Raw genomic sequence first — 55,786 nt, forward strand, 5'->3', positions numbered from 1 at the left:
GCGGCCGACGGCACCGCGGCCGACGGCGGTTCGCCCGGATCCGGGCCGGCCGCGGCCCACGGCGCCTGCGTCGTGTCGCGGCCCGGCAGGTGCTCGCGCTGCCCCAGCGTGCGCCGCGGCCATAACCACGCGACGGTCGCGATCGCGCAGCCCGCGGTTGCCGCGCAGACGAGCGTCGGCGAGCGCGCGAGCATCGCCGCGAACACGGCGGTGGCGACGAGCGCGAGCACGAACGGCACGCAGCTGTCTTCGGGCATCTTCAGGATCGCGCTCGGCTTCGCGGCGAGCGGCGTGACCGCGAGCGCTTCGCGGCCGTCGGCGAGCCGGTAGCCGACCCGCAGGCTGGTGCGCTGCGGATCGTCGCGCGTTTCCCACATCGGGTGCCGCGAGGCGACGAGCGGCAGCACCGCGAAGTTGTACACGGGCGCGGGGGACGCGACCGACCATTCGAGGCCCGCCGCGCCCCATGGATTCTCGCCGGCGCGCGCGCCGCGCCGCGCGCTGACGAGCGCGTTGGCGACGAACATCACGATGCCGATCCCGAAGATGAACGAACCGACCGTGGTCAGCAGGTTCGACGTGTCCCAGCCCATCCCGGACGGGTACGTATAGATCCGGCGCGGCATCCCGAGCAGCCCGGAGATGTGCATCGGGAAGAAGCCGACGTTGAAGCCGGCGAGCACGACCCAGAACGTCAGCTTCCCGAACCGTTCGTTCATCATTCGCCCGGTGAACTTCGGGAACCAGTACGTGATGCCGCCGAGCACCGGAAACACGTTGATGCCGAGCAGCACGTAATGCAGGTGCGCGACGACGAAGTACGTGTCGGTCAGCTGCCAGTCGAGCGGCACCGCGGCGGTCATCACGCCGGACACGCCGCCGATCACGAACATCAGCACGAAGCCCGCGAAATACAGGAACGGCGTGCGGAACACCGGACGGCCGGTCCAGATCGTCGCGAGCCACGCGAACACCGCGACCGCGCTCGGAATCGAGATCAGCATGCTGGCCGCACCGAAGAACGCGAGCGCGAGCGGCGCGATGCCGGTCGCGAACATGTGGTGGACCCACACCTCGAAACCGATCAGCATCGTCGCGACCGTCGACACCGCGACGGCCTCGTACGCGACGAGCGGCCGCCGGCAGAAGGCCGGCAGCGCGTCCGACACGATCCCCATTGCGGGCAGCACGACCACGTACACCCACGGATGCGCGAACATCCAGAACAGGTGCTGCCACAGCAGCGGCCGGCCATCGTTCGCGACGTCGAAGAAATGCGTGCCGGCATTGCGGTCGAGCCACAGCAGCAGAAACGCGAGGCTGACGGATGGAACTGCGAGCAGGTTCGCAACCGACGCGGTCAGCGTGCCCCATACGATGATCGGCAGCCGGTCGATCGACATCCCGTGCGCGCGCATTCGCAACAGCGTGACGACGAAATTCGCGGCGCCGCCGGTCGTCGAGATGCCGAGCAGGATCATTCCGAGCGCGTAGATGTCGATGTTCGCGCCGGCGCTGTAGTCGAGCGACGTCAGCGGCACGTAGTTGAACCAGCCGCCGTCCGGCACCGCGCCGAGCGGAAAGCTCGCGTACAGGAACAGCCCGGCGAACAGGAACGCCCAGTACGAGAATGCGTTCAGCCGCGGAAATGCCATGTCGCGCGAGCCGAGCATCAGCGGCCACAGATAGTTGGCGAAGCCGGACAGCACCGGCAGCGCGTACAGGAAGATCATCGTGACGCCGTGCATCGTGAACAGCGAGTCGTATTGCGCGGGCGTAAGCACCGTCGCATTCGGCCGCGCGAGCTGGATGCGCATCACGAGCGCCTCGACGCCGCCGAGCAGCAGGAACGCGAACGCGGTGACGATGTAGCGCAGCCCGATGCGTTTGTGATCGACCGTGCCGAGCCAGCCGCGCCAGCCGGGCGCCGATTCCCACAGCTCGGCTAGTTCGCGCTCGTGCGCGGAGCCGGGCGGCGCTTCGCCGAGATCGGGCACGCGGCTGAGCGGCGTGGGCGTGTCGTGCGCAACGGCCATCGTGATCCTCCGTTCAGTGCAGCGTGGCGAGATACGCGGCGAGATCGTCGGCGTCGCGCGGCGCGAGCGCGAACGACGGCATCAGCGTCAGCGGCTTGATCTGCTGCGCATGCGCGATCCAGCGCCGCAGGTTGTCAGGCGTGTTGTCGAGCGTGCCGGCCGCGAGCAGCCGCCGCGCGCCGAGATGCGACAGGTCGGGGCCCGCGTCGCCGGCCGCATCGGTGCCGCGCACCGTGTGGCAGCCCGCGCAGCGCGCGGCGAATACGCGCCGGCCGCGCTGTTGCGGGCCGGCGGCCGGTGCCGGTGCCGGCTGCCGCTGCGCGGCGAGCCACGTGCGGAACGCGTCGGGCGGTTCGGCCACGACTTCGAACGCCATATGCGCATGCTGCGCACCGCAGTATTGCGAGCACTGTCCGCGATAGACGCCGGGGCGGTCGGCCTGCAGCCACTGATGATTGGTCTGGCCGGGGATCGTCTGCGTCTTGCCGGCCAGCTGCGGCACCCAGAACGCATGAATCACGTCGGCGCTCTTCAGGTCGATTGCAACCGGTTCGCCGACCGGGATGTGAATCTCGTTCGCGGTGACGAATGCGCGACCACCCGCGTCGTCCGGATAGCGGACCGACCACCACCAGTCGTGCGCGGTCACGACGATCGTCAGCGCGGGCGGGCGCGGCGGCGACGCGACCGCGCCGAGCACGCGCAGCATGTACACGAGCGCGCCGAACAGCAGCACGATCGAGATCGCGGTGCCGGTCATCACGAACGTCAGCCCGCTGCCGTGACCGCCGCCCGCCTGCGCGCGGCGGCGAAACAGCGCGATCAGCAGCAGCACGGCGATCGCGACGCACACGAACGTGCACAGCGCGAGCAGCGCCCAGCCGAGCACGATCACCGGCCGCGCGGCGGGGCCCGCGGCATGCGCGACGTACGCGAGCGGCAGCGGGCCGGCCGGCGCGGTTGATACGTCGGACGCCGCGGCAGCGCGGGCAACCGCCGGCGCGACGGTGCACGCGGCGGCGGCAGCAGCAGCAGCGCCGCGAACCATACGATGCGCTTTCACGAACGGCGGAACGAGCAACACGACTCCTTGCCGCATTCGACGGCATGACGACAAATCGTTCGTCGCGCAGCAAGTTTCGTGCGCGCGCGATGCGAGCACACACGGCCCCGGCGCCGCATCGGCGGGGTCCGGCGCGTTACAGCGCGCTTGTAAATTCGGCGGCCGTTCACGCCGCACGCGCGGATCGCGCCGTCCTCGCGCTGCACGGTACGTCGCTTGCTAGATCGAGCACGAGCGCGTTCCGGCACGAAGTTCCGCGGCCGCCTCGGCGGCGTGTCGGCGTTTATCGAGAAACGGGAGGAATCGACCGTGAAAACCGTCGCGATTACCGGCGCGAGTGCCGGTGTCGGTCGTGCGACCGCGCATGCGTTCGCGCGACGCGGGGCCAACGTCGCGCTGCTCGCCCGCGATCAGGGCGCGCTGGACGACACCGCGAGCGAAGTGCGCGCATATGGCGTCGAAGCGCTGCCGATCGCGGTCGACGTCAGCGACGCGGCCGCGCTGGATGCGGCCGCCGAACGTATCGAGAACGAACTCGGTCCGCTCGACGTGTGGGTCAACAATGCGATGGTGACGGTGTTCGCGCCGTTCGACGAGATTTCGCCGGAAGACTTTGCGCGCGTGACCGAGGTCACTTATCTGGGCTGCGTGTACGGCACGCGCGCCGCGCTCGCGCGGATGTCCGCGCGCAATCGCGGCACGATCGTGCAGGTCGGCTCCGCGCTCGCATACCGGTCGATTCCGCTACAGGCGCCGTACTGCGGCGCGAAGCATGCGATCCGCGGCTTCACCGACGCGCTGCGCTGCGAGCTGCTGCATGCGCACAGCCGCGTGCGCGTGACGATGGTGCAGTTGCCCGCGATCGACACGCCGCAGTTCGACTGGGCCGAATCCACGCTGCCGCACGAGCCGCGGCCGGTCGCACCCGTCTATGCGCCGGAAGTCGCGGCCGATGCGATCGTCGAGGCCGCACGCCATCCGGGCCGCGAGCGCTGGGTCGGCTGGTCGTCGCTGGCCGCGATCGTCGCGAACGCGCTCGCGCCAGCGTGCTTCGACCGCTATCTCGCTTATACGGCCGTGCGCGGCCAGCAACGCAAGACGCTCGCCGGTCCGCGCGAATCGAACCTGTGGCACACGGTCCCGGGTCGTCATGCGACACGCGGCGCGTTCGGTGCCGAAGCGCGCCGCACCGGCGTGGAGGCCGGGCTCGGCACGACGCGCGCGGTTGCATACGGCGCGATTGCCGCGATGCTCGCCGCCGCATGGATCGCTGCGCGCAGGCACGACCGGTGAGCGCGATGCGGATCGAGGACCACGCGCTGATCGGCGACGGCCGCAGTGCCGCGCTCGTCGCGCTCGACGGCAGCATCGACTGGCTGTGCTGGCCCGATTTCGATTCGCCGCCATGCTTCGCCGCGCTCGTCGGCACGCCGGACAACGGCTGCTTTCGCATCGCGCCGCACGAGCCGGGCGCACGCGCGACGCGCCGCTATCTGCCGGGCACCGCGATACTGGAAACGCGCTTCGAAACCGCGTCGGGCTGCATCGCGATCACCGACTGGATGAGCTGGAACGCGCCCGATCCGTGCCTGATCCGCAGCGTGAGCGGCGAGCGCGGCACGGTCGATATCGACGTCGATCTCGGCGTGCGCTTCGACTACGGCAGCGCGTTGCCCTGGTGCCGCCGCTTAGGCCGGCGCTGGCGGATGATGACGGGCGGCGACGCGATGTGGCTCGACACCGACGCGACACTCGACGCGCAATGCGACCGGCTCGTCGGCACGCACCGGGTCGCGGCCGGCGCGCGCGTCGATTTCTGCATCAGCTATGCGCGCTCGTTCGACCGCCCGCCGGCCGTGCCGGATGCGTATGCGTCGTTGCGCGACACGCAGGCGTTCTGGCGTGTCTGGTCGGATCGCAATGCCGCCGGCGGCCCGTATCGCGACGCGATCGAGCGCGCGCTGATCACGGTGAAGCTGTTGTCGAGCGTGCGCACCGGCGGGATCGTCGCCGCGCCGACGAGTTCGCTGCCCGAGCGCTTCGGCGGCAAGCGAAACTGGGATTACCGGTTCTGCTGGCTGCGCGACGCGAGCTTCACGCTGCGCGCGCTGGTGCGCTGCGGCTACCGCGACGAGGCCGCGCAGTGGCGCGACTGGCTGGTGCGCGCGATCGCCGATCATCCGTCGCAGTTGCAGGTGCTGTACGCGGCCGACGGCGGCCGGCGCGCGGCCGAGTGGCACGCGGAACACCTCGCCGGTTACGGGCGCGCGCAGCCCGTGCGCTTCGGCAATGCGGCGGCCAACCAATTGCAGCTCGACGTATACGGCGAGGTGCTCGGCGCGTTGTACCAGGCGCGCCGGCACGGGCTGCCGCCTGACGACGACGCGTGGATGCTCGAGCGGCGCCTGCTCGAACATCTCGCGACGATCTGGCGCGAGCCGGACGAAGGCATCTGGGAAGTGCGCAGCGGCCGGCACCCGTTCACGTCGTCGAAGGTGATGGTGTGGGCGGCCGTCGAAAGCGCGTACCGTTCCGCGCGGACGTTCGGCCATCATGCGCCGCTCGACGTGTGGCGGCGCTGGGCCGATGCGGTGCGCGCCGACGTGCTGGCGCGCGGCTATCACGCGAAACTGGGGCGCTTCGTCGACCGCTACGACGGCGACGGGCTCGACGTGAGCCTGCTGCTGATTCCGCTGACGGGGATGCTCGATGCGTCCGATCCGCGCGTCGCCGCGACGGTCGCCGCGATCGAGCGGGAACTGGTGGAAGACGGGCTGCCGTTCCGCTATCGGCCGCAGCGTTTCGTGGACGGCTGCGAGGGCGACGAGGGCGCGTTCGTCGCGGCCGGCTTTTGGCTCGTGCAGGTCTATCGGATGCAGGGCCGCGACGACGATGCGCACGCGCAGTTCGAGCGGCTGCTGCGGCTGCGTAACGACGTCGGGTTGCTGGCGGAGGAATACGACGTGAACGCGCAGCGCATGTGCGGGAATTTTCCGTTCACGCTCGCGCAGGTCGGGCTCGTGAACGCGGCGCTCGCGCTGCAGGGCGACGGGCGTGACGACGTCGATATCGGCTGACGCGGGAGCCCGCGCCGGCGACGAACGGCACGATCGTCGCACCGTCCCGCCGCCGCGCTCATTCGCTACGACTCCCCTTTGCCGCCCTTGCCGCCGTGTCCGCCATTGCCCGGCAGCACGGCCGACAGCACCTGCCGCGCGGTCTCGACGATCACGTTCGCTTCGCGCGCATCGCCCTTGAGCAGCGTTTCCGCGAAATGCTTTGCCTGCTGCAGCGTCACGTGCGGCGGCAGCGGCGGCACCTCCGGATCGCTCTTCACCTCGAGCACGACCGGCCGGTCCGACGCGAGCGCCTCGTCCCATGCGGCGCCGAGCTGTTCCGGATCGTCGACGTAGATGCCCTTCAACCCGAGCAGCGTCGCAAAGCGGGAGTACGGCACGTTCGGAATCCGCTGCGACGCGTCGAACTTCGGATCGCCTTCCATCACGCGCTGTTCCCACGTGACCTGGTTCAGATCCTCGTTGTTCAGCACCATGCAGATCCAGCGCGGATCGGGCCATTGCCGCCAGTACTTCGCGACGGTGATCAGTTCGGCCATGTTGTTCATCTGCATCGCGCCGTCGCCGACCATCGCGATCACCGGGCGCACCGGATACGCGAACTTCGCGGCGATCGCATAAGGCACCGCCGCGCCCATCGACGCGAGCCCGCCGGACAGCGAGCCCATCATCCCGCGCCGCATCATCAGGTCGCGCGCATACCAGTTCGCGCAGGATCCCGAATCGCTCGTCAGGATCACGTCGTCGGGCAGCCGTGGCGACAGCTCGGTGAACGCGCGCTGCGGATTCACGCCGCGCCCAGGGCTCGGCTTCGCGGCCGCACGCGCGGCCAGCGTCTCGTGCCAGTCGGCGTTCCATTTCGCGATCTGGTCGCGCCATGCGGTGTCGTTGCGTTCCTTCAACAGCGGCAGCAGCGCGCGCAGCGTCTCCGCGCTGTCGCCGACGAGATTCACCTCCATCGGATAGCGCAGGCTCAGCATGTCGGCCTTCAGGTCGATCTGGACGCCGCGCGCCTGGCCTTCCTTCGGCAGAAATTCCGAATACGGGAAGCCGGAGCCGACAACGAGCAGCGTGTCGCATTCGGTCATCAGCGCGTAGCTCGGCTTGGTGCCGAGCAGCCCGATCGAACCCGTCACCCATGGCAGATCGTCCGGCAGCGCGGCCTTGCCGAGCAGCGCCTTCGCGGCGCCCGCGCCGAGCCGGTCGGCGACCGCGATCACGTCGTCGGTCGCGTGCAGCGCGCCGGCGCCGATCAGCATCGCGACCTTCTTGCCGGCGTTGAGCACGTCGGCCGCGCGCTGCAGGTCTTCCGCGTACGGCACCACCTTCGGCGCCGTGTAGCCGACGCCGGAGTGCACGGTGCCGTGCGCGCGCTTCGGCGGCGCGTAGTCGAGCTCCTGCAGATCGTTCGGCAGCACCAGCGCAGTGACCGTGCGCGCGCCGAGCGCGGTGCGCACCGCCCGATCGACCAGATGGCGCACCTGGCCGGGCACCACCGCAAGCTGGACGAATGCGCCCGCAACGTCCTTGAACAGTGCCGGCAGATCGACTTCCTGCTGATAGTGGCCGCCGAGCGCTGCGCGCGCCTGCTGGCCGACGATCGCGAGCACCGGCATGTGGTCGAGCCGCGCGTCGTACATCCCGGTCACGAGGTGCGCGGCGCCGGGGCCCGACGTCGCGACGCACACGCCGAGCTCGCCTGTAAATTTTGCATGCGCGGACGCCATGAAGGCCGCCATCTCCTCGTGCCGCGCCTGGATGAATTCGATCTTGCCCTCGGCCCGGTTGAGTGCGCCGAAGAAGCCGTTGATACCGTCGCCCGGGTAGCCGTACACGCGGCGCACGCCCCAGTCGTACAGCCGTTCGACGATGAAATCCGCCACTGTCGCCATGCCGTTTCTCCTTGGTTCCGGATGAGCCGATGGGCCGCGCGCGAAGCGTCGCCGCACGCGGCGCTGCCCGGCGGCGCGCAAGCCGCGTGCCGTGCGGCGCGGCGCCAACGCGCCGGGCACGCGCGTTGCACGCCGACGTTGCAAGCAGATAGCAAGGAATCCGGAGCGACGATGGCACTTTCCGACGCACCGACGATCGACGACGTGCGCGCTCACGCGTACCGCGTGCCGACCGACCGGCCCGAAGCCGACGGCACGTATGCATGGCACGCGACGACGATCGTCGTCGTCGACATCGACGCGGGACCCGTCACGGGGATCGGGTACACGTACACCGACGCGAGCGCCGCGTTGCTCGTCGGGTCGATGCTGGCCGACGTGCTGCGCAACCGGCCGCTCGCCGACATTCCGGCCGCCATCGACGCGTTGTGGCGCGCCATGCGCAACGTCGGGCGCGCCGGCATCGCGGCGACGGCGATCTCCGCGCTCGACGCCGCGCTGTGGGACGCGAAGGCGAAGCTCGCCGGCGTGCCGCTCGCGATGCTGCTCGGCCGCATGCGCGAACGCGTGCCGGTATACGGCAGCGGCGGCTTCACGACCTACGACGATGCGACGCTCGCCGCGCAGCTCGACCGCTGGCGCGACGAACGCATTCGTGCATGCAAGATCAAGATCGACGCGCACGATGCGCGCGATCCGTCACGCGTGCGCGTGGCACGCGACGCGCTCGGCCCCGACGTCGAGCTGTTCGTCGACGCGAACGGCGCGTATGCGCCGCGCACCGCGCTCGCGTTCGCGGAGTCGGTCGCCGATTGCGCGATCCGCTGGTTCGAGGAGCCCGTCAGCAGCGACGACGTCGCAGGGTTGCGGTTCGTGCGCGAGCACGTCGGCGCGCGCATCGACGTCGCGGCCGGCGAATACGCGTATACACCCGACGATTTCCGGCGTCTGCTCGAAGGCGGCGCGGTCGACGTGCTGCAGGCCGACGCGACGCGCTGCGGCGGCGTCAGCGGGTTTCTCGCGGCGGCCGCGCTCGCGGATGCGCATCACGTCGACGTGTCCGCGCATTGCGCGCCCGCGCTGCACCGGCACGTCGGTTGCGTCGCGCCGCAGATGCGCCACGTCGAGTGGTTCCACGATCACGTGCGGATCGAGCAAATGATGTTCGACGGCGCACCCGCGCTCGTCGACGGCGCGCTCGAGATCGACGCGACGCGGCCGGGCCTTGGCCTCGAACTGCGCGCGGCCGACGTCGCCGAATTCGCAATTTGAACGCTTCCTGGCAGATTTCCGCGCCACGGAAAGTGATCACCGGCAAGGAGGACCGATGCGACATCTTCGACACCGCGCGGACGAGCACGATCCGTTGATGATCGATGCCGCGCGGCTGCTGAACCGCAGCGCGCTGCTGCTCGCCGGATCGGTGCTCGCCGATAGCGGTATCGAGCACTATCGCGGCACGTTCCACAACCGCGCGATGATCGCGCCGCTGGTGGCGTCGACGCTGTCGGTGCTCGCGAGCGTGCACGGCCATGCGGACGACACGCCGCAGCGCCACCGGCTGCGCGACGCGGTGCACGTCGCCGCGGCGGCGGTCGGTCTCGCCGGTTCCGCATTCCATCTGTACAACGTAACGAAGCGGCCGGGCCGCTTCAGCTGGCACAACCTGTTCTACGGGGCGCCGCTCGGCGCGCCGGTCGCGTTGCTGCTGTCGGGGTTGCTCGGCGCTACGGGCGAGCGGCTGCGCGCGCGACCGGCCGACGCGCCGCGCATTGCCGGCCTGCCCGCGGGCCGCGCGCTCGCCGGGCTGGTCGCAGCCGGCCTCGTCGGCACGCTCGGCGAAGTCGGGTTGCTGCATTTTCGCGGCGCATTCCAGCATCGCGCGATGTTCGCGCCGCTCATCGTGCCGCCGATCGCCGCACTGAGCGCCGCGCGGATCGCGATGTCCCGCCCGTGCGGCGACCGGCGCTTCAGCCGCTGGTGGATGCGCGCGACCGCCGTGCTCGGCTGCGTCGGTGTCGCGTTCCATGCGCGCGGGGTCGCGCGGCAGATGGGCGGCTGGCGCAACTGGTCGCAAAACGTGCTGTCGGGGCCGCCACTGCCGGCGCCGCCGAGCTTCACCGCGCTCGCGATCGCCGGCCTTGCCGCAACCGCGCTCGCCGAACGGGAGGGGCGATGAAGCAAGCGGACGACAAGCCGGTCGCGCTGCCGAGCTATGCCGGCTACGACGTGCTCGCGAAGCGCGACACGCCGTCGTGGAACGATGCGACCCGCCGTGCGATCGACGCCCGGCTGCGCGTCGCCGCGACCGCGCCGCGCCATTTCAGTGCCGAGCAGTACGCGACGCTGGGCGCGCTGTGCGAGCGTATCGTTCCGCAGCGGAACGGCGGCACCCGCACGGTCCCCACCGCCGCGCTGATCGACGCGCGGCTCGCGACCGACGAAGGCGACGGCTTTCGCGACGCGCGGCTGCCGCCGTTGCGCGTCGCGTGGGACACGGGCCTCGCCGCGCTCGACGCGATGGCGCGCCACACGCACGGCCGTCCGTTCGCGTCGCTCGACGCGAAGGACGCCGATGCGCTGCTGCGCGCGGTCCAGCACGGTGAAATCGGCCGCGGCGCCGAAGCCGCGTGGGCCGGCATGGACCCGCGCGCGTTCTTCTCGAAGCGTGTGCTGATGGACATCTGCGGCGCGTACTACAGCCACCCGTTCGCATGGAACGAGATCGGCTTCGGGGGCCCGGCGAGCCCGCGCGGCTACGTGAGGATGGATTTCAACCGGCGCGATCCATGGGAAGCCGAGGTGGACGCGGAGGGCGGTCGCGATGGGCGCTGACTCGCTGCACGCCGACCAGCCGCGCGGTCGCGACGGCCGCGCGCCCGATCCGTTGCGCGTCGGCGGCTGGTCGCCGATGCGGATGTTCCGCGACGACGAGCCGGTCGACTTCGTGATCGTCGGCACCGGCGCGGGCGGCGGCACGCTCGCGTGCCGGCTGGCCGAGCACGGATTCTCGGTCGTCGCGCTCGATGCGGGCGCATGGTGGCGGCCGCTCGAGGAGTTCGCGTCGGACGAATCGCACCAGCGCAAGCTGTTCTGGACGGACGAGCGGATCTGCGACGGCGCGAACCCGCTGACGCTGGGCACCAACAACAGCGGCCGCGCGATCGGCGGCAGCACCGTGCACTTCGCGATGGTGTCGCTGCGCTTTCGGCCCGAATGGTTCCGCTCGCGCACGCTGCTCGGCTACGGCGTCGACTGGCCGCTCGACTGGCGCGAGATGTGGCGCTACTACCGCGAGGTCGAGCAGGCGCTGAAGATCAGCGGGCCCGTCAGCTATCCGTGGGGGCCGCCGCGCCCGCGCTATCCGTATCGCGCGCATGAGCTGAACGCGGCCGCGCTCGTGCTCGCGCGCGGCGCCGACGCGCTCGGCATCGACTGGACGTCGACGCCGCTCGCGACGCTGTCCGCGCCGCGCGGCCGCGCGCATCCGTGCGTGTATCGCGGCTTCTGCGTCGCGGGCTGCGCGACGAACGCGAAGCAGAGCGCGCTCGTCACGTGGATCCCGCGCGCGGTCGCAGCCGGCGCCGAAGTGCGCGATCTGGCGATGGTGTTGCGGATCGAAGCCGAGGGCGATCGCGTGACGGGCGTCCACTACCGGCGCGACGGCCGCACGCGTTTTCAGCGCGCGCGCAACGTCGTCGTCGCCGGCTACGCGATCGAGACGCCGCGGTTGCTGCTGCTGTCCGCGAACGGGCGCCATCCGCAGGGGCTCGCGAACAGCTCGGGCCTCGTCGGCCGTTACATGATGGCGCAGCTGAACCAGGCATCGTGGGGGACGATGGACGACGAGGTGCGCTGGTACAAGGGGCCGCCGTCGCTGGCGATCACCGAGCACTGGAACTACGCGGACGAAGGCAAGGATTTCTTCGGCGGCTACTGCTGGATGAGCCAGGGGCCGCTGCCGATCGAATGGGCGCGCAAGGTTGCCGGGCGCGGGCTGTGGGGCGACGCGCTGAAGCGCGAGATGGCGCGCTACAACTTCCAGGCCGGTCTGAAGATCGTGGGCGAGACGCTGCCGCGCGAGAGCAACCGTGTGACGCTCGCGGACGAGCGCGACGCGTTTGGCCTGCCGGTCGCGCGCGTCACCTATTCGTACGACGACAACGACCGCCGGATGATGCGCCACGCGTTCGCGCAGATGGACCGTTCGCTTGAAGCCGCCGGCGCGCGCGACATCTGGCACGAGGAAGACGACACGTGCCATCTCGCGGGCACCGCCCGGATGGGCGACGACCCGGCGACGAGCGTCGTCGATGCCGACTGCCGCAGCTGGGACATCCCGAACCTGTGGGTGTGCGACGGCTCGGTGTTTCCGACCGTCGGCGGCGTGAACCCGTCGCTGACGATCCAGGCGATCGCGTGCCGCACGGCCGACCGCATCCGCGCGCTCGTCGCGCGAGGCGAAGCGCAGGCGCGCGCACGGTGGCGACGTTGGCCACGGTAGCGGTAGGCGCGGCGATTGCGCCGTGTGCCCAGTGTGCCGTGACGTGCACGCGCCGATCAACCACAAGGAGTTACGACATGCATGTTTTCACTCGTCTTCCCGCGCGCACGCCCCGGTATTGCGCCGCATGCGCACTGCTGGCCGCAGCCGTCATCGGAACGCCGGCCTGGGCGCAACTGCGGCCGCCCGATCCCGCGGCCGTTCCCGATTCGTCGACGCAGGCGTACAAGCGCGCCGATCGCAAGATGATGGACACGATGGAAGGGGCGCGCTATACCGGCGACGCCGATCGCGATTTCGTCGCGCACATGGCGCCGCATCATCAGGGAGCGATCGACATGGCGCAGGTCGAGCTGAAGTACGGCAAGGACCCGACGCTGCGCAAGCTCGCGACCCGCATCATCGCCGCGCAGCGCGACGAGATCGCGCTGATGGAGCGCTGGCAGAAGGAACACGGTGCGACGCCCTGAGCCGAACCATGCTTTTCGCGCCGCGGCGATTGCCGAGCGCCGATCGTCCGTCACCGCTGCGTGCCGATGCGGTATCGCACGTGCTCGATCGCGCGCATCTGCGGCGGAGGCAATGCCGTATGGAAATCGATGCAGGGCTGTTGTCGCGGTTCCCGTTCGTGTGCGGGGCGGGCTCGCGGCTTCGGGCCAAGGTGCGCGGCGCTATCGGCTACGAACGGATGTGACGGCGGTGAACCGGAGAGGCGGCAACGATGGGACGTGAACGCGGCGCAACGAACGAATCGATCGGCAGCATCGCCGACTACATGAGCGCGATCGGCGCGGCGAAGGGCGCGACGGCGGCGCGGCTGTTCCGCGGGCAATGCAACGCGGCTTGGCCGCTCGTGCCGAGCATCGCGCGGCAATGCGCATCGCCCGACATCGAAGCGCGGATGCTCGACGAATTCATGCGGCGCGCGCTGCCGCATCTCGACCCGGCGCCGAACCTCGACGCGTGCGATTGGCTCGCGCTCGCGCAGCAGCACGGGATGCGCACGCGGCTGCTCGACTGGTCGGGCAATGCGCTGGCCGCATTGTGGTTCGCGGTCAGGAGCGCGAACGGCACCGGCGGCGACGGCGCCGTTTGGTGCCTGTCGCACGATGCCGACGACATCGCGACGGCTGCCGAGCGGCGCGCGCCGCTGCAGGTCACGCGGACCAAGGTGTTCCGGCCGCGCCATGTGATGCCGAGGATCACCGCGCAGGACGGCTGGTTCACGATCCATCGCTACGATGCCGGCGCGCGGTGTTTCGCGCCGCTCGACGACGATCCGGATCTCGCCGGCCGGCTGACCCGCATCGTCGTGCCGGGCGAGCGCTTTCGCGCGATCCGGCGCGAACTGGCCGGTGTCGGCGTGAGCATCGGCACGATCTTTCCGGATCTCGACGGTATCGCGCAACTAACGGACATTCGATTTTTCCCCGACGACGAGGATACGCACGCGCCGCAGTGAGCGCGGCGGTTTTGGCTGGCGGGCTTGCATGGGGGTGGCGGTCGCGGTCCGCTGAGCGCGCGCGCGATGAGCAATGCATGCGACGCGGGAAGCGGCGGCGAGTACAGCGTTCCGCTCCGGCGGCCGGTCCCTCGCGCCATTACAGGGCCTCGATGCGGCCGGGCAGGCGATCCATGTCGGAAGTTCGGCGGGAGCGGTCCCGCAACCTGCCCGGCGCGTGTCGTTGCGAAGTCCGCGCGAACCGCGCGCTTTCTCCGTATAGCGTCCGCCCCGAGAATTTTTCAAGCACTTGTCATTTCGATTGCACGGTTGCCGCGCAACGTGCGCCGTCCTTCACCCGCGGTGCCGCATCCCCGTGCGGCGGCCGCCCGCCGGTGCGGAGGAGGAACGTCACGTGCTGCGCGTGACGACGAAGCCCGGCGGTTCCGGGTATCGACTACGGTGCTCCCATGACTTCCAGCAATCGTTCGACCAATCCGCTGCTGAATCTGGCGGTGGCCGTCGCGTGCGGCGCGGCGGCGATGTACTTCTTCGACCCGGCGTCGGGTAAGCGCCGGCGCGCTTACGTGCGCGACAAGGCGGCCGCCGGCCGGCACGGCGTGGCCGATTACGCGGCCACGCAGGCGAAACGCGCGGCCGACCATGCGCGGGGCGCGATCGCGGGACTGCGCGCCGACTGGCTCGCCGGCGACGCGAACGACGCGCAAGTCACCGAGCGCGTGCGCGCCGCGCTGGGCCATCTGGTTTCGCATCCGCGCGACGTCGACGTGACCGTCGAGCACGGTAACGTGCGCCTGAGCGGCCAGGTGGAAGAAACGGAACGGCATGCGGTCGTCGACGGCGTGGCCGCGCTGCACGGCGTGAAGGCGGTCGAAGACGCGATGGGTGCGCGCAGCGAGTACAAGGCGCCGCCCGGCGGCTCGATGCACTGACGGCGGCGCGCGGCGCGAGCGTATGTACCGGCCGGCTGGCCGCGGCCGCGCACGTCGGTGGTGCAGCACGCGCTGACAGGCGCCGCCGCGCTGGCTTATTTGTGCAGCTTCTGGCGCAGGCTCGACACGTCGTTCGCGGTGATCGGCAGCGCATCGTTGCCCCACGCGCTGCGGATCCACGTGAGCGCGCCGGCGATCTGCGCGTCCGTCAGTACGCCGGCAAAGCCGGGCATCGACGTGCGCGGCGGCCCGGTCAGCGTGCGCGGCGAGTTGCCGCCTTCCACCAGCAGCCGGATCAGCGACGTCGTGTCGGCGCTCAGCACGGCCGGATTGCCGGCGAGCCGCGGAAACGCCGGCGGCGCGCCCATCCCGTCCGCGCCGTGGCAGCGTGCGCAGGCGGAACGGTAGACGTTCGCGCCGGGCGACTGCGCGTGCGGCACGCGGCTGCCGTGCCGCACCGGCGTCGGCGCCGCGCCGGGCGTGTAGCCGCCGGTCGGCTGCCGCGCGGGCAGCGATTTCAGGAACACGGCGATCGCGCGTGCGTCGTCGTCGCTCAGATACTGCGTGCCGTCCTCGATTTGCGCGACCATCGTGCCGAACGCCGCGAATCCGGCCGCGTGCCCCGTCTTCAGGAACGCCGCGATGTCGGCTTCGGACAAGCGGCCGAGCCCGGCGCCCGGGTCGCCGGTCAAATTCGGCGCAAACCAGTGGTCGTTGGTGCCGCCGGTCAGCCAGCGCGACGACGATTCGTCGTAGCCGCGCTCCTGGTACGCGGGCCCGCGCGGCGTGTGGCACGCGCCGCAATGGCCGAGCGACTGCACGAGATACGCGCCGCGGTTCCAGCGCGCGTCGCGATCCGGACGCGGCGCGTACACATGGCGCGGCGCGAACGCCCACTGCCAGAACACGAGCGTCCAGCGCTGGTTGAACGGGAACGCGACGTCGCTCGGCGGCGACGCGCGTGCAACAGGCTTCACGCCGAGCATCATGTACGCGTACAGCGCGCGCACGTCGTCGTCCGTCAGCTTCGAGAATGACGCGTAAGGCATGGCCGGATAGAGCCGCTTGTTGCCGCGCGCGATGCCGCGCCGCAGCGCGCGGTCGAAATCGTCGAGCGTATAGCGGCCGATCCCGAACAGCGGATCGGGCGTGATGTTGGTCGTCATGATCGTGCCGAACGGCGACCCGAGCCCTTGGCCGCCGGCATACGGGATGCCGCCGGCCGGCGCCGTATGGCAGCCCGCGCAGTCGCCGACGCGCGCCAGATACGCGCCGCGCTCGACGAGCGCGGGATCGGGGTCGCGTGCGCACGCCGGCGCCGCGGCCGCGAGCACGGCCGCCGCGACGGCAAACCCGAAGCGCTGGCGTGCCGCGCGCATCATCGCACCTCCGCCCGGATGCCGGCCGGCCGCCGCAGCCAGCGCGCGACGAGCGCGAGCGCGGCAGCGACGTACGCGAGCCCGGCCGGCACCCACATCACGAGCCCGCCGAGCTGCTGATCTTCGAGCGGCGCGAGGCCGAGCGCGGTCGTCGTTTCCGCATACGGCACGTACCACAGCCCCGGCGACAGCGTGATCAACGCGCCGAGCGCGGCCGTATGGACCATCGTCGTGAACAGCGACAGCGCGGCCGACGCACCGTGCGCGGGCCGCGCGGCATCGTCGAACACCGCGCGCCAGAACAGCAGCGCGCTGCCGACGAAGCTCGCGTGCTGCAGCGCGTGCACGGCCGGCGACGCGAGCGCCGCATCGAAGCAGCGCGGGATGTGCCAGATCCACAGTGCGGCCGCATGCAGCAGCCACGCCGGCACCGGCGCCGTCGCGGTGCGCCACGTCGTGCGCAGCCCGCGCGCGCGCGCGATCCGGGCCGCGCGGAACCGCGCGCGCGGCGGCAGCGCCCACAGCCACGTCGGCAGCGGGCGCCCGAGCACGGCCAGCGGCGCCGCGACGATCATCAACAGCTCGTGCTGCACCATGTGCGCGGAAAACAGCGCGCCGCCCAGCGTATCGAGCGGCGTGCACAGCGCGACGAACAGCGTCGCGAGGCCGGCCGCGAAGGCCGCTGCGCGGCGCGCGAGTTGCGCACGTCCATGCCGGCTTTGCCGCGCGAGCCGCCGATATCCGAGCGTATAACCGACGGCGGCCGCCGCGAGCAGCGCGATGACGAACGGCTCGAACGGCCAGCGGAACGGATTCGCATCCGTGCCGCCGGCCGCGATTACGTGCGCGTGAGCGCCCGATGCCCGCGCAGCCGCCAGCAGCATCGCGCAGCGTACGAACGCGGAAGCCGCGCGCGCGGCCGATGCCGTCGATGAGGTGCCGGACGCCGCCGCGCTCATGATCGGGGCTCCGTCGTCATGACGCGCAGATCGGCACGATCCACGATGCGATCCAGAACGCAGCCAGCGCGAACGTCGACAACGCGCCAGCCCAGGCTCCGACATGCGCGAGCAGTGCCCGCGGCGTGCCGCCGCCCGGCGCGCGGACGTCCGCGTTCGGCGCACGCCAAGCGAGCACCGCGGACGTGCCGGTGGCCGCCGCGGTGACGGCCGTCAGCGCGAGAATCGGCAGCGCACTGCGCGATGCGCACGCGGGGCCGGCCAGCGCATAGTCGATGGAAAGCACGGCGAGCACCGCCGACGGCGCACCGAGTAGCGCGATCCAGATTCGCATCGGCATCCTGGTCATAGTCGCGGCACCAGATAAACGGTCGCATAGATCGGCAGCCAGCTCAGCACGACGAAATACCAGTACAGCGCGTTCTCGCCGACGTTGCCGAAGCGCTTGCCTTCGACCGGCCCGGTAAACAACAGCACGGCGAGCACCGACGTATCGATCGCATCGGTGATCAGGTGCGTCGTATGCAGGCCGACCAGCAGCCACACCACCGAACCGTACGCATTCGTGTACCAGTCGACGTTCAGCGTGCCGAATTCGAATGCGCGCACGACGATGAACGCCCACGCGCCCGCCGCGCATACGGCGAGCCACGTGCGCGCGCCGGCGAGATCGCCGCGCTCGGCCGCGCGCTGCGCGGCGAAGTTCGGCCCGACGCTCGCGAGCATCAGCACGGTGTTCAGCGTGCCGGCCCACAGCGCGGGCTGCGGCGCACCGAGCGGCCAGTTCGGCGCGAGGCTGCGCAGATAGAAGTACGTCATCAGCGCGATCGCGAACACGGTGCCTTCGACGAGCATCAGCCCGCCCGTCGCCCACCACGTGACGCTGCGCGGGCCGTGCGCATAGGTCGGCAACGCGCTGACGTCGAGCGTGTCCGGCGCGCCGCCGCCGCCGCGTGCTTGCGTGGCGCTCATGGCTGCCGCTCCCGTTCACGCGCGAGCGCTGTTTCGCGGCGCGTCGGCCAGAACCAGCCGATCAGCGCGGCAGTGACCGGCACCGCGCCCCACACGACGGCCCACGGCGTGAAGATCGAGCCGATGAACAGGATCGTCGTGGCGACCGCGCTCGCGAACGGCCACAGCGACGGGCCCGGAAACAGCGGGCGCAGGTCCGGCGTGGCGTCGAGCGCGGTGGTCGTCAGCACTTCGCGGCGATCGGTGGCAAGCCCCGCCACGCAGCGCGGTTCGCGCGCCGGCTCCCACAACGGCTCCGGCCCGTGGACCACCGGCAGCGTGTCGAAATTGTGCGGCGGCGGCGGGCTCGGCGTCAGCCATTCGAGCGTGCCGGCGCCCCATGGATCGGCGCCGGCCGGCACGCCGCGCGTGCGGCTGCGCACGACGTTCACGACGAACAGCAGCACGCTGAGCGCGATCGCCCATGCGCCGATGGTCGCGACGAGGTTCAGCCCGTCCCAGCCGCGCTGCGCGGGATAGGTCCACACGCGGCGCGGCATGCCGTCGAGGCCGAGCAGATGCATCGGAAAGAACGTCAGGTTGAAGCCGACGAAGAACAGCCAGAACTGCACGCGGCCGAGCGTTTCGTCGAGCAGCCGCCCGGCCAGTTTCGGGAACCAGTAGTAGAACGCGCCGAAGAGGGGGAACACGGCGCCGCCGAGCAGCACGTAGTGCAGGTGCGCGACGACGAAGTACGTATCGTGCACCTGCAGGTCGAGCGACACGGAGCCGAGCATCACGCCGGTCAGGCCGCCGAGCACGAGAATGAAGAAGAACGCGAGCACGAACAGCAGCGGCGTCTTCAGTCGCGGCCGGCCGAGCCACAGCGTCGCGAGCCAGCAGAAGATCTGGATTCCAGACGGAATCGCGATCGCGAGGCTCGCCGCGGTGAAGAAGCTCTTGCCGAGCGCGGGCAGGCTCGTCGCATACATGTGATGCACCCACAGCCCGAACGCGAGGAACGCGGTCGCGATCAGCGCGAGCACCATCGCCGGATAGCCGAAGACCGGCCGGCGCGCGAAGGTCGGCACGATCGTCGAGATGAAGCCGAGCGGCGGGATGAAGATCAGGTACACCTCGGGATGACCGAAGAACCAGAACAGGTGCTGCCACAGCAGCACGTCGCCGCCGCGCGCAGGATTGTAGAAATGGGTGCCGACGAGCCGATCGAGAATCAGCGCGGTGCTGCACAGCATGACGGCCGGCATCGCGAACAGCACCATGAACTGCGTGACGAGCGTCGCCCACACGAACAGCGGCATCCGGTCGAGCGACATGCCCGGCGCGCGCAGTTTCAGGATCGTCGTGATCAGCACGACCGCCTCGATCAGCGCGGACAGCTCGGAGAAGGTGATCATCTGTGCCCAGATGTCCGCACCCTTGCCGGTCGAATAGTCGGGGCCGGCGAGCGGCACATAGCTGAACCAGCCGGCGTCGGGCCGCGCGCCCAGCGCGAAGCCGATGTACAGCGTGAGGCCGCCGAACAGGAACACCCAGTACGCGTACGCATTCATCCGCGGAAACGCGACCGTGCGCGCGCCGATCATCAACGGCACGATCCAGCCGGCCACAGCCTGCATCACCGGCACGGCGAACAGGAACATCATCGTCGTGCCGTGCATCGTGAAGAACTGGTCGTACGTGGCGGGGCCCAGCAGCCGGTTGCCGGCGCTTGCGAGCTGCGTGCGCATCGCAAGCGCGAACAGCCCGCCGAGCACGAAGAACGCGAAGGTCGTGATCACGAAGCGGCGCGCGATCGTCTTGTGATTGACGGCCGCGAGCATCCCGACGAAGCCGGGCCGATCGCTCCACGTGCGCGCGAGCGCGTCGGCGGCGGCCTGGCCGCCGGCGGGCCCGTCGAGCAGCGGTGACGCGGCAGGCGGCGGACGATGCGCGCTCATCGCAGTGTCTCCAGCCACGCGATCACCGCCTGCTGTTCCATCGGGCTCAGCGTGCTCGCCGGCATCGTCGTGCCGGGTTTCAGCGCACCGGGCGCGCGCAGCCATCTCGCCAGATGCGCGCGATCGTTCGGGAATGTGCCGCCCGCGAGCATCGAGCGGCTCATCACGTGCGTGAGATCGGGGCCGAGCGTGCCGGACGCGGGGGTGCCGCGCACCGTGTGGCAGGTCGCGCATGCACCGGCCACGAACACGCGCTGGCCGGCCTGCGCGAACGACGACGGCGCGTCGGCGGCCGGCCGGCGCTGCCGCGCGACCCACGCGTCGAACTGCGCCTGCGGCTCGGCGACGACGACGAATGCCATCAACGCGTGCTCGAGGCCGCAGTATTCCGCGCACTGGCCGCGATAGGTGCCGGGCTTGTCGACGCGAAACGCGATCGTCGCGTCGCGGCCGGGGATCATGTCTTTCTTGCCGTGCAGGTTCGGCGCCCAGAACGTATGGATCACGTCGGCGGCTTTCAGCGACACGATCACCGGGCGCCCGACCGGCACGTGCACTTCGTTCGCGGTCGCGAAGCCGCCTTCGCCGCCATCGCCGGGATAGCGCACGTCCCACCACCACTGGTGGCCCGTCATCTCGATGTGCAGCGCATCGGCCACCGGCAGCCGCGACAGCGCGCGGTCGGTCAGCACGTCGGCGACGATCAGGCCGGCCAGCACGACGACCGACAGCGCGGTCGCCGCGCGCGTCACGCGGGCCGCGCGCCGCTCGCGGCGCGGATCGGGCGGCAGCGGCCGGCCGTCCTCCGCGGGCGGCACCGTGCCGGCCCGCGCACGGCGCCACAGCGCGAGCGCGAGCGCCGCGAGCACGGCAGCGAACACGAGCGCGCACACGAGCAGTGTCCAGTGCCACAGCGACGCGATACGCATCGCCTGGATGCCGGCGGGGCGCAGCGCGTTCTGGTCCGGCCACGCGGCGTACGCGCACGCCGTCGCGGCCAGCGTCGCGGCGGCGACGACAACGTGTGCGGCCGCGCGTTGGCGAACGAGGGCACGGCGGGGAGGCGACGCGGCGCGCAGGATCATGAAAGGGCGGCATGGGGAGGACAGTGCGCCACAGCAAGTTGCGTTCCCCGTGCGTCGCCGCGCGGCATTCCACGTGACCGGCGCGCGGGTCCTGCCCCGACGCGCCGGAATTACAAAATCGCCGGCGATTCGCCATGCCGGTGCACGCGAACGCGGGCAACGCGCCCGTACGAACCGGGCACGCGCGATGCGCGGCCCAACGCACTTTGCCCGCCGCGACCTGTCCGAGATCCCCATGACCGACACCCGAACCTGTTCGATCAAGTTTGACGGCGCCACGCTCAGCGGCGACGCCGGCCAGCCGCTGCTGGATTTCCTCGCCGAACACGACGTGTCGTTGCCGCACGTCTGCTATCACCGCGCGCTGGGCGCGTTGCAGACCTGCGACGTCTGCTGGGTCGAAACCGGCGACGGCGAGCTGCAACGCGCGTGCACGCTGCGCAGCGCCGACGGGCTCGCCGTCGTGAGCCGGTCCGAGCGGGCGCGGCGCGCGCGCGAGGAGGGGATGGACAGGCTGCTCGCGAAGCACGAGCTGTACTGCACCGTGTGCGAACACAACACGGGCGACTGCACGCTGCACAACACGTTCGCCGACATGCAGTTGCCGATCCAGCGCTATGCGTACCAGCGCAAGCCGTACGTGAAGGACGAGTCGAACCCGTTCTACACGTACGATCCGGACCAGTGCATCGTGTGCGGGCGGTGCGTCGAAGCGTGCCAGAACGTCGAGGTGAACGAGACGTTGAGCATCGATTTCTCGATGGATCATCCGCGCGTGCTGTGGGACGGCGGCCGCGCGATCGGCGAATCGAGCTGCGTGAGCTGCGGCCATTGCGTGACGGTATGTCCGTGCAACGCGCTGCTCGAGAAGTCGATGCAGCCCGATGCGGGACCGTTTACCGCGATGCCGGAAACGGTCAAGCGGCCGCTGATCGACTTCGTGAAGGTGCTCGAGCGCACGATCGGCGCGCCGCCGGTCACTGGCGTGTCGAAGCTCGACGTCGCGTTGCGGCAGGCCGAAATCAAGCGCACCAAGACCGTCTGCACGTATTGCGGCGTCGGTTGCGCATTCGAGATGTGGACGCGCGATCGCCACGTGCTGAAGGTGCAACCCGTCGTGGACGCGCCGGCCAACGGCATCTCGACCTGCGTGAAGGGCCGCTTCGGCTGGGATTTCGTCAACGATCCGAAGCGGCTCACGACGCCGCTCGTGCGCGAGCACGGCCGCTTTCACGAAGTGTCGTGGGACGAGGCGCTCGACGTCGTCGCGCGACGGCTGCTGGAGATCCGCGCGGCGCACGGGCCCGACAGCATCGGCTTCATCGGCTCCAGCAAGGCGAGCAACGAAGAGGCGTACCTGACGCAGAAGATCGCGCGGCTCGTGATCGGCACCAACAGCGTCGACAATTCGTCGCGCTACTGCCAGAACCCGGCGACGATGGGACTGTTCCGCACGGTCGGCTACGGCGGCGACGCGGGCACGATCGCCGATCTCGCGGCGGCCGACCTGATCGTGATCGTCGGCAGCAATACGGCCGAATGCCACCCGGTGATCGCATCGCGCCTGAAAGCCGCGCGCAAGCTGCGCGGCCAGCGGCTGATCGTCGTCGATCCGCGCCGCCACGAGATGGCCGAGCGCGCCGACCTCCATCTGCAGCCGCGCACCGGCACCGATCTCGTATGGGCATCGGCATTCGCGCGCTACGCGTTCGACCATGGGCTCGCCGATACAGACTTCCTGGCCGCGCGGGTCAACGGCGTGGACGGCTATCGCGCGTCGCTCGAACCGTTCACGATGGAGTTCGCCGCGCAGGCGACCGGCATCGCGCGCGAACAGCTCGTCGCGGCGGCCGACATGATCGCGCGCTCGCCGAGCGTGTGCATCGTCTGGGCGATGGGCATCACGCAGCACAGCCATGGCGCGGACGCGAGCACGGCGCTGTCGAACCTGCTGCTCGTGACCGGCAACTACGGCCGGCCGGGCACCGGCGGCTACCCGATGCGCGGGCACAACAACGTGCAGGGTGCGAGCGACTTCGGCTGCCTGAAGGACGTCTATCCTGGATACGAGAAAGTCACCGACGATGCGGTGCGCGAGAAATGGGCGCGCGCGTGGGGTGTCGAGCCGTGGGCGCTGTCGTCGAAGATCGGCGAGGACAATTTCATGATGGTCGAGCAGGCCGCGCAAGGGCGCCTGAAGGCGATGATGGTGATCGGCGAGGAAACCGCGTTCTCGGACGCCGACTCCGCGAACGTGCACCGCGCGTTCTCGCAGCTCGATTTCTTCGTCGTGCAGGACATCTTCATGAGCCGCACCGCCGAATTCGCGGACGTCGTGCTGCCCGGCTGCCCGAGCGTCGAGAAGGACGGCACGTTCGTCAATACCGAGCGCCGGATCCAGCGCTTTTACGAAGTGATGCCGCCGCTGGGCGATAGCCGGCCCGACTGGCGGATCCTGACCGATCTCGCGGCGCGGATGGGCCACGACTGGGGCTACACGCATCCGTCGCAGATCATGGACGAGGCGGCCGGCATCGCCGAGATGTTCGCCGGCGTCAGCTATGCGCGCCTCGAGGGCTGGCAATCGCTCCTGTGGCCGGTGCGCGCGGACGGCACCGACACGCCGTTGCTGTATACGGAGCGCTTCCACACGGACGACGGCCGCGCGAAACTGCATCCGCTCACATGGCAGCCGCCCGCCGAGGACACCGACGGCGAATACGACCTGCTCGCCGACAACGGCCGGATGCTCGAGCATTTTCAGTCGACGAACCAGAGCGGCCGCGGTGGACGGCTGTGGGGGCTGTCGCCCGAATGGTTCGTCGAGGTGAGCCGCGAGGTCGCGGCCGCGCGCGGGATCGAGGACGGCACGTGGGTGCGTCTCACGTCGCGGCGCGGCTCGGCCGAGATGATCGCGCTCGTCACCGATCGCGTGCGCGGCAACACGCTGTTCCTGCCGATTCACCAGGGCAAGGCGGGCGCGAACGCGCTGACGGGGGAGCACCACGATCCCGACGTCAACACGCCCGCGTACAAGGAGCTCGCGGTGCGGCTCGACGTGCTGCCGCGCCCGCGCGACGCACGGCCGTTGCCGGCCGGCAATTTCCGCTACGGCGCGCGTACGCCGAACGCGGGCATCGACGCCGCGGCCAAATGGTCGCGGCCCGACTACGTTGCGCCGCCCGACGCGGCGCCCCATCCGGAGAAAAGCTGATGGCCGAACGCCTGCCCCACGATGTGACGCCTCCCCAGACGGAGCCCGATGCGCACGACGCGCTCGAACGCCTGCTCGGCAGCCTGCACCGGCACGGCTTCCTGCGTTTCGCGAACGATGTCGTGAGCGCGAACGCCCGCATTGCGGAAGTGCTGGTCGGCGCGCTCGACAAGCCGGGCACGCAAACCGGCGTGCAGAACCTGGCGATGCTCGTGATGGCGCTGTCGAGCATTCCGCCCGAGCAGTTCGGCAAGACGATGTTCGCGGCCGCCGACGCGCTGCGCCACGTCGGCGCGTGGAAGCCGTCCGAGCACGAGCACGCGGCGCCGGGCGTGCGCGGCGTGTACCGGCTGCTGCACGACGAAGCGCTGTGGGATGCGCTGACGCCGCTGCTCGAAGGGTTGAAGGTATTCGCTCAGGGCCTGGCGCGCGAACCCGAGAAGCCGATCACGACGCTCAGCGGGAAGCCGACGGACGCGTGACGGCATCGGCGCCGGGTGTATCCTGCGCGCGGATCAGGCTCGCGATCGTCTGCACGATGCGCTGCGTCGGTGCGCTCGCCGGCCAGCGCGGCACAGCGTCGACATGGACCCAGCGGCACAGCGCGATCTCGCGGCCGGGGCACGCATGCTGGCCGGGCGGCAGCATCGCGACGAACACGTGATGACGCTTCACGCTGCCGTCGACGTAGAAGAAATAGGCGAGTTCGAGATCGACGAGCCCGGTTTCCTCCTGCAGTTCGCGATGCGCGGCGTCGAGCGCCGATTCGCCGCGCCGGATCACGCCGCCCGGCAGCGTCCAGCGCGATGACGGCCGGCGCGCGACCAGCAGCACGCGGTTGTTGCGGTGGCAGACGATCGTCGCGCGTTCCTTCGCCAGCGGTGCCAGCGGCACGGCGCGCATGGGGAAGTCGGACGGATCGGGTAGTGTCATGCCCGCTAGGCGGCGAAGAAGAGGGAGGTCCATGACGGCATGCAGCAACCGGTGTGCCTGCGGGGCGGCGTGGCTCGCGCTGGCGCCGGCCGCGGCTGCGGCCGCGCAGCAGCCAAGCCGCTCGGTAGATCAGTGTCGCCCACGCGGCGGGCACTCGCCGCGCAGCCGAGCAGCCGAGCAGCCAAGTAGCCAAGTAGCCAAGTAGCCAAGTAGCCAAGTAGCCAAGTAGCCAAGTAGCCAAGACGCCGGGCTACCCGGCCACACAGCCACACAGCCATGCACTGCCGGATCTGCCGTCGCCCGCAGCAGCTTTCTCCGGCTGAGTCGGCACCGGCGCCTGCACTTCGGCGCACGCGTGCGCGCCCCGCGGCGGCCGCCGCACCGCGCTCAGGGCTTCGCCGGCGGCGTCGCGCCCGGCGACGCGGCCGTACTGTCGCGCGGCGCGCCCGCGCCCAGCTCGGCGCCCGTCACAGGATCGCAGCGCGGATCGGATGCGAGGCGGCGCGTCATCGCTTCGAGTGCCTCCGACTGCTGCGGCTCGACCGCGCCCTTCGCTGCGCCGTCGCCGCCGTCGACGGCCGGCTCGCCGCGCCGCAGCGACAGCGAATCGCCGCGATTCCACGGGCCCGGCACCGGTTCGCCGTCCTGCATCCGGAAGTACACGCGGTCGTACGGCGACTTCGGCGGCAGCTTGCCCGGCGGGAAGTTCGCGGTGATCGCATAGAGCGCCTTCTCGAACGACATCTGGTGCGACACCTCGCGCGTCATCAGGAAGCCGAGCGCGTCGCGCACGCCCGGATCGTCGGACACGTTGATCAGCCGTTCGTAGATGATCTTCGCGCGCGCTTCGGCCGCGATGTTCGAGCGCAGGTCGGCCGTCGGTTCGCCGATCGTGTCGATGTACGCGGCCGACCACGGCACGCCGCCCGAGTTCGTCAGCGGCGAGCCGGCGCCGTACAGCAGTTGCGTCACGTGACTGTCGTTGCCTGCGCCGTGCAGCTTGCGGTACAGCTCGGCCTGTTCGTCGACGGCTTCCGCGAGTTCGCCTTTCGCCCCGCGGTTCAGCATCGCAACCAGCGAGCCGATCACCTCGAGATGGCTCAATTCCTCGGTCGCGATGTCGAGCAGCATGTCCTTGCGGCCGGGATCCTCTTCGGTGATCGCCTGCGTGAAATAGCGCATCGCGGCGGCGAGTTCGCCTTGTGGTCCGCCGAACTGCTCGAGCAGCAGGTTCGCGAGGCCCGGATTCGGCGCGGCGACGCGCACCGTGTACTGAAGCCGTGTGTTGTGGATGAACATGAAACCTCCGTGTGAAGAAGTGGGACGGCACCTGCGACGGAGGGCGGAGCACAGGGCGCGCCTATAGTGGTGCCGTGGTGGTGCCGCGGCGCGAAGGCGGTGCGCGGCGCGAACCTTCGCGGTGCGCTGCAACGGTCACGGCCCGGGCGTGCGCCGCCGCACCGGTGCCGCGCATCGGCCGGGCCGCGCGCGGCGCGTTTGTCCGCGATTTTTCAACGCGTTGTCATTTCTGCCGACGCGCGTGCGCATTGCGCCGGACGTCGCGCCGGCAATGCGCGGGTCAGCGCGATTCGCGGCGTCCGCTTTCGCGTCCGCGTGCCGGCGGACGCTGCGATGGCTCGCCGGACGGCTGTGCCGGCCGGCCGCTGTCGTCGGGCGCGGGCGGCTTGCCTTCGGCGGGATCGCGCGCGCTGCGCGGCGGCGGCGTGCCGATGCCGCGGCGCTTGCCTTCGGGGCCGGGCGTGCTGTCGCCGCGGTCCTGTCCTTGGGAATCGGTGTCGAGTGAGGTCGAGCGTGTCATCGGAGCAGGTTTCCTGTCGTGATGATCGGATCCGCTGCGCCGCATCGCGCGTGCCGCCCCACCGCGCGACGCGATGCGTGCCGCGGCGTGAGCACGACGTGCGGCCGGGCGCGCGCCTTGCTTGCACGCGCCGCTGAGGCCGGCGCGTGCAATGCCGCACGCCGCCCCCGCCTGGAGAGCGACCCGATGCCCGATGCGACCCTGTCCCCGTTGTCCGTCCGTGAGCGATTGCGCCGCGTGCTGGTGCGCGCGTTCACGCGCGGGTGGCGTGGTACGCGGGGGCCGCTGGCGGCGCCGGGGGCCGGTTTCGTCGCGTGCTTCGCGCCGCATGCGGAGCCGGCGTTGTCGACCGCCGGACCGCCGGCCGGGTTCGCGCCGCGTGTGGCGCTCGCGCGCGCCGGCGACAGCACCGCCGACGGCGGCAGCGGCGGCAGGACTGGACAAGGCCGCCACGACGAACGCGACACCGACGCGCCGGGCGGCGGCGGAGGCGACGGCCATCCGCACGACGATCGCGGCGGCCGCACCGGCGGCGATGGCGATGGCGACGACGGCGAAGGCGAACGCAGGCGGCCGGGCAAGAAACCGCTGATCATCCTCGGCGCGGTGGTGGTCGTGCTGGCGATCGCGGGGCTCGCGTGGTGGCTGATGACGCGCGACCAGGAAAGTACCGACGACGCGTACACCGACGGCAACGCGGTGGCCGTCGCGCCGCACGTGTCCGGCTACGTGACGCGGCTCGCGGTCGACGACAACACGTACGTGCATCGCGGCGACGTGCTGGTCGAGATCGATCCGCGCGACTACCGCGCGCAGGTCGACGCGGCGCGTGCGCAGCTCGGCCTCGCGCAGGCGCAGCTCGATGCATCGCGCGTGCAGCTCGACATCGCGCGCGTGCAGTATCCGGCGCAGTACCGGCAGGCGCGCGCGCAGATCGAATCCGCGGAAGCCGCGTACCGGCAGGCGCTTGCCGCGCAGGAACGGCAGCGCGCCGTCGATGCGCGCGCGACGTCGCAGCAGGCGATCGACGCGGCCGACGCGCAGCGCGCGAGCGCCGATGCGAACGTCGCGATGGCGCAGGCGCAGGCGCGCACCGCGAGCCTCGTGCCGCAACAGATCCGCCAGGCCGAAACGGCCGTCGAGGAGCGTCGCCAGCAGGTGCTGCAGGCGCGCGCGCAGCTCGATACGGCGAACCTGAACCTGTCGTACTGCGAACTGCGCGCGCCGTCCGACGGCTGGGTCACGCGACGCAACGTGCAGCTCGGGTCGTATCTGCAGGCCGGCGCGTCGGTCTTCTCGATCGTCACGCCGCGCGTGTGGATCACCGCGAACTTCAAGGAGTCGCAACTCGACCGGATGCGGATCGGCGATCGCGTCGACGTGTCGGTCGACGCGTATCCCGATCTCGATCTGCACGGCCACGTCGACAGCATCCAGCTCGGCAGCGGCTCGCGCTTCTCCGCGTTTCCGGCGGAGAACGCCACCGGCAATTTCGTGAAGATCGTGCAGCGCGTGCCCGTGAAGATCGTGCTCGACGGCCCGCTGCCGAACAATCCGCCGCTCGGTCTCGGCTTGTCGGCCGTACCGACCGTGCATCTGAAATAAACCACCGGCCGCCGCGCGGCGGCCCGCTTTCACCGGAGCGATCCGATGCCCGACATCCGCATGCCCGCCACGTTGCGCGAGGGCCGCCGATGAGCCGGCCGGCCGATCAGCCGCGTTCGTCGGGCCGCGCATGGCGGCCGGCCGCGAACCCCTGGATCATCGCGATCGTCGTCACGCTCGCCGCGTTCATGGAGGTGCTCGACACGACGATCGTCAACGTCGCGCTGCCGCATATCGCCGGCACGATGTCCGCGAGCTACGACGAGGCGACCTGGACGCTCACGTCGTACCTCGTCGCGAACGGCATCGTGCTGCCGATCTCCGGATTCCTCGGGCGTCTGCTCGGCCGAAAGCGCTACTTCGTGCTGTGCATCGCCGCGTTTACCGTGTGCTCGTTCCTGTGCGGGATCGCGACCAATCTCGGTGAACTGATCGTGTTCCGCGTGCTGCAGGGTCTGTTCGGCGGCGGGCTGCAGCCGAACCAGCAGTCGATCATCCTCGACACGTTCCCGCCCGAGCAGCGCAATCGTGCGTTCTCGATCTCGGCGGTTGCGATCGTCGTCGCGCCGGTGCTCGGGCCGACGCTCGGCGGCTGGATCACCGATCATTTCTCGTGGCGCTGGGTGTTCCTGCTGAACGTGCCGATCGGCGTGCTGACCGTGCTCGCGGTGATGCAACTCGTCGAGGATCCGCCGTGGCGGCGCGGCGCCGAGCGCGGGATTTCGGTCGACTACATCGGCATCGGGCTGATCGCGATCGGCCTCGGGTGCCTGCAGGTAATGCTCGATCGCGGCGAGGACGAGGACTGGTTCGGCTCGAATTTCATCCGCGTTTTCGCGGTGCTGTCCGCGCTCGGATTGATCGGCGCGACGCTGTGGCTGCTGCGCACGAGGAAACCGGTCGTCGACCTGTCGTGCCTGCGCGACCGCAACTTCGCGCTCGGCTGCGTGACGATCGCGACGTTCGCGGCCGTGCTGTATGGCAGCGCGGTGATCGTGCCGCAGCTCGCGCAGCAGCATCTCGGCTACACGGCGACGCTTGCGGGCCTCGTGCTGTCGCCCGGCGCGCTGCTGATCACGATGGAAATCCCGCTCGTGAGCCGGCTGATGCCGCACGTGCAGACGCGTTATCTCGTCGGGTTCGGCTTCGTGCTGCTGTCGGCCGCGCTGATCTATTCGCGGATGCTGGTGCCGGACATCGACTACAAGCACCTCGTGATGATCCGTTGCGCGCAGTCGCTCGCGATCGGCTTCATGTTCGTGCCGATCACGACGCTCGCGTATTTGACGATCCCGCAGCGGCTCAACGACGATGCGTCGGCGCTGTTCACGATGTTCCGCAACGTCGCGGGCTCGATCGGCATCTCGGTGTCGACCGCGCTGATCCGCGAGCGCACGCAGGCGCGGATGGCCCATCTGTCCACGCACATGTCGCCGCTGTCGCAGAATTTCCAGGACGCGCTGCACGAGAACGCGCGCACGGTCGGCGCGCTGTCTGGCGTGCCGCCGCCGGCCGCGCTGCAGACGGCCACCGGCCGGCTCTACGAAACCTTCATTTCGCAGGCGACGATCCTCGCGTATATCGACGTGTTCGCGATCCTCGCGGTGTTCTGCGCGCTCAGCATTCCGCTGACGTTCCTGTTCTCGCCGGTGAAGGCCGCGCGCGGCGCGGGAGGGCATTGACGATGACGACGTTGCGTCGACGGCACGCGTTGCGCCGGCAGCCGATGCCGGCGCGCGGTATCGCCGCGGTGATCGCGGCGTGCGCGGTGCTCGCGGTGGCCACCGGGTGTACCGTCGGGCCGGATTTCAAGCCGCCGCGGGCGGATGTGCCGGCGAACTGGCATGACATGGAGACGGCTGGCGCGATGGTGCCGGCTTTGGGCGCATCGGGGACCGAGGCTGCGTCAACTGGCTCCGCTGCACGGACTGCATCGGCTGCACCGGTAACATCGACCGCCTCGCCGGCGTCGGCGCCGGCAGCCCGTGCGCCGTCGTCGCCCGTGACGAGCGCCGATCCCGACCCGCGCTGGTGGCGCGCATTCGGCGATCCGCTGCTCGACCGCCTCGTCGAACGCGCGGCGCGCGACAACCTCGACGTGCAGGCCGCCGTGCTGCGCATCGCGCAGGCGCGGGCGCAGGTGAGCGCGGCCGCCGCGCAGGGTTTGCCGAACGTGCGCGCGAGCGCGAGCTACCAGCGCGAGCAGCTTGGCCTGAAAGGCATCATCGAGGAACAGGGCCTCGATCAGCGCGTCGATCGCCTCGGCGCGCCGGGCTCGCCGCTCGACCGCTTCGGGCCGGGCGCCGGTGCGAGCGTGCAGCAGGGCGCGCGCGGCGCGATCGACGCGCTCGAAGCGCCGGTCAACCTGTGGCAGGCCGGCTTCGACGCGTCATGGGAGCTCGACCTGTTCGGCCGCGTGCGCCGCTCGATCGAATCGGCCGGTGCGCAGGCGAGCGCCGCAGTCGCGAGCCGCGACGATGCGCTGCTGTCGCTCGAGGCCGAAGTCGCGCAGACGTACCTGCAACTGCGCGGCGCGCAAGCGCAGCGCGCGCTCGCGGAAGACCTGCAGCGCGCGCAGCGCGACCTGCTCGACCTCACGCGCGAGCAGGCCGTGCACGGCCTCGCAAGCGATCTCGACGTGCGCAGCGCCGACGCGCGGCTCGCGCAGATTCGCGCGCAGCTGCCGCAGTTCGACCAGCAGATGGTGCTGCTGCGCAACGGCCTCGCGTATCTGGTCGGCGGTGCGCCCGGCGCGCTCGACGACTGGCTCGACGCGCCGCGCGCATTGCCGGGCGTGCCGCCCGCCGTGCCGGTCGGGCTGCCGTCGACACTCGCGCGCCGGCGGCCCGACATCCGTCGCGCGGAGGCCGAGCTGCATGCGGCGACGGCCGACGTCGGCGTCGCGGTCGCGCAGTTCTATCCGGACATCTCGCTGACCGGGCAAGTCGGGCTGCGTGCGTCGCACGTGCGCGAGCTCGCGCACTGGTCGCATCTGTTCTATGCGTTCGGGCCGGCCGTATCGCTGCCGATCTTCTCCGGCGGGCAGCTCGTGTCGAATTTGCGGCTGTCGCAGGCGCGCCAGGCCGAAGCTGCGCTCGCGTACCGGCAGGCCGTGCTCGTCGCGCTGCGCGACGTCGACAATGCGCTGGCCGTGTACCGCACCGACCAGGCGCGCGCGGCCGCGCTCGACGATGCGGTGAAGGCCGAGCAGGGCGCGCTCGAACTCGCGCGCGATCGCTACCGGAAGGGGCTGTCGCCGTTCCTCGACGTGCTCGACGCGGAACGGCAATGGTCGGAGGGGCGGCAGCAGGCGGTGCAGGGCGCGCTGCAGACGACGACCGATCTCGTCGCGCTGTACAAGGCGCTTGGCGGCGGATGGCAGAGCGGCTCGGCACCGGCCGCGAATGCGGATGCGGTCAGCGCGACGACGTCGCCGTTGCCGTCATCGCCGGCAGCCGTGACGAGCCGAGCGCAATAGAGGCCGTGCGGCGACGGCTGCCGCCGCCGCGAAGGATCACGCCGACCGGCACGCGCGAGAAAACAGCAGCGAATCGGCGTCGTTGAAGCGGATCCGCACCGGATCGGCATAGCCGGCCTTCTCCGCGACGCGGATCGACGCGACGTTGGCCGGCGCGATCAGGCACACGCTGCGTTCGAACCGATGCTGCGCATCGAGCCAGTCGAGTGCGTGCGACAGCGCCTCGGTCGCATAGCCTTTGCCGTGCGCCCAGCTCGCGAGCGCCCAGCCGGCTTCGGGCACGCCGCGAATCGACGGCTCGGCCGCGCGGTGGAAATCGGCGAAGCCGAGATCGCCGACGTAGCGGCCCGACGCCTTCTCGCGGATCGCCCAGTAGCCGTAGCCGAGCAGCGGCCACAGCCCGCGATACGCGAGCATGCGCATCCACGCTTCGCGCGGCGCGGACGGCTTGCCGTTGAGGATGTGCGCGACGACGGCCGGTTCGGCCCACATCGTGGCGAGCGCGTCGAAGTCGCCGAGCGGATGGCCTTCGAGAATCAGGCGCGGCGTGTCGAGAACCGGCGGGGACGTGACGGGCGGCAGCGCGCGGGAGGTCATCGGCGTTTCATCGGAAAGGAGTGACGAATGCGACGCACGGCGCCGCCCAAGGGTGCCGTACGATACCGCGGAAATCGCGGTGGGGCCGCAAAGCCCCGCATGCAGCGGGGGATCCGGTTGCGCCGGTGGCCGTGCCGATACATCCGATCTCGACGCTTCGAACCCTGTCGTCCCGAGGGGCGCACGTGCGTTCACCGGCTCCGGTGCGCTCGCGTGCGAGATGTCCGGAACGGGACGCACGGCAGGGTGCCGGCGAATTGCATCAGCACGCACCGGCCACGGCCGCGTGCGCCGCCGCGCCAGCCGTTTGCTGCTACTTGCGGCTCTTCAGGAAATTGCGCCCGTGCGCGGTGATCGACGCGCCGGAGCGGCCGTTCGCCGCATGGCTGACGAAGCCCGCGCCGACGAGTTCCTGCTGGACCGACCATCCGAGCGCCGGCGCATCGCGGCCATAGCGCACGTCGGCGAGCCGCTCGAGCGCCCAGATTGCGGACGCCGACAGGTTCGGGGTGTTGGACGTGGCGTTGTCGTTCATGGCTTCCTCCGGGAGTGGTGATTCAGGGTGAACGGCGCGAGACCGCGGGATCAGGTGACGCTGAGTCAGCCTGCTTGCAGCAACGGCAACAGCGCCTGGAGCGCGGTGTCTTCGTCGGGACCGGTGGCGAGCAGCTGCGCGGACGTGCCGCCGTGCAACTGCAGCGCCGCGACCGCGCTCGCGTCCTTCGCGCTGGCGCTGACGCCGTTGGCGATCAGGTGGGTGTCGCTGTCGAAACGGCGCGCCGCCGCGACGAGCGCATCGCGGGCCGCGCTTGCGCGGCTGCGGTTCCACGCGCGGCCGATTTCAACGTAGACGACGGTTGCCATGATGCGGATCAGCGTCGCGGAAAGTCGCCGGAACGGCGAGCGGCGGCCGGCAACCGGCCTGCCGGGAATGCACGGCAGGTGGCTTCCCGACGGGGTGCTCGGCCTTGGCGGGACGGCGCTGGCGCGTTATTCATCTCGAACATGTCGACATCCTCGGCTAAAGCGCCAGCAAGTACGGCGAACGATCGAAAGTTGACGATTATAATACAGCCGCCAGATTATGTGTATTGCATTATAATGACGTGTGTATGAGGCACGATCCGGCGCACTTCGACGGAGCGGCGCGACACGGATCCGGGCGATGCGCTTGCGCGCCCGGTATTTTTTTATCGATTGACCTGAACCCTCACCGAATGGAAGCTGCAATGAACGCCGCCCCCGCCTGCCCGCAATGCGCGATGGAAAACACCTACCCGGACGGCACGCTGACCGTGTGCGCGGACTGCGGCCACGAATGGTCGGCCGGCGCCGGCGCCGAAGCGGGCGACGAACCGGCGGGCGACGTCGTGAAGGATGCGAACGGCAACGTGCTGTCGGACGGCGATTCAGTCGTGCTGATCAAGGACCTGCGCGTGAAGGGTTCGTCGATCACGTTGAAGATGGGCACGAAGGTCAAGAGCATCCGGCTCGTCGGCGGCGATCACGAAGTCGATTGCAAGACCGACCTGGGCGGCTTCATGCTGAAGGCCTGCTATCTGAAGAAGGTCTGACGCGCGGCTGCGCCGCTCTCCGATCAACCGGACTCGCGAGCATGAGCGACGATCGAACATCGTATGACGCATTCCTGCGTTTCCTGGCGATGCCGTTGAACGACGGCCGTCCGTTCGTGCTCGAGACGAAGCACGCGGTGTCGCTGCATTTCGATCACCTCGGCACGCAGAGCTTCATGTCGCTGAAGGATCCGGTGCGGCTCGAACTCGGCTACACGCGCGTGATGATGGCGTTCCTGCTGCTGCAGCCGGCACCCGCGCGCATCTGCATGATCGGGCTCGGCGGCGGGTCGCTCGTGAAGTACTGCTATCGGCACCTGTCCGGCACCGCGATCGACGCGGTCGAGATCAACCCCGACGTGATCGCGCTGCGCGACGTGTTCCGGATTCCGAAGGACGATGCGCGGTTCGCGGTGGTGTGCGCGGACGGCGCGGACTACGTCGCCAGGCCCGACGTCCGGGCGGACGTGATCCTGCACGACGCGTTCGTCGCCGACGGCACGCCGGGCCGCTGCACGGGCACCGCGTTCCTCGACGCGTGCCGCGCACGGCTCAGCGAGACGGGCGTGCTCGCGATCAATTTCATGGACGACGATCCGGCGCTGCCGCGCCATCTCGAGCAGCTGCGTGCGGTGTTCGACGATTCGTACACGCTCGTGCCGTGCGGCGACGACAACAACTTCATCGCGTTCGCGTGGAAGAACGGCAACCCGTTGCCGTCGTTGCGCATCCTGCTCGAGCGTGCGCTCGGATTCGCGTCGGCTGGCGAGCTCAAGCTCGCTTCCACGGCCCGGCGGATGAAGGCGGGAGAGTGCATCGATCCCGCGCGGCTGGTATGGCGCACGCGGGAACATCCACGATGGGAAATCTGCGCGTGATCGCGCCGGCCTGAACGTTACTTCACGCGCTTGCCGAGCGCGCTTCTCGTCTTGTACGTGACGCCGTGCTTGTCCAGATATTCGCGGATCAACTGGCGCACGACTTGCGACGGCGTCAGGTCCTGCTCCGCGCACAGCATTTCGAACGCTTCTTTCTTGGCGGGATCGATCAGGACGGTCAGGCGGGCGGTTTTGGTTTCCATCGTCAGGCGTGGGTGGTCGACATGTTAATCAAATTATAATCCATCGGCTTTTGGCGCAGCGCCGTGGCGGTGCCGGCTCAATGCCGGCGCTCCAGCCACGCGAGCAGGTCGTCGATCACGGGCATGGCCGCGAGCATCACGAGCAGCGCGGCGAGCGGCACGGTCGACACGTAGCCGACATGCTTGAAGCCGATCGCGCCGACGAGCCCGCCGACGAAGAACGACGCGAGCATCGTCGCGTGAATCCGCAGTTTCGAACGGTTGGCGATGACCGCGTGCGCGTCCACGTCGATGGCCGTCCGGTTCCAGTAGAACAGCTTGCCGAGTTCGATGCCGAGGTCGGTCACGATGCCGGTCACGTGCGTCGTGCGGATTTCCGCGCCGGACAGCTTCGTGATGGTTGCGTTCTGCAACCCCATGATGAAGCACAGCAGCGTGACGGTGACCGGCACGAAGAACGCCTCCCACAGCGCGAGATGGGTGCCGAGCAACCCGAACAGGAGCAGCAGCACCGCTTCGACCAGCAGCGGCAGCACGAACTGGCTCTGCAGCCCGCGCCGGCGCCCCCAGTTGACGAGGATCGCCGAGCAGCTGGCGCCGACCAGGAACGACGCGAGCGAGCTGATGCCGGCCAGCGCGAGCGGAAGATCGCCGAGCGCCGTCTGCTCGGCGATGGCCGACACGATGCCGCTCATGTGCGACGTGTATTGCCGGACCGCGAGGAAGCCGCCGGCGTTGGCCGCGCCGGCGACGAAGGCCAGCGTAAAGCCGAGCTGACGGTTCGCGCTCGCGCTGCGGTGTTTTCCCGTCAGGTTTCGAAAATACTGCGCTGGCATAGGGTTTCGCTCAATCGCCGGATCGCGCACGGCAGCATGGAGGGAACGGCGGACGTCGATGTCGGTCGGCCGCATGGACCGGCGGCAAAAGGGGCCGGGGGCGCGCGGCGTCTGCGCATCATGATAACGGCATTATCATACTCTGTTAGTCGTATTGCGCTTTAAGTACAATGTCGTCCAATGCCGACGGAACCGGCCTTTGCTGGGGCGCGGCATCGCCCACGCAACCGGTTGCCGGCTGCTTCCGGTTCAACGCGGCGCCCGTCCGCCGTCAGTACGCCGCCACCTCGATATCCGCGTCATGACTCCGATCAAGTTCGTCCTCCGCTACACGGCGATTCCGTTCGCCGCCATCGTTGCCGTCGTCGTGTGGGCGGTCGTGCCGTCGTCGAAGGAAATCGACGCGCGGCAATATGCGGCGCTGTCGCGCGGATACGCAAGCTTTCCGCTACCGTTCCGACATGAGATCGCGGAAGCGATAACCGAAGGGCGGATCAGCGACCGGCGTTACCAGACGCTCGTGCGCGATTCGCTCGGCAACGGCGTCGCGCTGGACTGGCCGGCCTCGGGCGTCGCCGACGTCGCTGCCGAGCGGCAGAAACTCGCCGAACTGCTGAAGGCCGATGCAGGCCTCAAGGAGCATCAACAATGAAGATTGCGCTGGTTTCGGCGGCTTTCGTGCTGATCATCGGAAGCCTGATTTTTGCGCTGTATTTCATGAATCACGACCGCGGCAGGAGCAAGCGGATGGCATGGTCGCTCGCGGCGCGCGTCGGGTTGTCGATCACGCTGTTCCTATCGCTGCTGATTGCGTACAAGCTCGGATGGATCGAGCCGACCGGGCTGCCGATCGGGCGGTGACGGTGCCGCCCGCCGCCCGCGTGCGGCGTTTTCGGCGCGCTCGAGTTTTGTTCTTCAATCGACGTATTGTGATAAGAAAAATTATCCTGATAACGGCGATGCGAATGAATATCGCCGTTGAAACTGGCACCTGGAACGTTCAATAAGAAAGGGCGGCGTTGCGGCGCTGACGTGCATCGCGCACGGGGCGTCGCAGTCTCCGGCGAGCGCGGGCAGTAGAGCAGGACGCGCGGCTGCCCGCGCATGGCCGCTCAGTTCCGCATTCCCCGCAGCGCGCGCCCCATCTCCGCGATCGGCATCGCGACGATCGAATTCAGCAGCCGCATTTCCCCGGCGTCCGGCCGCGCGATCTTCCGGACTTCATCGATCGCCTGATCGACGTGACGATCCAGCGGCTCGAGAAAGCGCTGCAATTCACTGGCGGCCGCCTTATCCCTGAGCCCGAGCGCCTGACCGAACGCAACGAGCGCATTCACGTCGATATCGGCAAACCGGGTCGCATTCCCGAGCGGCATCGTCAGTTCGCAATGCGGCCAGTGATCGCCGCGCTGATCGGGCCGATGCGTCGGCGTGTGGTACACGACGGTGCTCACGATGTCGTAGAACGGCGCGAGCCGGTAGCCGCGCGCATCGACGAAGAACGACAGGTTCTTCAGATGCGCATCGGCATTGCCGACCACCACGTTGAACACGGTCCAGCGGAACACCGCCAGACGCGTGAGCGCGCGCGTGCTGGTGCGCTCGACCGCGCGCGCGAGCTCTTGCGCGTTCGCGCGCTGGTACTTGAAGCCGCGGTCGTAGTTGAGCAGCTGCATCGCGTCGATCGTATGTAGGCGGCCGGCGGGTTTCGACGCGACATCGCGGTCGAACCGGTCGATCACGTAGCACGCAGACGGCGCACGCAGGAAATGCACGTTCGGCACGTCGAGCCCCATCTTTTTCGCGAGCGTCATGCAGAAGAATTCGTTGATCGCCGAATGCGGATAGCCGGCCGCGCGCATGTCCGGCTTCAGCAGGTGCATCGACGGCTCGCTGCCGACCGGCTCGTACAGCGCATAGTTGGGCGCGTCGCCGCGCAGCACCAGCAGCAGCTTCTGCTGCGCGCCGGCCGCCGACATGCGCTTGGGCGCTGTGGCCGTCAGTGCGCGCTCCGGCATTGCCTGGATCCGCCGTTCGAGTTCGTCGAGCGGCAGCGGCTGCAGGCTGCCCGGCGCTTCGCGCTCGCCGTCCGGCAGCAGCGTCAGCGCACCGGCCGATTCGCGCCCGAAATACGCGAGCAGGCCCCACGCGTCGGCGGCATCGACCTTCGCCTCGCGCGCGAGCGACGTGCGCATGCCTTCCTCGGGCAGCAGGTTGTCGAAGAACCACTGGACCGGGCGATCGGTCGACGTGTCGGTGAACGGGCCGGCGCGCAGCGCGAAGGCCGGCGACAGCGGATACGCGGCCGGGGACGCGAGCCATTGCGGGTCGTACGCGAACGACCAGATCCCTTTGTCGTCGGTCAGCGTGCCCATGCGCACGCCGTTCGCGGACGCGATCAGCGTTCTAGCTGCCATGGCTGCTCCTGCGGCGTTGCGCGGCCTTCAGCGCGGCGGCTTCCGAAATCTCGACCGACGATTCCGCGTACAGCCGCACGCCGAGTTCGCCGAGCAGCAGCATGACCTTGCCGATCTGCGCGGTGGGCTTGCCGGCTTCCACCTGGCTGATGAACTTCGGCGACAGCCCGGTCGCGTTCGCGAGTTCGTCGCGCGTGAAACCCTGCTGGAGCCGCGCCGCGCGGATGAGGTGGGCGAGCGCGCCGATCGAGTCGACGGACTGCGGCTCGGACATGATGTTCTCCATGCTTCGTATCTGATCGGGAACAGTATTGCACAATTCGCCGGGCCGGACATCATTTCGTATCCGTGCAGGAACGAACCGACGATCGCCCCGGCCGGTGCGTCGTTTCGTACCCGATCGGAAACCGGAAGGCATCAAATCGCAATGGAGCGCGGACTCGTATCCGCTCGGATACGCGTGAGACGCACGCGACGCCGTGCCGACCATGCGGCAGCGCATGCCCACGTGCTCGGCCGAGCAGGCAACCCGCACCGCGGCGCGTGCACCGGCGAGCGGGGCCGCCGTCGTCCGGCGGCGGTCAGTACGTCGGCGCCGTCGCCGCCTGCCGGTCAACGTCGCACGCCGTCAGCCGGCGCGACGTGCAACTCGCGTCCGTCATTCGGCGAACAGGTCCGGTCCGAACACCTCGTAGTGAATCCGCGTCTCGTGGATGCCGAGGTTCTTCAGCGCATCGTGCTGGATCCGCATGAACGGCACCGGGCCGCAGATGTAGTAATCGGCGTCGGGCAGCAGAATCGCGCCCTTGATCGCGTTCACGTCGACCAGGCCCTTCATGTCGTAATCGGCGCCTTCGACGTCCTGCGGCAGCGGATCGTCGTAGAACACGAGGAGATTGAAGTTCGCATACGTGTTCGCGGTTTCGCGCAGCCGGTCGCGCATCGCGTGCACGCCGCTGTTGCGCGCGCCGTGCACGAACACGACCTGCCGCTGCGGATCCTGGATCGCGCGCTTGAGCATGCTGATCATCGGCGTCAGTCCGACGCCGCCGCTGATCAGCACGATCGGCGTCTTCGCATGGACGTCGATGTGGAAGTTGCCGTACGGCGCGGCAACCCTGATCTCGTCGCCCACGTTCACATGGTCGTGCAGCAGGCACGACACGTAGCCCGGCGGATAGTTGCCGCCGCTTTCGCGCTTCACCGAGATCCGGTACGTGCGCCCGTTCGGCATGTCGGACAGGCTGTACTGGCGGATCTGCTGCAGCGCGAGCTCGGGCACGCCGACCGCGACGCTGATGTACTGGCCGGGCTCGAAGTTCGCGACCGGCTTGCCGTCGGCCGGCTCGAGGATGAACGACGTGATGACGCTGCTCTCGGGCCGCTTCTCGCGCACGACGAAGGTGCGCCAGCCGGTCCAGCCGCCGAGCCGCTCGGACGATTGTTCATACAGGCTGCTTTCCATCCCCATCAGCACGTCGGCGAGATTGCCGTACGCGTGCGCCCAAGCGGAGATGATGTCGTCGGTAGCCGCGTCGCCGAGCGTGTCCTTGATCGCCGCGAGCAGGTTTTCGCCGACGATCGGATAGTGCTCCGGCCGCACGCCGAGGCTCGCGTGCTTGTTCGCGATGTTCTTCAGCACTGCCGCGAGGCTGCTCGGATCCTCGATGTTCTCCGCATACGCATAGACGGCGCGCGCCAGCGCCTGTTGTTGCTGCCCCTGTTCCTGGTGCGCCATGTTGAACACGTTCTTCAACTCCGGATGCGCATCGTACAGCTTCGTGTAGAAGCACTTGATGATGTCGTAGCCGTGTTGCGCGAGCACCGGGGCCGTGGCCTTGACGATGTCTTTCGTTTTCTGCGTGAGCATGGTCGAACTCCTTCGTAACCGGGACCCCGTATGCGGAGCCGTGCGCGCGACGGCAGGGCCGCGGCGCCGCGCCAATGGTGCGGGATGCCGGTGCAGGATTCGAACCCGTGCGGCGCACCGTGCCGACGCTGAATTGTCCGCGGCCAGAACGGTCGGTCAAGGTGTGTAGCGCGTTCCGCCGCGCGTCGGCCGCGCCTTCGCACCGTTCCGAAACCGTCATCGCCGCAGCACATGATGCGGCTCCACGATGACGATACCGGTGCGCGATCGTCGCAGATGCACGGACACGATTCGAAACGCACGGAAGGGGCCGGGAAACGGGCGACGCCATGGCGTGACGATAAGCGTCGGCGCGACTGCGACCTTTCTACAATTCGCGTCGCCGCGCTACACGGTGCCGCGCGTTTCTGCGGGGGCGCCGCACACCGGACGGGGGGCGCAGGCCCGAACCTTGCGTCGCGCAAGCATCGTTCGCGGCGGTACCGCGACGCATTACGCATGACGATTTGCATGGGAGGCTCATATGGACCCGATGCCGGTCGTACTTCATTGGAACGACGTTCTTGCCAGGATCGCGCTGGCGCTGGTCGCGGGCGCGCTGGTCGGCTTGAACCGCAGCGAGTCCGGCAAGACGGCCGGGCTGCGCACGACGATCCTCGTGTGTCTCGCCGCGTGCCTGTCGATGCTGCTGGTCAACGCGCTGTTGCTGCAGGCTGGCAAGCCGGAGGACGGTTTCTCCCAGCTCGATCTGATGCGGTTGCCGCTCGGCATCCTGACCGGCATGGGCTTCATCGGCGGCGGCGCGATCATGCATCGCGACGGCCTCGTGTCGGGCGTGACCACGGCCGCGACGCTGTGGTTCGTGACGGTCATCGGGCTGTGCATCGGCGGCGGCCAGTTGCTGCTGGGCGCGCTCGGGATGGTGCTGGCGCTGCTCGTCGTCTGGCCGCTGCGGTTCGTCGAGCTAGGCTTGCGGCGCACGAGGAACGCGCTGCTCACGATCGAATATCCGTTCGGCTCGGCGGCGCGCGAAGAGTTGACCGACAAGCTGCGCGACGCCGGTTTCACCTGCCGCACGCGCGGTTTTCGCGAGACGGCCGCCAATGTGCTGCGCGAGGAAGAACTGTTCGTGCAATGGCGCGAATCCCCGACCACCGACGCGATGCTGAAGCAGCTGATGACGATCGTCGAAACGGCCGGGCTGACGTCGGTGCGCTGCTCGACGGAGAACTGACGGCGAACCGGCAGCGCGGCCGCCGGAACGTTCGATGCTCGTGCAGCACGCCGCCCCCGGCGGCTTACCAAGGAGCGAAACATGACACGTGTAGCTGAAGTGATGACACGCGACGCCGCGACCATCGCGCCGACGCAGAGCCTGCGCGAGGCGGCGAAGCTGATGGACGACCTGAACGTCGGTTCGCTGCCCGTCTGCGACGGCACGCGGCTCATCGGCATGCTGACGGACCGCGACATCGTCGTGCGCGCGGTGTCGATGGGCGTGCGGCCCGACGAGCCGGTCGAGGGCGTCGTCAGCGGCCCGGCCAACTGGTGTTACGAGGACGACGACATCTCGGCGGTGCAAAAGAAGATGGAGGACGCGCAGATCCGCCGCGTGCCGGTGGTCGACCGCGAGAAACGGCTCGTCGGGATCGTGTCACTCGGCGATCTGGCCACGTCGGCCGACGGCGGCATCTCGTCGACGCTCGGCGCGGTGTCGGCGCCGTCGCGCCCGGACCGCTGATCGCCGCTGCCGGATAAGGAGAACGACATGAACGAAGACAGGGAAACGCAGATCAGGGAGCGCGCGTACCGGCTGTGGCAGGCCGACGGCTCGCCGGACGGCCGCGCCGACGAATACTGGCACCAGGCCGAGCGGCAGCTGGATGCCGAGGGCGGCGCGAGCGCGGACAACGGCGCGGCCGACAGCGCGGACAATGGCGCGACCGACGGCGTGGATGACGGCCCCGAGCCGGCGGCGGACTTGCCGATCGCTCAGTCCGCGAAGCGGCGCATCCCCGGCGAGCCGCTCGAAGACACGGACGCGATACCGAAGAGCGAGATTGCGCACGAAAGGCGCCGCACGCGATGACTCGGGTGTCGCGGCGGATGAATGCCCGGTGCGCTCGTGCGACGCGCTGCGGGCGGGACCGGCCGCGTACGCTCGCACATGAGGCGCGCTGCCGGCCCGCAAGCCGGCAAGGAGGATCACGATGACGGCGCACGCAGGTGAAAAGGCGGAAAAGACCGGCGACTTCCGCTGCGAGAAATGCCACCGGCCGACGCATGTACAAGCGGGCCACCCGATTCCGAAGTGTCCGCATTGCGGCAACGACACGTACGGCGAACGCACGCGCGAACCGGGTAACAAGCGCTAGCTTCACGTGTCATGCGCGCGGCGATACCGCCCCGAACGCGCGGGGCGGCATCGTGCCGGCCGCGCGCCGGGCCGCATGACGGCGCGGCCCGAACGCACCGCGGCCGGGCAGGCACGCGCACTGCGGCGCGATGCGTTCCTGTCACTCGCGAACCGACACGATCATGGCAAGACTGGCCTGTGAAATCTGCGGCGTGCGCCCGGCGACGATCCGGCTCGAGATGCTGCAGAACGGGCGCCGCCGCGCGCTCGACGTATGCGACTACCACTATGCGCAGCTGACGCGTCATCAGCGCGCGTTCTCGCCGCTCGAATCGCTGTTCGGGCTCGGCGCGGCCCGCAGCGACGCGCCGCCGGCCGGCGGCGTCCCGTGGCCCGACGCGGCGGCCGTCGAGAGCGCCGAGCACGCGGGCATCGTGCAGTTCTTCAGCGATCTCGCGCGCGACATGCTCCAGCGTTCGGCCGAACGCGCGGCGCGCGCGGGCCGCCACGAAGTCGATACCGAACACCTGCTGTACGAACTGGCCGACAACCCGACCGTCGCGGAATTGCTCGCCGGGTTCGGCATCGACGCGGCAGGGCTGCGCAGCCGGATCGACGCGCAGTTGCCGCACGCGGAGCGCGCGCAGGCGTACACGCCGCCGGACATCTCCGTGTCGCCGCGGCTGAAGGGCGCGCTGGAACGCGCGTTCATCGCGTCCCGCCAGCTCGGCCACCGTTACGTCGGGCCCGAGCACCTGCTGATCGGCCTCGCCGAAGTGCCGGACAGCTTCGCCGGCCAGCTGCTCGTGCGCGGCGGCGTCGATGCCGACGCGCTGCGCCGGCGCACGCTCGCGGCCGTGGGTGCGCGGCCGCGCCCGGACGGCGCGGCGCAGCCGTCGCGCACGCCGCAGCTCGACCGCTACAGCCGAGACCTGACCGCGCTCGCGCGCGAAGGGCGGCTCGATCCGGTGATCGGCCGCTCGGGCGAGATCGAGACGATGGTCGAGGTGCTCGCGCGGCGCCGCAAGAACAATCCGGTGCTGATCGGCGAGCCGGGCGTCGGCAAGACGGCGGTCGTCGAAGGGCTCGCGCAGCGCATCGTCAGCGGCGACGTGCCCGAATCGTTGCGCGCGAAACGACTGGTCGAATTCAACGTGAACGCGGTCGTCGCCGGTGCGAAGTATCGCGGCGAATTCGAGGAACGCACGAAGCAGCTCGTCGACGAAATCACCGCGAACCGCGATTCGGTCGTGCTGTTCGTCGACGAGATCCACACGATCGTCGGCGCGGGCCAGGGCGGCGGCGAGGGCGGCCTCGACATCGCGAACGTGTTCAAGCCGGCGATGGCGCGCGGCGAGCTGAACCTGATCGGCGCGACGACGCTCGCCGAATACCAGAAGTACATCGAGAAGGACGCGGCGCTGGAGCGGCGCTTTCAGCCGGTGTTCGTCGCCGAGCCGAGCGTCGCGCAGAGCATCAACATCCTGCGCGGGCTGCGCGACGGCCTCGAGGCGCACCATCGCGTGACGATCGCCGACGACGCGATCGTCGCGGCCGCCGAGTTGTCCGACCGCTACGTGACCGGCCGCTTCCTGCCGGACAAGGCGATCGATCTGATCGACCAGGCGGCCGCGCGCGTGAACCTGCAGTCGACGTCGCGGCCGTCCGGGATCCTCGAACTCGAAGCGGAACTCGCGCAGCTGCGCCGCGAACAGGACTACGCTGCGTCGCGCCGGCAATTCGATCGCGCGCATGCGCTCGGCGAGGAGATGGCCGCGAAGGAGCGCGCGCTGCGCGACACCACCGACGCGTGGAAACAGCGGATCGGCAGCAGCACGTCGCTGGTCGACGCGGCGGTCGTCGCCGAGATCGTCGCGAAGCTCACCGGCATCCCGGTCGCGCAGCTCACCGCCGAGGAGAAGGCGCGCCTGCTGAACATGGAGGCGCGGCTGCGCGAGCGCGTGATCGGGCAGGACGAAGCCGTGACGGCCGTCAGCGACGCGGTGCGCCGCGCGCGGGCGGGGCTGCAGGCGCGCCGCCGGCCGACGGCGGTGTTCCTGTTCCTCGGGCCGACCGGCGTCGGCAAGACCGAACTCGCGAAGGCGCTGGCCGAAGTCGTGTTCGGCGACGAGGACGCGATGCTGCGGATCGACATGAGCGAGTACATGGAGCGCCATGCGGTCGCGCGGCTGATCGGCTCGCCGCCGGGCTACGTCGGCTACGAGGAGGGCGGCCAGCTGACCGAGCGCGTGCGCAGGCGGCCGTACAGCGTGATCCTGCTCGACGAGATCGAGAAGGCGCACCCGGACGTGTACAACGTGCTGCTGCAGGTGTTCGACGACGGGCGGCTGACCGACGGCAAGGGGCGCGTGGTCGACTTCAGCAACACGCTGATCATCGCGACGAGCAACCTCGCGGCGGACGTGATCGCGGGCCAGACGCGCGCCGCGCCCGGCTTCACCAGCAGCAGCGCGGGCGCGACGGTCGAATCCGGCGTGATGAACGTGCTGCGCCAGCATTTCCGGCCCGAGTTCCTGAACCGGATCGACGACATCATCCTGTTCAAGGCGCTCGGCCGTGAAGAAACCGCGCGCATCGTGCGGCTGCAGCTCGACGCTGTGCGGCGGCTCGCGGGCAGCCAGGACGTCGACCTGGTGTTCGACGACTCGGTGGTCGAGCATCTCGCGCGCGAAGGCTACCGGCCCGAGTTCGGCGCGCGCGAACTGCGGCGGCAGATCCGTCAGTCGATCGAGAACGAGCTGGCGAAGGCGATGCTCGACGGGAAGGTCGCCGAAGGGATGCGCGTGCTGTGCCGGTTCGATCCGCTCGAGCGGCGGGTGGTGTTCGAGCCGCAAGTGCCCGCGCTCGCTTCTCCGCCGTCGAGCGCCGCAACGCAAGCCGGCGGCGCAGACGGAACCGCCGGCGCGGGGAATGCGAAAGAAGCGTGAACGAAGCGCGCGGCCGCCGTGACGGCGACGCGCGCGGCGGCTGCAACGCGGCTACCCGTCTTCGCCGACTTCGGTCGGGTCCGGCAGGTCGGGCAAGTGTTCGCGCTCGGGCGTCTGCGGGATGTCGGGCGTGTCCGGCTCGTCGGTCGCGTCCGGATCCGGCGTCGGGTTGCTCGTGTTCGTCGGGCTCATGGGCATGCTCCTCGGTGTCGAAAGGAAAGAGCGCCGGCGCGCGGCCGGCATACCGACTTCGAGCATCGCGCGTGCCGCGTTCAGCGTCCGGTTTCCGCGCCGGCCCCGTCGTGCGCGTCGCCGCCCGACGCCAGCCGGCTCATCGCGAGATGCAGCGCGGCCGGATCGACCGGCTTCACGAAATGCTGGAGGAATCCGGTCGCGAGACAGCGTTCGCGATCCGCGTTGCGCCCGTAGCCGGTCAGCGCGAGAAACGTGCACGGCGTGACTTCGTTGATCGCCTTCAGCCGCCGCAGCAACTCGTAGCCGTCCATCACCGGCAGCCCGATATCGAGAATCGCGACGTCCGGCCGATACGCGCGAAAGGCGGCCAGCGCAGTCACCGGATCGTGCACGACGGCCACGTCGTGACCGGCATCGCGCAGCCATTGCGCGAGCGTCGACGCGGCATCCTCGTTGTCGTCGACCAGCATCACGCGCCGGCCGGTGCCGGGCGCCATCGCGCGGATACTCGGCGGCGTTTGCGGCGCGGCGACCGTCACCGGTTTCGGCCGGTACTCGGGCAGCGCGATCGTGAACGTGCTGCCGCAGCCGAGGCCGGCGCTGTCCGCGCGCACGGTGCCCCCGTGCAGGTTCACCAGGCTGCGCACGAGCGCGAGGCCGATGCCGAGGCCACCGTGCGCCTGCTTCGATTCGCCGTCGATCCGGTAGAACGGCTCGAAGATGCTGTCGAGGCGATCGGGCGGAATGCCGGCGCCGTTGTCGCACACTTCGACGATCGCCGTGCCGTCCGCGCCGCGCGTCGCGCGCACCGTGATGTCGCCGCCGGGTGTCGTATATTTCGCCGCGTTGGTCAGCAGGTTCGCGACGGCCTGCGACAGCCGCATCGGATCGCCGTGGCAGCGCGCGTCCGGATCGGTATCGACGTGCAGCCGGTGGCGGCGCTGTTCGAGCAGCGGGCTCGCGACTTCGACCGCGCGGTCGACGACGTCCGTGAGCCGCACCGCTTCCTTCTTCAGCGTGATCTTGCCGCGGGTGATGCGCGACACGTCGAGCAGGTCGTCGATCAGCCGGACCATGTGGTCCAGCTGCCGCTGGATGATCGCGATCTCGTTCGGCGTCGCCTGTCCGTCGCGGTTGCGAATCAGCTCCAGCGCGAGCGAGATCGGCGTGAGCGGATTGCGCAGCTCGTGGCCGAGCACCGCGAGAAACTGGTCCTTCGCCTGGTTCGCGTCGCGCAGCTCGCCAAGCAGCCGGTCGCGCTCGGTGTTCGCGGCGACGAGCTTCTCGCGCGCGGCGACGTGCTCGGTCACTTCGACCGCGCTCACGATCACGCCGAGCCCGTCGGTCAGCGGCTGCGGGTTGAAATGCAGCCGGTACACGCGGCTGTCTTCCGCGTCCTCCGGCCCGTGCCGGTCGCGGTGTTCGCCGATCGTCGTCGAGCGGCCGTGCAGGCGCGCCGCTTCGAGCGCCCGCACGATCGCGGGCGTATCGCCGCCGGGCAGCACCGACGTCACCGGCTGGCCCACGATGTCGGTGCGGCCGCACAGCGCGGAGAAGCGATGATTCGCGAGCACGATCTGGTGCTCCGGGCCCGACAGCAGCGCGATCGGCAACGGCGCGTGCATCAGGACGCCGTTGCGCTGCTGTTCGGCGGCCTCGCGGCGGCGGATCTCATCGGTCAGCGCGCGCGAGCGCTGCTGCGACAGCGCGAGCGTCAGGTGCAGCTCGTTTTCGTCGCTGCGCAGCGACGCGGCCGGGAGGATGCGGCGGTGCAGTGCGCACACATGGCGGAACATCTCCGATTGCTCGGCGCTCGGAAACGCATCGTGCGGATAGCCGCAGTACAGCGAGAAGCGATACCGCTCGATCAGTTCGTTCCACAGCGCTTCGAGCCGCAGCGCGCCCGCGTAGCGGTTCTGCGCGCACAGCAGCGCGACCATTTCGCCGAACGCGTGCACGGGCCGCCCGGCGCGGACGGCCGTTTCGACGATCGTGCCGATCGACCGGTGAAAGCGCGCGGGGTCGGGCAGGTCGCGGTCCATGAAGCTGTCGAGCAGCGTCTGCGCGCTCGACATGAAGATGCGGGCACGGGCCGCGTCATCGATCGACGTGCCCAGGCGGTCGTGCACTGCAGCAAGCCGATCGGGCCGCGCGATGACGATCGCGCTGCCGCCGGCGCACAGCGCGTCGGCCGCGAACGCCGCGACTTCCGACACGAGCTGCTCGCCGGACTCGTAGAACTGGACGAAGTGATCGGCGCGAAGCGGCGCCGATTCCAGCAGGGGAGAGGCAGGTTTCATAGGCTCACGACCATACGGTGCCGCCGGCGGCCGTCGGTCCGGGCCACCGCCATATCCGGGCCGAGAGCAGCAAGATGCGTGCCGCGCGCGGTTCCCGCCCGGATCGCATGGTGGCGCGGGCCCGGCGGGCGCCGGCAGTGCCGGATGGCGCCGGTTTTGTAAATTCTTCAGAGGTTCGGTCGGATGGCTACATGGCCGGCGCGCGGCACCGGCGGCATGTCGCTTGCTGAAAGCACGGGCGCGGCGGCCGTCTCGATGCGCGTCGCGCCGGCCTTCAGCCATGCAGCCAAACCGCAGCACAGGGAGTGCACCACCATGACGACGACCAGTCAACCGAAGGACACCGCACCGCACGTCGAGCCGCGCGAATCGGCCGCTTCGCCGGAGCGGCGCGGGCCGATACCCGCCGAACCGCCCGGCCGCGCGAGCCATGCGCCGGGCGGCGGCGAACTCGACTCGATTCCGGACGACCAGGCGCGCAAGGTCGTGCCCGACGATCCGCGTCAGACCGAGGCGCGCGATCCGGCCGGCAAGCCGTGGCCCGACGGGCACGACGCGCCCGATGATTCGGGCAACCGGCCGCGGCCGCTCTAGCCGCGCGGCGGGCGCGCCCCATTTCGTCTCCTTCCGTACACGCGGAACCGGCCGCGGCCGGTTCACGCACGCACCGGAGTCTTTCATGTCATCAGACGAAGTATCCGAATCCCGCCGTAAATGGATGCAGGGCACGACGGCGAGCCTCGTCGCCGGCGTGGCGATTCCGGCGGTCGCGCAGAGCGGCGGCGCGTCCGATGCCGGCGACACCGCACCGCGCGATCCGCGTACGCTGTATCCGCATGCGCCGTTTCCCGAGCAGCACCAGCCGTGGCCCGGCCTTGCCGGCCGGATGACGCCGCGCCCCGATCACGGCGAGCGCAGCTACCGCGGCAGCGGCCGCCTCGACGGCCGAAAGGCGCTCGTCACCGGCGGCGATTCCGGCATCGGGCGCGCGGCCGCGATCGCGTTCGCGCGAGAGGGCGCGGACGTCGCGATCGCGTATCTGCCGGACGAGGAACCCGACGCGCGCGAAGTCGTGCAATACATACGCAGCGCGGGCCGCAAGGCCGTGCCGCTGCCGGTCGACATCCGCACCGAAGGCGCGTGCAACGGGCTCGTCTTGCGGGCGGTCGCGGGGCTGGGCGGACTCGACATCCTCGTGAACAACGCGGCGCGCCAGCACAGCCACGATTCGATTCTCGACATCAGCACCGAGGACTTCGACTGGACGCTGCGCACCAACCTGTACGCACTGTTCTGGATCACGCGCGCGGCGATTCCGCACATGCCGGCCGGCTCGGCGATCATCAACACGACGTCGGTCAACGCGTACGAGCCGTCCGTGAACCTGCTCGACTACGCGATGACGAAGGCCGCGATCGCGAACTTCACGAAGGGGCTCGCGAAGCAGATGATCCAGCGCGGGATTCGCGTGAACGGCGTCGCGCCCGGGCCGTTCTGGACGCCGTTGCAGGTGAGCGGCGGCCAGACCGAGAAGAACGTCGAGACGTTCGGCCAGCAGGTGCCGATGGGGCGGCCCGGACAGCCGGCCGAACTCGCGTGGATCTACGTCGAACTGGCGTCGTCGCGGGCGAGTTACGTGACGGGGCAGATCTACGGCGCGTCGGGCGGCGGCGGGCAGCCTTAGCGCGGCGGCGGCGGGCGGCCGGGATCACGGATGCAGGGTGCGACCGTCCTCCCCGGCGGGCTCGCCGCCCAAGCAGCGATCTTTATCGCTGCAGCAGATAAACGTATCGGAATCGCTTCGTTGACGCCGTCCGGCGCGCGCTCGTAGATTCGCATTTTTACCGAATCAAGGGCTGTACCGTGACGACTCCCGCCATCCATGCCGCCGCGCCGGCGTCCGCCGGCCATCGACTCGCGCCCGAGCCGGAGGCCGGCGCGCAGCGGTTCGACATCGTCCCGTTCGATGCGCCGCTCGGCGCCGAAGTCGTCGGGCTCGACCTGTCGAAACCGCTCGACGCGGCCGGCTTCGCGCGCATCCACCGCGCGCATCTCGACCATCACGTGCTGGTGTTTCGCGACCAGCGCATCACGCCCGAACAACACATCGCGTTCAGCCGCCGCTTCGGGCCGCTGCAGATCCACGTGCTGCACCAGTTCGCGCTGGCCGGGCACCCGGAAGTGCTGATCGTGTCGAACATCGTCGAAAACGGCAAGCCGATCGGGCTCGGCGATGCCGGTCATTTCTGGCATTCCGACCTGTCGTACAAGGAAAAGCCGAGCCTCGGCTCGCTGCTGCATGCGCAGGAGCTGCCGGCCGAAGGCGGCGACACGTTGTTCGCGAACATGCATCTCGCATGGGACACGCTGCCCGCGCACCTGCGCCGCGCGGTCGAAGGGCGGCGCGCCGAACATACGTACCTCGCGCGCTACGCGGAACTTCAGGCGCGCAGCCCGTGGCGGCCGAACCTGTCGGCCGAGCAGATCGCGCAGGTCAAGGCGGTCGTGCATCCGGTCGTGCGCACGCATCCGGAAACGGGGCGCAAGGCGCTGTTCGTGAGCGAGCATTTCACGACGCGCATCGTCGACTTGCCCGAAGACGAAAGCCGCGCGCTGCTCGCCGAACTGTTCGCGCACAGCGTGCGTGCCGACCACCTGTATCGGCATCGGTGGCGCGATCACGACCTCGTGTTCTGGGACAACCGCTCGCTGATGCATCTCGCCGCGGGCACGCCCGACCATCTGCGCCGCAAGCTGTACCGCACGACGATCGAAGGCGACGCGCCGTTCTGAGCGTCGCGTCGTCGTTTCGCCGCGTCATTTCCACTGGATTCCACCGGAGTTCCGATGCCGTTTCCGCTTTCACCGGCCCTGCGCCGCACGACCCTGTCCGCGCGCCGCGCACTGGCCGCCACGCTCACCGCCGCGCTGGCCCTCGCCGCCGCCGGCACGCCGCAAGCCGCGCACGCGGAAGGGCGCATCCGCATCGCCGAGCAATTCGGCGTCGTCTATCTGATGCTGAACGTCGCGCGCGACCAGCAGCTGATCGAGAAGGAAGGCCGCAAGGCCGGCGTCGACATCAAGGTCGACTGGGTGCGGCTGTCCGGCGGCGCGGCCGTGAACGACGCGCTGCTGTCGGGCGCGGTCGACATCGCCGGCGCGGGCGTCGGCCCGCTCCTGACCGTGTGGGACCGCACGCGCGGCCGCCAGAACGTGAAGGGCGTCGCGTCGCTCGGCAATTTCCCGTACTACCTCGTCAGCAGCAATCCGAACGTGAAGACGATCGCCGATCTGAGCGCGAAGGACCGCATCGCGGTGCCGGCCGTCGGCGTGTCGGTGCAGTCGCGCGTGCTGCAGTACGCGGCCGCGAAGCAGTGGGGCGACAAGCAGTTCGACAAGCTCGATGCGTTGACGCAGGCGATCCCGCACCCGGACGCCACGGCGGCGATCCTCGCGAACAGCAACGTCATCACCGGCCACTTCGGCAATCCGCCGTTCCAGGATCAGGAGCTCGCGGGCAATCCGAACGCGCATATCGTGCTGAATTCCTACGACGTGCTCGGCGGCCCGAGCTCCGCGACGGTGCTGTACGCCACCGAGAAATTCCGCGACGAGAATCCGAAGACGTACCGTGCGTTCGTCGCCGCGCTCGCCGACGCCGCGCGCCAGATCACGGCCGATCCCGAACGCGCGGCCGACACGTACCTGCGCGTGAACGGGTCGAAGATCGATCGCGCGTTGCTGGTGAAGATCTTGCGCAATCCGCAGGTGCAGTTCAAGACGGCGCCGCAGAACACGCTGAAGCTCGCGCAGTTCATGTATCGCACCGGCGCGATCCGCAACGAGCCGAAGTCGTGGCGCGATTACTTCTTCGACGATCCGGCGACGGCCGGCGGCAGTTGAGCGGCGGTCGCGCCGGCGTTCCCGCGTCGCGATCGACGCTTATGCGTCGGCGCGGTTTCGATATGCGCAATCGTTGGTTGGGTCGCGCGCTGCGTCGCCGTATGTTGATGCTTTACCTGCAAGAGTTTCGATCGTGAACGCCACTTCTCCCCGAATCGGCTTGCCGCCGTATGCGGCGCGCGGCGCGGCCGCGCCGGCCGCTCATCCCGCCGCCGACGCACGCGCGGCAGCTGCGCCGCAGGCTACCGCGGCCGGCGCGCACAGCGAACGCCTGCTGGCGATCGATCGCGTGAGCCTCGAATACCGTGCCGGAGCACGGATCGTCCGCGCGACGCACCAGGTCAGTTTCGACGTGTACGGCAGCGACCGTTTCGTGCTGCTCGGCCCGTCCGGTTGCGGCAAGTCGACGTTGCTGAAGGCGATCGCCGGCTTCATCGAACCCGTGTCGGGCTCGATCGCGCTCGACGGCCGGCCCGTGCACGGACCGGGCCCCGACCGCATCGTCGTGTTCCAGGAGTTCGACCAGTTGCCGCCGTGGAAGACGGTCGTCGAGAACGTCGCGTTTCCGCTGCGCGCGGCCGCGAAGCTGTCGCGCGCCGAAGCACGCGAGCGCGCGCTGCACTATCTCGACAAGGTCGGGCTCGCCGCATTCGCCGACGCGTATCCGCATACGCTGTCCGGCGGGATGAAGCAGCGCGTCGCGATCGCGCGTGCGCTCGCGATGCAGCCGCGCGTGCTGCTGATGGACGAGCCGTTTGCCGCACTCGATGCGCTCACGCGCCGCAAGATGCAGGAAGAACTGCTGCGCCTGTGGGACGAATTCCGCTTCACGCTGCTGTTCGTCACGCACTCGATCGAAGAGGCGCTCGTCGTCGGCAACCGGATCCTGCTGCTGTCGCCGCACCCGGGCCGCGTGCGCGCGGAACTCAACAGCTACGATTACTCTCTCGACAGCATCGGCAGCGGCGATTTCCGCGCAAGCGTCGCACGCATCCATCATCTGCTGTTCGATACCGACGTCGCGGCGGCGCCGGCATCGGCCGCGGAGGCAGCCGCATCATGAGCACGATCGATCCTGTTCTCCCGCCGCTGCCGCCCGTGCGCGCCGAATACGTGCACGCGCTCGACACGCCGCCCGAGCCCGAGCGCGCGGCGCCGGTACCACTCGCGCGGCGTGTCGCGGGTGCGAGCGGCTTTCGCCGCGCGGTCATCGCGCTGGTGCTGATCGCCGCATGGGAGATCGTCGCGCGCATCGTCGCGAACGATCTGCTCGTGCCGACCTTCGGCGCGACGCTGGTGGCATTCGTACAGGGCATCGCGTCGGGCGAACTGCTGGTGAAAACGGGCATCTCGATGTCGGTGCTGCTGCGCGGCTATGCGCTCGGCGTGTTGTTCGCGTTCGTGCTGACGTCGCTCGCGGTATCGACGCGCATCGGCCGCGACGTGCTGTCGATGCTCACGTCGATGTTCAATCCGCTGCCGTCGATCGCATTGCTGCCGATCGCGCTGCTGTGGTTCGGGCTCGGCACCGGCAGCCTGCTGTTCGTGCTCGTGCACGCGGTGCTGTGGCCGCTCGCGCTCAGCATGTACACGGGTTTCGCCGGCGTGCCGGCCACGCTGAAGATGGCCGGCCGCAACTATGGCCTCACCGGCCTGCGGCAGATCGCGCTGATCCTCGTGCCGGCCGCGCTGCCGTCGATCCTGTCCGGGCTGCGCGTCGGCTGGGCCTTCGCATGGCGCACGCTGATCGCCGCGGAACTCGTGTTCGGCGCGAGCGCCGGGCAGGGCGGGCTCGGCTGGTACATTTTCCAGAACCGCAACGAGCTGTATACCGATCGCGTGTTCGCGGGCCTCGCGGCCGTCATCGTGATCGGGCTGCTGGTCGAGCACCTCGTGTTCGATACGCTCGAGCGCGTGACGGTGCGCCGGTGGGGCATCCAGCACTGACGCCGCCGATCCATCCGCGCGGGAATGCACGCGCATTCCCGGCGCGCGTGCATCGGGACGGCGCGCAACTGCGTTATCGTGCGTCGGGGAGGCCGTCCCCGACGTTTGCGCATATCGACGTGCAGAATTCCAGGAACGCCTCGACGGCCGCCGGCGCAAGCCGCCGCGACGGGCGAATGACGTACAGCGGATAGGTCTCGCCGGGCCATTCCGGAAACAGCTCGACCAATGCGCCACCGGCCAGCAGATGGCGGACGTTGAGCGCGAGCACCTGCGCGACACCACTGCCGGCCACGCACGCCGCGACCATCACATCGACGTCGGTAGTCGTCAAATGGCCGTTCGTTTCGACCGACAGCACTTCACGGCCGCGATGGAACTCCCACGTGAACGGCTTGCCGCGGCGCGGATCGATGTACTGGATGCAGTCGTGATCCGCCAGTTTTTCCGGCCGCTTCGGCCGTCCATGCCGCGCCAGATAAGCCGGTGACGCTACCGTCAGCACGCGTGTTTGCAGCAAGAGCCGTGACGTCATGGTCGACGGCGGCTGCGGCCCGAACCGCACCGCCACGTCGATTCCTTCTGATACCAGATCGCCGACGTCCGGTTGCTGCACGATCGTCAGATCGAGATCCGGGTGGCGCTCGCGCAGCAGCGGCAGGTTCGGCGCGAACACGTAGCGCGCAAAGACGGGGTTCAGGGCCACCCGCAGCGTGCCGCGCACCGTGACCGCCGCGCCGGACACGTAACTCGCGGCTTCCTCGATTCCTTCCAGGTGCGGCGCGGCGCGCTCGTACAGATCGGCGCCTTCGCTCGTCAGATGCAGCGTGCGCGTCGTGCGGTCGAGCAGACGCACGCCGAGCCGTTCTTCCAGTCGCGCAATCGAGCGGCTCACGCCGGATGCCGACAGCCCGAGCACTTCTCCCGCCCGGCTGAAACTGCCGGCCTCCACGACGGCCGCGAGCACGCTCATACCGGACAACAGCCTTCCATCGAAACTCATCGCGTTCCTCGATCTTTGAATTTAAGCAAAGATAATGTGAATCAATCTACCTTTATCAAAGATTGCCCGCAACCTATCGTGTGAACCGTGACGACGCGGACCGCTGCAAACGCGCGTATGAAACCGGCGGCCCGCATCGTGCCGACCCGATTCGTCAATTTTCACGGAGCACACCATGACCGCACATCGCACGCTGTTCAAAGGGGGCATCGTCCTGACGCTGGACCCCCGACTTCCCGAGCTCGCCAAAGGCGACGTCCTCGTCGAAGGCGACCGTATCGCCGCCGTCGGCCCGGCGATCGACGCCGGCGACGCCCAGGTGATCGACGCCGCCGGCCACATCGTGATGCCGGGCCTCGTCGACGCGCATCACCACATGTGGCTCGGCACGATGCGCCGGCTGCTGCCG

53 protein-coding genes (2 of these 53 only partly in view) are annotated in these 55,786 nt (G+C 69.6%); 30 read left to right on the top strand and 23 right to left on the bottom strand.

Features of this window, described 5'->3' with window-relative positions:
- Together ctaD (BSE24067_RS11410) and coxB (BSE24067_RS11415) are read right to left on the bottom strand one after the other, a co-directional pair.
- A protein-coding gene (gene ctaD / locus BSE24067_RS11410) for a cytochrome c oxidase subunit I (protein WP_174904754.1) crosses the window boundary here: on the bottom strand, positions 1-2,036 show its 5' portion. Its footprint begins 604 nt before the window's first position; only the first 2,036 of its 2,640 coding nucleotides appear in the window; its start codon is at positions 2,034-2,036; its stop codon lies off the left edge, out of view.
- A gap of 13 nt (positions 2,037-2,049) precedes the next feature.
- The gene (gene coxB / locus BSE24067_RS11415; protein ID WP_244130566.1) at positions 2,050-3,084 is read right to left on the bottom strand and encodes a cytochrome c oxidase subunit II; all 1,035 of its coding nucleotides are present in this window, start codon (positions 3,082-3,084) and stop codon (positions 2,050-2,052) included.
- A 324-nt stretch (positions 3,085-3,408) separates the two neighbouring features.
- Between coxB (BSE24067_RS11415) and BSE24067_RS11420 the strand changes: the two genes are divergently transcribed.
- Positions 3,409-4,392, top strand: a complete 984-nt coding sequence (locus BSE24067_RS11420; RefSeq protein ID WP_151068256.1) for an SDR family oxidoreductase — start codon at positions 3,409-3,411, stop codon at positions 4,390-4,392.
- A 5-nt stretch (positions 4,393-4,397) separates the two neighbouring features.
- Positions 4,398-6,176, top strand: a complete 1,779-nt coding sequence (locus tag BSE24067_RS11425) for a glycoside hydrolase family 15 protein (protein ID WP_151068255.1) — start codon at positions 4,398-4,400, stop codon at positions 6,174-6,176.
- 65 nt (positions 6,177-6,241) lie between these two features.
- Here BSE24067_RS11425 and BSE24067_RS11430 read toward each other — a convergent pair whose 3' ends face one another.
- On the bottom strand, positions 6,242-8,068 hold the full coding sequence (locus tag BSE24067_RS11430) for a thiamine pyrophosphate-requiring protein (protein ID WP_151068254.1): 1,827 nt from the start codon (positions 8,066-8,068) through the stop codon (positions 6,242-6,244).
- Positions 8,069-8,239: 171 nt separating this feature from the next.
- On the opposite strand from BSE24067_RS11430, the gene BSE24067_RS11435 reads away from it, so the two are divergent.
- From BSE24067_RS11435 to BSE24067_RS11465, 7 genes are all read left to right on the top strand, one after another.
- Positions 8,240-9,340, top strand: coding sequence for an enolase C-terminal domain-like protein (locus BSE24067_RS11435; protein ID WP_151068253.1), 1,101 nt, complete (start codon positions 8,240-8,242; stop codon positions 9,338-9,340).
- A 55-nt stretch (positions 9,341-9,395) separates the two neighbouring features.
- Positions 9,396-10,247: a hypothetical protein gene (locus tag BSE24067_RS11440; RefSeq protein ID WP_151068252.1), complete on the top strand. Its 852-nt coding sequence runs from the start codon at positions 9,396-9,398 to the stop codon at positions 10,245-10,247.
- Complete coding sequence (locus tag BSE24067_RS11445) at positions 10,244-10,903, top strand: gluconate 2-dehydrogenase subunit 3 family protein (RefSeq protein ID WP_151068251.1); 660 nt, start codon at positions 10,244-10,246, stop codon at positions 10,901-10,903. The genes BSE24067_RS11440 and BSE24067_RS11445 overlap by 4 nt, the downstream gene beginning before the upstream one ends.
- Positions 10,893-12,572: a GMC family oxidoreductase gene (locus tag BSE24067_RS11450; RefSeq protein ID WP_151068250.1), complete on the top strand. Its 1,680-nt coding sequence runs from the start codon at positions 10,893-10,895 to the stop codon at positions 12,570-12,572. Before BSE24067_RS11445 ends, BSE24067_RS11450 begins: the two co-directional genes overlap by 11 nt.
- A gap of 77 nt (positions 12,573-12,649) precedes the next feature.
- Positions 12,650-13,042 (top strand): CopM family metallochaperone, encoded by a 393-nt coding sequence (copM, locus tag BSE24067_RS11455; protein WP_151068249.1) that lies wholly within the window; start codon positions 12,650-12,652, stop codon positions 13,040-13,042.
- A 251-nt stretch (positions 13,043-13,293) separates the two neighbouring features.
- The gene (locus BSE24067_RS11460; RefSeq protein WP_151068248.1) at positions 13,294-14,034 is read left to right on the top strand and encodes an FRG domain-containing protein; all 741 of its coding nucleotides are present in this window, start codon (positions 13,294-13,296) and stop codon (positions 14,032-14,034) included.
- Between the two features lie 449 nt (positions 14,035-14,483).
- The gene (locus BSE24067_RS11465; protein ID WP_174904756.1) at positions 14,484-14,966 is read left to right on the top strand and encodes a BON domain-containing protein; all 483 of its coding nucleotides are present in this window, start codon (positions 14,484-14,486) and stop codon (positions 14,964-14,966) included.
- Positions 14,967-15,061: 95 nt separating this feature from the next.
- Here the strand turns inward: BSE24067_RS11465 and BSE24067_RS11470 are convergent, their stop codons facing one another.
- From BSE24067_RS11470 to coxB (BSE24067_RS11495), 6 genes are read right to left on the bottom strand one after another with little or no spacing between them, the layout of a single operon-like run.
- Positions 15,062-16,345, bottom strand: a complete 1,284-nt coding sequence (locus tag BSE24067_RS11470; protein ID WP_151068258.1) for a cytochrome c — start codon at positions 16,343-16,345, stop codon at positions 15,062-15,064.
- Complete coding sequence (locus BSE24067_RS11475) at positions 16,345-17,304, bottom strand: cytochrome c oxidase assembly protein (RefSeq protein ID WP_244130568.1); 960 nt, start codon at positions 17,302-17,304, stop codon at positions 16,345-16,347. Before BSE24067_RS11475 ends, BSE24067_RS11470 begins: the two co-directional genes overlap by 1 nt.
- Positions 17,305-17,320: 16 nt before the next feature.
- Entirely contained in the window at positions 17,321-17,638 is a 318-nt protein-coding gene (locus BSE24067_RS11480) for a hypothetical protein (protein ID WP_151068714.1), read from the bottom strand.
- An 11-nt stretch (positions 17,639-17,649) separates the two neighbouring features.
- Positions 17,650-18,276, bottom strand: coding sequence for a cytochrome c oxidase subunit 3 (locus BSE24067_RS11485; protein WP_151068715.1), 627 nt, complete (start codon positions 18,274-18,276; stop codon positions 17,650-17,652).
- Entirely contained in the window at positions 18,273-20,216 is a 1,944-nt protein-coding gene (gene ctaD, locus BSE24067_RS11490; RefSeq protein ID WP_151068716.1) for a cytochrome c oxidase subunit I, read from the bottom strand. The genes BSE24067_RS11485 and ctaD (BSE24067_RS11490) overlap by 4 nt, the downstream gene beginning before the upstream one ends.
- Positions 20,213-21,301 carry a cytochrome c oxidase subunit II gene (gene coxB, locus BSE24067_RS11495; protein WP_174904757.1) on the bottom strand — a complete coding sequence of 363 codons (1,089 nt, stop codon included), beginning with the start codon at positions 21,299-21,301 and terminating at the stop codon, positions 20,213-20,215. Before coxB (BSE24067_RS11495) ends, ctaD (BSE24067_RS11490) begins: the two co-directional genes overlap by 4 nt.
- 235 nt (positions 21,302-21,536) lie before the next feature.
- Between coxB (BSE24067_RS11495) and fdhF the strand changes: the two genes are divergently transcribed.
- Positions 21,537-24,515: a formate dehydrogenase subunit alpha gene (fdhF, locus tag BSE24067_RS11500; protein ID WP_151068708.1), complete on the top strand. Its 2,979-nt coding sequence runs from the start codon at positions 21,537-21,539 to the stop codon at positions 24,513-24,515.
- Positions 24,515-24,997 carry a DUF1641 domain-containing protein gene (locus tag BSE24067_RS11505; protein WP_151068707.1) on the top strand — a complete coding sequence of 161 codons (483 nt, stop codon included), beginning with the start codon at positions 24,515-24,517 and terminating at the stop codon, positions 24,995-24,997. Before fdhF ends, BSE24067_RS11505 begins: the two co-directional genes overlap by 1 nt.
- On the opposite strand, the gene BSE24067_RS11510 is transcribed toward BSE24067_RS11505, so the two are convergent.
- The 3 genes from BSE24067_RS11510 to BSE24067_RS11520 form a co-directional block, all read right to left on the bottom strand.
- Complete coding sequence (locus BSE24067_RS11510; protein WP_151068706.1) at positions 24,972-25,448, bottom strand: NUDIX hydrolase; 477 nt, start codon at positions 25,446-25,448, stop codon at positions 24,972-24,974. The two genes, BSE24067_RS11505 and BSE24067_RS11510, sit on opposite strands and share 26 nt — an antisense overlap.
- 387 nt (positions 25,449-25,835) lie before the next feature.
- Positions 25,836-26,747 (bottom strand): manganese catalase family protein, encoded by a 912-nt coding sequence (locus tag BSE24067_RS11515; RefSeq protein ID WP_151068780.1) that lies wholly within the window; start codon positions 26,745-26,747, stop codon positions 25,836-25,838.
- A gap of 280 nt (positions 26,748-27,027) precedes the next feature.
- Positions 27,028-27,267 (bottom strand): hypothetical protein, encoded by a 240-nt coding sequence (locus tag BSE24067_RS11520; RefSeq protein WP_174904758.1) that lies wholly within the window; start codon positions 27,265-27,267, stop codon positions 27,028-27,030.
- Positions 27,268-27,453: 186 nt separating this feature from the next.
- Here BSE24067_RS11520 and BSE24067_RS11525 point away from each other — a divergent pair, with 186 nt between their 5' ends.
- The 3 genes from BSE24067_RS11525 (at position 27,454) to BSE24067_RS11535 (ending at position 32,350) form a co-directional block, all read left to right on the top strand.
- Positions 27,454-28,872 carry an HlyD family secretion protein gene (locus BSE24067_RS11525; RefSeq protein WP_174904759.1) on the top strand — a complete coding sequence of 473 codons (1,419 nt, stop codon included), beginning with the start codon at positions 27,454-27,456 and terminating at the stop codon, positions 28,870-28,872.
- 89 nt (positions 28,873-28,961) lie between these two features.
- Complete coding sequence (locus BSE24067_RS11530) at positions 28,962-30,554, top strand: DHA2 family efflux MFS transporter permease subunit (RefSeq protein ID WP_151068101.1); 1,593 nt, start codon at positions 28,962-28,964, stop codon at positions 30,552-30,554.
- Between the two features lie 2 nt (positions 30,555-30,556).
- On the top strand, positions 30,557-32,350 hold the full coding sequence (locus tag BSE24067_RS11535; RefSeq protein WP_420883515.1) for an efflux transporter outer membrane subunit: 1,794 nt from the start codon (positions 30,557-30,559) through the stop codon (positions 32,348-32,350).
- Positions 32,351-32,386: 36 nt separating this feature from the next.
- Here BSE24067_RS11535 and BSE24067_RS11540 read toward each other — a convergent pair whose 3' ends face one another.
- The 3 genes from BSE24067_RS11540 to BSE24067_RS11550 form a co-directional block, all read right to left on the bottom strand.
- Positions 32,387-32,947, bottom strand: a complete 561-nt coding sequence (locus BSE24067_RS11540) for a GNAT family N-acetyltransferase (RefSeq protein WP_151068099.1) — start codon at positions 32,945-32,947, stop codon at positions 32,387-32,389.
- Between the two features lie 313 nt (positions 32,948-33,260).
- Positions 33,261-33,482, bottom strand: coding sequence for a hypothetical protein (locus tag BSE24067_RS11545; RefSeq protein ID WP_151068097.1), 222 nt, complete (start codon positions 33,480-33,482; stop codon positions 33,261-33,263).
- A 65-nt stretch (positions 33,483-33,547) separates the two neighbouring features.
- Positions 33,548-33,811, bottom strand: coding sequence for an HPr family phosphocarrier protein (locus BSE24067_RS11550; RefSeq protein ID WP_151068095.1), 264 nt, complete (start codon positions 33,809-33,811; stop codon positions 33,548-33,550).
- Positions 33,812-34,176: 365 nt separating this feature from the next.
- On the opposite strand from BSE24067_RS11550, the gene BSE24067_RS11555 reads away from it, so the two are divergent.
- Positions 34,177-34,521, top strand: a complete 345-nt coding sequence (locus BSE24067_RS11555) for a zinc ribbon domain-containing protein YjdM (RefSeq protein ID WP_151068094.1) — start codon at positions 34,177-34,179, stop codon at positions 34,519-34,521.
- Positions 34,522-34,562: 41 nt separating this feature from the next.
- The gene (locus tag BSE24067_RS11560) at positions 34,563-35,399 is read left to right on the top strand and encodes a spermine/spermidine synthase domain-containing protein (protein WP_151068092.1); all 837 of its coding nucleotides are present in this window, start codon (positions 34,563-34,565) and stop codon (positions 35,397-35,399) included.
- A gap of 17 nt (positions 35,400-35,416) precedes the next feature.
- Here the strand turns inward: BSE24067_RS11560 and BSE24067_RS11565 are convergent, their stop codons facing one another.
- A complete protein-coding gene (locus tag BSE24067_RS11565) occupies positions 35,417-35,602 on the bottom strand; it encodes a ribbon-helix-helix protein, CopG family (protein WP_151068090.1) in 186 nt (61 codons plus the stop codon).
- 77 nt (positions 35,603-35,679) lie between these two features.
- Entirely contained in the window at positions 35,680-36,438 is a 759-nt protein-coding gene (locus BSE24067_RS11570; protein WP_151068088.1) for a YoaK family protein, read from the bottom strand.
- Positions 36,439-36,739: 301 nt separating this feature from the next.
- Here BSE24067_RS11570 and BSE24067_RS11575 point away from each other — a divergent pair, with 301 nt between their 5' ends.
- Together BSE24067_RS11575 and BSE24067_RS11580 are read left to right on the top strand one after the other, a co-directional pair.
- Positions 36,740-37,090 (top strand): hypothetical protein, encoded by a 351-nt coding sequence (locus BSE24067_RS11575; RefSeq protein ID WP_151068102.1) that lies wholly within the window; start codon positions 36,740-36,742, stop codon positions 37,088-37,090.
- Complete coding sequence (locus tag BSE24067_RS11580; RefSeq protein ID WP_151068086.1) at positions 37,087-37,299, top strand: twin transmembrane helix small protein; 213 nt, start codon at positions 37,087-37,089, stop codon at positions 37,297-37,299. Before BSE24067_RS11575 ends, BSE24067_RS11580 begins: the two co-directional genes overlap by 4 nt.
- Positions 37,300-37,550: 251 nt before the next feature.
- Here BSE24067_RS11580 and BSE24067_RS11585 read toward each other — a convergent pair whose 3' ends face one another.
- From BSE24067_RS11585 to hmpA, 3 genes are all read right to left on the bottom strand, one after another.
- Positions 37,551-38,855 (bottom strand): HipA domain-containing protein, encoded by a 1,305-nt coding sequence (locus BSE24067_RS11585; protein ID WP_151068085.1) that lies wholly within the window; start codon positions 38,853-38,855, stop codon positions 37,551-37,553.
- Positions 38,845-39,129 carry a helix-turn-helix domain-containing protein gene (locus BSE24067_RS11590; protein ID WP_151068083.1) on the bottom strand — a complete coding sequence of 95 codons (285 nt, stop codon included), beginning with the start codon at positions 39,127-39,129 and terminating at the stop codon, positions 38,845-38,847. The genes BSE24067_RS11585 and BSE24067_RS11590 overlap by 11 nt, the downstream gene beginning before the upstream one ends.
- A gap of 384 nt (positions 39,130-39,513) precedes the next feature.
- A complete protein-coding gene (hmpA, locus tag BSE24067_RS11595) occupies positions 39,514-40,725 on the bottom strand; it encodes an NO-inducible flavohemoprotein (RefSeq protein WP_151068081.1) in 1,212 nt (403 codons plus the stop codon).
- Positions 40,726-41,248: 523 nt separating this feature from the next.
- Between hmpA and BSE24067_RS11600 the strand changes: the two genes are divergently transcribed.
- The 5 genes from BSE24067_RS11600 to BSE24067_RS11620 all read left to right on the top strand — a co-directional run bounded on the left by BSE24067_RS11600 (position 41,249) and on the right by BSE24067_RS11620 (position 46,029).
- The gene (locus BSE24067_RS11600; protein WP_151068079.1) at positions 41,249-41,959 is read left to right on the top strand and encodes an MgtC/SapB family protein; all 711 of its coding nucleotides are present in this window, start codon (positions 41,249-41,251) and stop codon (positions 41,957-41,959) included.
- 81 nt (positions 41,960-42,040) lie between these two features.
- Positions 42,041-42,466 (top strand): CBS domain-containing protein, encoded by a 426-nt coding sequence (locus BSE24067_RS11605; protein ID WP_151068078.1) that lies wholly within the window; start codon positions 42,041-42,043, stop codon positions 42,464-42,466.
- Between the two features lie 27 nt (positions 42,467-42,493).
- Complete coding sequence (locus BSE24067_RS11610; protein ID WP_151068076.1) at positions 42,494-42,814, top strand: DUF2934 domain-containing protein; 321 nt, start codon at positions 42,494-42,496, stop codon at positions 42,812-42,814.
- Positions 42,815-42,935: 121 nt separating this feature from the next.
- Positions 42,936-43,100 (top strand): zinc ribbon-containing protein, encoded by a 165-nt coding sequence (locus tag BSE24067_RS11615; protein ID WP_151068074.1) that lies wholly within the window; start codon positions 42,936-42,938, stop codon positions 43,098-43,100.
- Positions 43,101-43,263: 163 nt separating this feature from the next.
- Positions 43,264-46,029 (top strand): ATP-dependent Clp protease ATP-binding subunit, encoded by a 2,766-nt coding sequence (locus tag BSE24067_RS11620; RefSeq protein WP_174904760.1) that lies wholly within the window; start codon positions 43,264-43,266, stop codon positions 46,027-46,029.
- 51 nt (positions 46,030-46,080) lie between these two features.
- Here the strand turns inward: BSE24067_RS11620 and BSE24067_RS11625 are convergent, their stop codons facing one another.
- Both BSE24067_RS11625 and BSE24067_RS11630 read right to left on the bottom strand, forming a co-directional pair.
- The gene (locus BSE24067_RS11625) at positions 46,081-46,221 is read right to left on the bottom strand and encodes a hypothetical protein (protein ID WP_170297521.1); all 141 of its coding nucleotides are present in this window, start codon (positions 46,219-46,221) and stop codon (positions 46,081-46,083) included.
- Between the two features lie 80 nt (positions 46,222-46,301).
- On the bottom strand, positions 46,302-48,524 hold the full coding sequence (locus BSE24067_RS11630) for a hybrid sensor histidine kinase/response regulator (RefSeq protein ID WP_151066303.1): 2,223 nt from the start codon (positions 48,522-48,524) through the stop codon (positions 46,302-46,304).
- A 315-nt stretch (positions 48,525-48,839) separates the two neighbouring features.
- Between BSE24067_RS11630 and BSE24067_RS11635 the strand changes: the two genes are divergently transcribed.
- The 6 genes from BSE24067_RS11635 (at position 48,840) to BSE24067_RS11660 (ending at position 54,374) form a co-directional block, all read left to right on the top strand.
- Positions 48,840-49,118, top strand: coding sequence for a hypothetical protein (locus BSE24067_RS11635; protein ID WP_151066302.1), 279 nt, complete (start codon positions 48,840-48,842; stop codon positions 49,116-49,118).
- Between the two features lie 85 nt (positions 49,119-49,203).
- The gene (locus BSE24067_RS11640) at positions 49,204-50,208 is read left to right on the top strand and encodes an SDR family oxidoreductase (protein WP_151066301.1); all 1,005 of its coding nucleotides are present in this window, start codon (positions 49,204-49,206) and stop codon (positions 50,206-50,208) included.
- A 179-nt stretch (positions 50,209-50,387) separates the two neighbouring features.
- Positions 50,388-51,317 (top strand): TauD/TfdA dioxygenase family protein, encoded by a 930-nt coding sequence (locus BSE24067_RS11645; protein WP_151066300.1) that lies wholly within the window; start codon positions 50,388-50,390, stop codon positions 51,315-51,317.
- Positions 51,318-51,371: 54 nt separating this feature from the next.
- On the top strand, positions 51,372-52,427 hold the full coding sequence (locus tag BSE24067_RS11650) for an ABC transporter substrate-binding protein (protein WP_151066299.1): 1,056 nt from the start codon (positions 51,372-51,374) through the stop codon (positions 52,425-52,427).
- A 133-nt stretch (positions 52,428-52,560) separates the two neighbouring features.
- On the top strand, positions 52,561-53,490 hold the full coding sequence (locus BSE24067_RS11655) for an ABC transporter ATP-binding protein (RefSeq protein ID WP_244130569.1): 930 nt from the start codon (positions 52,561-52,563) through the stop codon (positions 53,488-53,490).
- Entirely contained in the window at positions 53,487-54,374 is an 888-nt protein-coding gene (locus tag BSE24067_RS11660) for an ABC transporter permease (RefSeq protein WP_151066297.1), read from the top strand. The genes BSE24067_RS11655 and BSE24067_RS11660 overlap by 4 nt, the downstream gene beginning before the upstream one ends.
- A 73-nt stretch (positions 54,375-54,447) precedes the next feature.
- On the opposite strand, the gene BSE24067_RS11665 is transcribed toward BSE24067_RS11660, so the two are convergent.
- Entirely contained in the window at positions 54,448-55,377 is a 930-nt protein-coding gene (locus BSE24067_RS11665; protein WP_151066296.1) for a LysR family transcriptional regulator, read from the bottom strand.
- 175 nt (positions 55,378-55,552) lie between these two features.
- Here BSE24067_RS11665 and BSE24067_RS11670 point away from each other — a divergent pair, with 175 nt between their 5' ends.
- Positions 55,553-55,786 carry the 5' portion of an amidohydrolase family protein gene (locus BSE24067_RS11670; protein ID WP_151066295.1) on the top strand. The gene runs 1,092 nt beyond the window's last position, so only the first 234 of its 1,326 coding nucleotides appear in the window; the start codon lies at positions 55,553-55,555; its stop codon lies beyond the right edge, outside the window.

The organism is Burkholderia latens (assembly GCF_902499045.1).
GTDB classification, from domain to species: domain Bacteria; phylum Pseudomonadota; class Gammaproteobacteria; order Burkholderiales; family Burkholderiaceae; genus Burkholderia; species Burkholderia latens.

Excerpts from the sequence above, each read along its gene's own strand:
- BSE24067_RS11635 (WP_151066302.1), top strand. The coding sequence starts at position 48,840 with ATGACGACGACCAGTCAACCGAAGGACACCGCACCGCACGTCGAGCCG.
- BSE24067_RS11605 (WP_151068078.1), top strand. The coding sequence starts at position 42,041 with ATGACACGTGTAGCTGAAGTGATGACACGCGACGCCGCGACCATCGCG.
- copM (WP_151068249.1), top strand. The coding sequence starts at position 12,650 with ATGCATGTTTTCACTCGTCTTCCCGCGCGCACGCCCCGGTATTGCGCC.
- hmpA (WP_151068081.1), bottom strand. The coding sequence starts at position 40,725 with ATGCTCACGCAGAAAACGAAAGACATCGTCAAGGCCACGGCCCCGGTG.
- BSE24067_RS11560 (WP_151068092.1), top strand. The coding sequence starts at position 34,563 with ATGAGCGACGATCGAACATCGTATGACGCATTCCTGCGTTTCCTGGCG.
- BSE24067_RS11565 (WP_151068090.1), bottom strand. The coding sequence starts at position 35,602 with ATGGAAACCAAAACCGCCCGCCTGACCGTCCTGATCGATCCCGCCAAG.
- coxB (WP_244130566.1), bottom strand. The coding sequence starts at position 3,084 with ATGGTTCGCGGCGCTGCTGCTGCTGCCGCCGCCGCGTGCACCGTCGCG.
- BSE24067_RS11575 (WP_151068102.1), top strand. The coding sequence starts at position 36,740 with ATGACTCCGATCAAGTTCGTCCTCCGCTACACGGCGATTCCGTTCGCC.
- BSE24067_RS11530 (WP_151068101.1), top strand. The coding sequence starts at position 28,962 with ATGAGCCGGCCGGCCGATCAGCCGCGTTCGTCGGGCCGCGCATGGCGG.
- BSE24067_RS11570 (WP_151068088.1), bottom strand. The coding sequence starts at position 36,438 with ATGCCAGCGCAGTATTTTCGAAACCTGACGGGAAAACACCGCAGCGCG.
- BSE24067_RS11590 (WP_151068083.1), bottom strand. The coding sequence starts at position 39,129 with ATGTCCGAGCCGCAGTCCGTCGACTCGATCGGCGCGCTCGCCCACCTC.
- BSE24067_RS11465 (WP_174904756.1), top strand. The coding sequence starts at position 14,484 with ATGACTTCCAGCAATCGTTCGACCAATCCGCTGCTGAATCTGGCGGTG.
- BSE24067_RS11460 (WP_151068248.1), top strand. The coding sequence starts at position 13,294 with ATGGGACGTGAACGCGGCGCAACGAACGAATCGATCGGCAGCATCGCC.
- BSE24067_RS11505 (WP_151068707.1), top strand. The coding sequence starts at position 24,515 with ATGGCCGAACGCCTGCCCCACGATGTGACGCCTCCCCAGACGGAGCCC.
- BSE24067_RS11610 (WP_151068076.1), top strand. The coding sequence starts at position 42,494 with ATGAACGAAGACAGGGAAACGCAGATCAGGGAGCGCGCGTACCGGCTG.
- coxB (WP_174904757.1), bottom strand. The coding sequence starts at position 21,301 with ATGATCCTGCGCGCCGCGTCGCCTCCCCGCCGTGCCCTCGTTCGCCAA.
- BSE24067_RS11435 (WP_151068253.1), top strand. The coding sequence starts at position 8,240 with ATGGCACTTTCCGACGCACCGACGATCGACGACGTGCGCGCTCACGCG.
- BSE24067_RS11625 (WP_170297521.1), bottom strand. The coding sequence starts at position 46,221 with ATGAGCCCGACGAACACGAGCAACCCGACGCCGGATCCGGACGCGACC.
- BSE24067_RS11580 (WP_151068086.1), top strand. The coding sequence starts at position 37,087 with ATGAAGATTGCGCTGGTTTCGGCGGCTTTCGTGCTGATCATCGGAAGC.
- BSE24067_RS11650 (WP_151066299.1), top strand. The coding sequence starts at position 51,372 with ATGCCGTTTCCGCTTTCACCGGCCCTGCGCCGCACGACCCTGTCCGCG.
- BSE24067_RS11485 (WP_151068715.1), bottom strand. The coding sequence starts at position 18,276 with ATGAGCGCCACGCAAGCACGCGGCGGCGGCGGCGCGCCGGACACGCTC.
- BSE24067_RS11470 (WP_151068258.1), bottom strand. The coding sequence starts at position 16,345 with ATGCGCGCGGCACGCCAGCGCTTCGGGTTTGCCGTCGCGGCGGCCGTG.
- BSE24067_RS11430 (WP_151068254.1), bottom strand. The coding sequence starts at position 8,068 with ATGGCGACAGTGGCGGATTTCATCGTCGAACGGCTGTACGACTGGGGC.
- BSE24067_RS11540 (WP_151068099.1), bottom strand. The coding sequence starts at position 32,947 with ATGACCTCCCGCGCGCTGCCGCCCGTCACGTCCCCGCCGGTTCTCGAC.
- BSE24067_RS11640 (WP_151066301.1), top strand. The coding sequence starts at position 49,204 with ATGTCATCAGACGAAGTATCCGAATCCCGCCGTAAATGGATGCAGGGC.
- BSE24067_RS11535 (WP_420883515.1), top strand. The coding sequence starts at position 30,557 with ATGACGACGTTGCGTCGACGGCACGCGTTGCGCCGGCAGCCGATGCCG.
- BSE24067_RS11520 (WP_174904758.1), bottom strand. The coding sequence starts at position 27,267 with ATGACACGCTCGACCTCACTCGACACCGATTCCCAAGGACAGGACCGC.
- BSE24067_RS11445 (WP_151068251.1), top strand. The coding sequence starts at position 10,244 with ATGAAGCAAGCGGACGACAAGCCGGTCGCGCTGCCGAGCTATGCCGGC.
- BSE24067_RS11440 (WP_151068252.1), top strand. The coding sequence starts at position 9,396 with ATGCGACATCTTCGACACCGCGCGGACGAGCACGATCCGTTGATGATC.
- BSE24067_RS11525 (WP_174904759.1), top strand. The coding sequence starts at position 27,454 with ATGCCCGATGCGACCCTGTCCCCGTTGTCCGTCCGTGAGCGATTGCGC.
- BSE24067_RS11630 (WP_151066303.1), bottom strand. The coding sequence starts at position 48,524 with ATGAAACCTGCCTCTCCCCTGCTGGAATCGGCGCCGCTTCGCGCCGAT.
- BSE24067_RS11615 (WP_151068074.1), top strand. The coding sequence starts at position 42,936 with ATGACGGCGCACGCAGGTGAAAAGGCGGAAAAGACCGGCGACTTCCGC.
- BSE24067_RS11475 (WP_244130568.1), bottom strand. The coding sequence starts at position 17,304 with ATGAGCGCGGCGGCGTCCGGCACCTCATCGACGGCATCGGCCGCGCGC.
- BSE24067_RS11665 (WP_151066296.1), bottom strand. The coding sequence starts at position 55,377 with ATGAGTTTCGATGGAAGGCTGTTGTCCGGTATGAGCGTGCTCGCGGCC.
- BSE24067_RS11545 (WP_151068097.1), bottom strand. The coding sequence starts at position 33,482 with ATGAACGACAACGCCACGTCCAACACCCCGAACCTGTCGGCGTCCGCA.
- BSE24067_RS11585 (WP_151068085.1), bottom strand. The coding sequence starts at position 38,855 with ATGGCAGCTAGAACGCTGATCGCGTCCGCGAACGGCGTGCGCATGGGC.
- BSE24067_RS11510 (WP_151068706.1), bottom strand. The coding sequence starts at position 25,448 with ATGACACTACCCGATCCGTCCGACTTCCCCATGCGCGCCGTGCCGCTG.
- BSE24067_RS11600 (WP_151068079.1), top strand. The coding sequence starts at position 41,249 with ATGGACCCGATGCCGGTCGTACTTCATTGGAACGACGTTCTTGCCAGG.
- BSE24067_RS11660 (WP_151066297.1), top strand. The coding sequence starts at position 53,487 with ATGAGCACGATCGATCCTGTTCTCCCGCCGCTGCCGCCCGTGCGCGCC.
- BSE24067_RS11555 (WP_151068094.1), top strand. The coding sequence starts at position 34,177 with ATGAACGCCGCCCCCGCCTGCCCGCAATGCGCGATGGAAAACACCTAC.
- ctaD (WP_151068716.1), bottom strand. The coding sequence starts at position 20,216 with ATGAGCGCGCATCGTCCGCCGCCTGCCGCGTCACCGCTGCTCGACGGG.
- BSE24067_RS11425 (WP_151068255.1), top strand. The coding sequence starts at position 4,398 with ATGCGGATCGAGGACCACGCGCTGATCGGCGACGGCCGCAGTGCCGCG.
- BSE24067_RS11480 (WP_151068714.1), bottom strand. The coding sequence starts at position 17,638 with ATGCGAATCTGGATCGCGCTACTCGGTGCGCCGTCGGCGGTGCTCGCC.
- BSE24067_RS11550 (WP_151068095.1), bottom strand. The coding sequence starts at position 33,811 with ATGGCAACCGTCGTCTACGTTGAAATCGGCCGCGCGTGGAACCGCAGC.
- BSE24067_RS11620 (WP_174904760.1), top strand. The coding sequence starts at position 43,264 with ATGGCAAGACTGGCCTGTGAAATCTGCGGCGTGCGCCCGGCGACGATC.
- BSE24067_RS11515 (WP_151068780.1), bottom strand. The coding sequence starts at position 26,747 with ATGTTCATCCACAACACACGGCTTCAGTACACGGTGCGCGTCGCCGCG.
- BSE24067_RS11450 (WP_151068250.1), top strand. The coding sequence starts at position 10,893 with ATGGGCGCTGACTCGCTGCACGCCGACCAGCCGCGCGGTCGCGACGGC.
- fdhF (WP_151068708.1), top strand. The coding sequence starts at position 21,537 with ATGACCGACACCCGAACCTGTTCGATCAAGTTTGACGGCGCCACGCTC.